The 51,825-nt window shown below is 61.9% G+C and carries 71 protein-coding genes and 1 pseudogene (2 of these 72 cut by a window edge); 21 read left to right on the top strand and 51 right to left on the bottom strand.

Annotation, left to right across the window (positions count from 1 at the left end; all coding sequences use genetic code 11):
- Both trpD and NA619_RS05695 read right to left on the bottom strand, forming a co-directional pair.
- Positions 1-513, bottom strand: partial view of an anthranilate phosphoribosyltransferase gene (gene trpD / locus NA619_RS05700; RefSeq protein WP_255960809.1) — the beginning only. Its footprint begins 534 nt before the window's first position; the window shows 513 of its 1,047 coding nt (coding positions 1-513); its start codon is at positions 511-513; its stop codon lies beyond the left edge, outside the window.
- A complete protein-coding gene (locus tag NA619_RS05695) occupies positions 513-1,106 on the bottom strand; it encodes an aminodeoxychorismate/anthranilate synthase component II (RefSeq protein WP_255960808.1) in 594 nt (197 codons plus the stop codon). The genes trpD and NA619_RS05695 overlap by 1 nt, the downstream gene beginning before the upstream one ends.
- 344 nt (positions 1,107-1,450) lie before the next feature.
- Between NA619_RS05695 and NA619_RS05690 the strand changes: the two genes are divergently transcribed.
- Entirely contained in the window at positions 1,451-2,152 is a 702-nt protein-coding gene (locus NA619_RS05690; RefSeq protein ID WP_255960807.1) for an SOS response-associated peptidase family protein, read from the top strand.
- 2 nt (positions 2,153-2,154) lie between these two features.
- The gene (locus NA619_RS05685) at positions 2,155-2,454 is read left to right on the top strand and encodes a hypothetical protein (protein WP_255960806.1); all 300 of its coding nucleotides are present in this window, start codon (positions 2,155-2,157) and stop codon (positions 2,452-2,454) included.
- Between the two features lie 20 nt (positions 2,455-2,474).
- Here NA619_RS05685 and NA619_RS05680 read toward each other — a convergent pair whose 3' ends face one another.
- From NA619_RS05680 to NA619_RS05540, 30 genes are all read right to left on the bottom strand, one after another.
- Entirely contained in the window at positions 2,475-3,038 is a 564-nt protein-coding gene (locus NA619_RS05680) for a lysis system i-spanin subunit Rz (RefSeq protein ID WP_255960805.1), read from the bottom strand.
- Positions 3,035-3,586 (bottom strand): glycoside hydrolase family 19 protein, encoded by a 552-nt coding sequence (locus NA619_RS05675; protein ID WP_255960804.1) that lies wholly within the window; start codon positions 3,584-3,586, stop codon positions 3,035-3,037. Before NA619_RS05675 ends, NA619_RS05680 begins: the two co-directional genes overlap by 4 nt.
- 63 nt (positions 3,587-3,649) lie before the next feature.
- Entirely contained in the window at positions 3,650-4,666 is a 1,017-nt protein-coding gene (locus NA619_RS05670) for a hypothetical protein (RefSeq protein WP_255960803.1), read from the bottom strand.
- Positions 4,663-8,262, bottom strand: coding sequence for a host specificity protein J (locus NA619_RS05665; RefSeq protein WP_255960802.1), 3,600 nt, complete (start codon positions 8,260-8,262; stop codon positions 4,663-4,665). Before NA619_RS05665 ends, NA619_RS05670 begins: the two co-directional genes overlap by 4 nt.
- A gap of 66 nt (positions 8,263-8,328) precedes the next feature.
- A complete protein-coding gene (locus tag NA619_RS05660; RefSeq protein WP_255960801.1) occupies positions 8,329-8,895 on the bottom strand; it encodes a tail assembly protein in 567 nt (188 codons plus the stop codon).
- Positions 8,892-9,602, bottom strand: coding sequence for a C40 family peptidase (locus NA619_RS05655; RefSeq protein ID WP_255960800.1), 711 nt, complete (start codon positions 9,600-9,602; stop codon positions 8,892-8,894). Before NA619_RS05655 ends, NA619_RS05660 begins: the two co-directional genes overlap by 4 nt.
- Position 9,603: 1 nt before the next feature.
- Positions 9,604-10,353 (bottom strand): phage minor tail protein L, encoded by a 750-nt coding sequence (locus NA619_RS05650; protein ID WP_255960798.1) that lies wholly within the window; start codon positions 10,351-10,353, stop codon positions 9,604-9,606.
- A gap of 3 nt (positions 10,354-10,356) precedes the next feature.
- Positions 10,357-10,728: a hypothetical protein gene (locus tag NA619_RS05645; protein ID WP_255960796.1), complete on the bottom strand. Its 372-nt coding sequence runs from the start codon at positions 10,726-10,728 to the stop codon at positions 10,357-10,359.
- Positions 10,721-11,053: a DUF4376 domain-containing protein gene (locus NA619_RS05640; protein ID WP_255960794.1), complete on the bottom strand. Its 333-nt coding sequence runs from the start codon at positions 11,051-11,053 to the stop codon at positions 10,721-10,723. The genes NA619_RS05645 and NA619_RS05640 overlap by 8 nt, the downstream gene beginning before the upstream one ends.
- Complete coding sequence (locus NA619_RS05635; RefSeq protein ID WP_255960792.1) at positions 11,050-11,406, bottom strand: hypothetical protein; 357 nt, start codon at positions 11,404-11,406, stop codon at positions 11,050-11,052. Before NA619_RS05635 ends, NA619_RS05640 begins: the two co-directional genes overlap by 4 nt.
- 8 nt (positions 11,407-11,414) lie before the next feature.
- Complete coding sequence (locus tag NA619_RS05630) at positions 11,415-12,230, bottom strand: pyocin knob domain-containing protein (RefSeq protein ID WP_255960790.1); 816 nt, start codon at positions 12,228-12,230, stop codon at positions 11,415-11,417.
- Between the two features lie 9 nt (positions 12,231-12,239).
- Positions 12,240-12,575 (bottom strand): phage tail protein, encoded by a 336-nt coding sequence (locus NA619_RS05625; RefSeq protein WP_255960788.1) that lies wholly within the window; start codon positions 12,573-12,575, stop codon positions 12,240-12,242.
- A 2-nt stretch (positions 12,576-12,577) separates the two neighbouring features.
- Complete coding sequence (locus tag NA619_RS05620) at positions 12,578-15,826, bottom strand: tape measure protein (protein WP_255960786.1); 3,249 nt, start codon at positions 15,824-15,826, stop codon at positions 12,578-12,580.
- A 57-nt stretch (positions 15,827-15,883) separates the two neighbouring features.
- Positions 15,884-16,306: a J517_1871 family lipoprotein gene (locus tag NA619_RS05615; protein WP_255960784.1), complete on the bottom strand. Its 423-nt coding sequence runs from the start codon at positions 16,304-16,306 to the stop codon at positions 15,884-15,886.
- A 24-nt stretch (positions 16,307-16,330) separates the two neighbouring features.
- On the bottom strand, positions 16,331-16,600 hold the full coding sequence (locus tag NA619_RS05610; RefSeq protein WP_255960782.1) for a phage tail assembly protein T: 270 nt from the start codon (positions 16,598-16,600) through the stop codon (positions 16,331-16,333).
- A gap of 74 nt (positions 16,601-16,674) precedes the next feature.
- Complete coding sequence (locus NA619_RS05605; protein ID WP_255960780.1) at positions 16,675-17,133, bottom strand: phage tail assembly chaperone; 459 nt, start codon at positions 17,131-17,133, stop codon at positions 16,675-16,677.
- Positions 17,133-17,594 carry a phage tail tube protein gene (locus NA619_RS05600; protein ID WP_255960779.1) on the bottom strand — a complete coding sequence of 154 codons (462 nt, stop codon included), beginning with the start codon at positions 17,592-17,594 and terminating at the stop codon, positions 17,133-17,135. Before NA619_RS05600 ends, NA619_RS05605 begins: the two co-directional genes overlap by 1 nt.
- Before the next feature lie 5 nt (positions 17,595-17,599).
- The gene (gene gp17 / locus NA619_RS05595; protein WP_255960778.1) at positions 17,600-17,953 is read right to left on the bottom strand and encodes a tail completion protein gp17; all 354 of its coding nucleotides are present in this window, start codon (positions 17,951-17,953) and stop codon (positions 17,600-17,602) included.
- A gap of 8 nt (positions 17,954-17,961) precedes the next feature.
- A complete protein-coding gene (locus tag NA619_RS05590) occupies positions 17,962-18,378 on the bottom strand; it encodes an HK97-gp10 family putative phage morphogenesis protein (RefSeq protein WP_255960777.1) in 417 nt (138 codons plus the stop codon).
- Positions 18,378-18,695 carry a phage head closure protein gene (locus NA619_RS25195; RefSeq protein ID WP_423836800.1) on the bottom strand — a complete coding sequence of 106 codons (318 nt, stop codon included), beginning with the start codon at positions 18,693-18,695 and terminating at the stop codon, positions 18,378-18,380. The genes NA619_RS05590 and NA619_RS25195 overlap by 1 nt, the downstream gene beginning before the upstream one ends.
- 1 nt (position 18,696) lies before the next feature.
- Positions 18,697-19,248: a hypothetical protein gene (locus NA619_RS05585; RefSeq protein WP_255960776.1), complete on the bottom strand. Its 552-nt coding sequence runs from the start codon at positions 19,246-19,248 to the stop codon at positions 18,697-18,699.
- Positions 19,249-19,251: 3 nt separating this feature from the next.
- Positions 19,252-19,509: a hypothetical protein gene (locus tag NA619_RS05580; RefSeq protein WP_255960775.1), complete on the bottom strand. Its 258-nt coding sequence runs from the start codon at positions 19,507-19,509 to the stop codon at positions 19,252-19,254.
- Positions 19,510-19,562: 53 nt separating this feature from the next.
- Positions 19,563-20,879, bottom strand: coding sequence for a phage major capsid protein (locus tag NA619_RS05575; RefSeq protein ID WP_255960774.1), 1,317 nt, complete (start codon positions 20,877-20,879; stop codon positions 19,563-19,565).
- Between the two features lie 66 nt (positions 20,880-20,945).
- Entirely contained in the window at positions 20,946-21,893 is a 948-nt protein-coding gene (locus NA619_RS05570; protein WP_255960773.1) for a S49 family peptidase, read from the bottom strand.
- Complete coding sequence (locus tag NA619_RS05565; RefSeq protein WP_255960769.1) at positions 21,890-23,164, bottom strand: phage portal protein; 1,275 nt, start codon at positions 23,162-23,164, stop codon at positions 21,890-21,892. The genes NA619_RS05570 and NA619_RS05565 overlap by 4 nt, the downstream gene beginning before the upstream one ends.
- A gap of 1 nt (position 23,165) precedes the next feature.
- Positions 23,166-23,339 (bottom strand): hypothetical protein, encoded by a 174-nt coding sequence (locus tag NA619_RS05560; protein WP_255960767.1) that lies wholly within the window; start codon positions 23,337-23,339, stop codon positions 23,166-23,168.
- Positions 23,336-25,159: a terminase large subunit gene (locus NA619_RS05555; RefSeq protein ID WP_255960765.1), complete on the bottom strand. Its 1,824-nt coding sequence runs from the start codon at positions 25,157-25,159 to the stop codon at positions 23,336-23,338. Before NA619_RS05555 ends, NA619_RS05560 begins: the two co-directional genes overlap by 4 nt.
- Positions 25,122-25,646 carry a phage terminase small subunit P27 family gene (locus tag NA619_RS05550; RefSeq protein ID WP_255960763.1) on the bottom strand — a complete coding sequence of 175 codons (525 nt, stop codon included), beginning with the start codon at positions 25,644-25,646 and terminating at the stop codon, positions 25,122-25,124. Before NA619_RS05550 ends, NA619_RS05555 begins: the two co-directional genes overlap by 38 nt.
- 117 nt (positions 25,647-25,763) lie before the next feature.
- Positions 25,764-26,141, bottom strand: coding sequence for an HNH endonuclease signature motif containing protein (locus NA619_RS05545; protein WP_255960761.1), 378 nt, complete (start codon positions 26,139-26,141; stop codon positions 25,764-25,766).
- Positions 26,122-26,511, bottom strand: a complete 390-nt coding sequence (locus NA619_RS05540; RefSeq protein ID WP_336605445.1) for a phage holin family protein — start codon at positions 26,509-26,511, stop codon at positions 26,122-26,124. Before NA619_RS05540 ends, NA619_RS05545 begins: the two co-directional genes overlap by 20 nt.
- Before the next feature lie 19 nt (positions 26,512-26,530).
- On the opposite strand from NA619_RS05540, the gene NA619_RS05535 reads away from it, so the two are divergent.
- Positions 26,531-26,890: a hypothetical protein gene (locus NA619_RS05535; protein ID WP_255960759.1), complete on the top strand. Its 360-nt coding sequence runs from the start codon at positions 26,531-26,533 to the stop codon at positions 26,888-26,890.
- A 241-nt stretch (positions 26,891-27,131) separates the two neighbouring features.
- Here NA619_RS05535 and NA619_RS05530 read toward each other — a convergent pair whose 3' ends face one another.
- The 8 genes and pseudogenes from NA619_RS05530 to NA619_RS05495 form a co-directional block, all read right to left on the bottom strand.
- A complete protein-coding gene (locus NA619_RS05530; protein WP_255960757.1) occupies positions 27,132-27,620 on the bottom strand; it encodes a hypothetical protein in 489 nt (162 codons plus the stop codon).
- Complete coding sequence (locus tag NA619_RS05525) at positions 27,613-27,954, bottom strand: hypothetical protein (protein WP_255960755.1); 342 nt, start codon at positions 27,952-27,954, stop codon at positions 27,613-27,615. The genes NA619_RS05530 and NA619_RS05525 overlap by 8 nt, the downstream gene beginning before the upstream one ends.
- Positions 27,951-29,513 (bottom strand): annotated as a pseudogene (locus tag NA619_RS05520) (primase-helicase family protein); the annotation flags it as partial. The gene NA619_RS05525 and the pseudogene NA619_RS05520, both read right to left, overlap by 4 nt.
- Positions 29,514-29,611: 98 nt before the next feature.
- Positions 29,612-30,649 (bottom strand): PriCT-2 domain-containing protein, encoded by a 1,038-nt coding sequence (locus tag NA619_RS05515; RefSeq protein ID WP_255960753.1) that lies wholly within the window; start codon positions 30,647-30,649, stop codon positions 29,612-29,614.
- Positions 30,642-30,791, bottom strand: a complete 150-nt coding sequence (locus NA619_RS05510; protein ID WP_255960751.1) for a hypothetical protein — start codon at positions 30,789-30,791, stop codon at positions 30,642-30,644. Before NA619_RS05510 ends, NA619_RS05515 begins: the two co-directional genes overlap by 8 nt.
- Positions 30,784-31,005 carry a TraR/DksA C4-type zinc finger protein gene (locus NA619_RS05505; RefSeq protein WP_255960748.1) on the bottom strand — a complete coding sequence of 74 codons (222 nt, stop codon included), beginning with the start codon at positions 31,003-31,005 and terminating at the stop codon, positions 30,784-30,786. Before NA619_RS05505 ends, NA619_RS05510 begins: the two co-directional genes overlap by 8 nt.
- Positions 30,998-31,537 carry a phage regulatory CII family protein gene (locus tag NA619_RS05500; protein WP_255960747.1) on the bottom strand — a complete coding sequence of 180 codons (540 nt, stop codon included), beginning with the start codon at positions 31,535-31,537 and terminating at the stop codon, positions 30,998-31,000. The genes NA619_RS05505 and NA619_RS05500 overlap by 8 nt, the downstream gene beginning before the upstream one ends.
- 289 nt (positions 31,538-31,826) lie before the next feature.
- On the bottom strand, positions 31,827-32,168 hold the full coding sequence (locus NA619_RS05495; protein WP_255960746.1) for a hypothetical protein: 342 nt from the start codon (positions 32,166-32,168) through the stop codon (positions 31,827-31,829).
- A 42-nt stretch (positions 32,169-32,210) separates the two neighbouring features.
- On the opposite strand from NA619_RS05495, the gene NA619_RS05490 reads away from it, so the two are divergent.
- From NA619_RS05490 to NA619_RS05430, 14 genes are all read left to right on the top strand, one after another.
- The gene (locus NA619_RS05490; RefSeq protein ID WP_336605444.1) at positions 32,211-32,945 is read left to right on the top strand and encodes an XRE family transcriptional regulator; all 735 of its coding nucleotides are present in this window, start codon (positions 32,211-32,213) and stop codon (positions 32,943-32,945) included.
- A 27-nt stretch (positions 32,946-32,972) separates the two neighbouring features.
- Complete coding sequence (locus NA619_RS05485) at positions 32,973-33,179, top strand: carbon storage regulator (protein ID WP_255960744.1); 207 nt, start codon at positions 32,973-32,975, stop codon at positions 33,177-33,179.
- Between the two features lie 226 nt (positions 33,180-33,405).
- The gene (locus NA619_RS05480; protein ID WP_255960743.1) at positions 33,406-33,729 is read left to right on the top strand and encodes a hypothetical protein; all 324 of its coding nucleotides are present in this window, start codon (positions 33,406-33,408) and stop codon (positions 33,727-33,729) included.
- A 9-nt stretch (positions 33,730-33,738) separates the two neighbouring features.
- Positions 33,739-33,975 carry a type II toxin-antitoxin system HicA family toxin gene (locus tag NA619_RS25190; RefSeq protein WP_423836799.1) on the top strand — a complete coding sequence of 79 codons (237 nt, stop codon included), beginning with the start codon at positions 33,739-33,741 and terminating at the stop codon, positions 33,973-33,975.
- A gap of 261 nt (positions 33,976-34,236) precedes the next feature.
- Positions 34,237-34,497: a DUF1654 domain-containing protein gene (locus NA619_RS05475; RefSeq protein WP_255960742.1), complete on the top strand. Its 261-nt coding sequence runs from the start codon at positions 34,237-34,239 to the stop codon at positions 34,495-34,497.
- 107 nt (positions 34,498-34,604) lie between these two features.
- On the top strand, positions 34,605-34,802 hold the full coding sequence (locus NA619_RS05470; protein WP_255960741.1) for a hypothetical protein: 198 nt from the start codon (positions 34,605-34,607) through the stop codon (positions 34,800-34,802).
- Complete coding sequence (locus tag NA619_RS05465) at positions 34,799-35,704, top strand: DUF3310 domain-containing protein (RefSeq protein WP_255960740.1); 906 nt, start codon at positions 34,799-34,801, stop codon at positions 35,702-35,704. The genes NA619_RS05470 and NA619_RS05465 overlap by 4 nt, the downstream gene beginning before the upstream one ends.
- A 9-nt stretch (positions 35,705-35,713) precedes the next feature.
- Positions 35,714-35,989, top strand: a complete 276-nt coding sequence (locus tag NA619_RS05460) for a phage antirepressor KilAC domain-containing protein (RefSeq protein WP_255960738.1) — start codon at positions 35,714-35,716, stop codon at positions 35,987-35,989.
- On the top strand, positions 35,986-36,351 hold the full coding sequence (locus tag NA619_RS05455; protein WP_255960736.1) for a hypothetical protein: 366 nt from the start codon (positions 35,986-35,988) through the stop codon (positions 36,349-36,351). The genes NA619_RS05460 and NA619_RS05455 overlap by 4 nt, the downstream gene beginning before the upstream one ends.
- Positions 36,348-36,626, top strand: a complete 279-nt coding sequence (locus tag NA619_RS05450) for a pyocin activator PrtN family protein (protein WP_255960734.1) — start codon at positions 36,348-36,350, stop codon at positions 36,624-36,626. Before NA619_RS05455 ends, NA619_RS05450 begins: the two co-directional genes overlap by 4 nt.
- A 21-nt stretch (positions 36,627-36,647) precedes the next feature.
- On the top strand, positions 36,648-36,995 hold the full coding sequence (locus NA619_RS05445) for a hypothetical protein (protein ID WP_255960732.1): 348 nt from the start codon (positions 36,648-36,650) through the stop codon (positions 36,993-36,995).
- A gap of 41 nt (positions 36,996-37,036) precedes the next feature.
- Positions 37,037-37,873, top strand: coding sequence for a DUF2303 family protein (locus NA619_RS05440; protein ID WP_255960730.1), 837 nt, complete (start codon positions 37,037-37,039; stop codon positions 37,871-37,873).
- 75 nt (positions 37,874-37,948) lie between these two features.
- Positions 37,949-38,461: a hypothetical protein gene (locus NA619_RS05435; RefSeq protein WP_255960728.1), complete on the top strand. Its 513-nt coding sequence runs from the start codon at positions 37,949-37,951 to the stop codon at positions 38,459-38,461.
- Positions 38,458-39,057: a phosphohydrolase gene (locus tag NA619_RS05430; RefSeq protein WP_255960726.1), complete on the top strand. Its 600-nt coding sequence runs from the start codon at positions 38,458-38,460 to the stop codon at positions 39,055-39,057. The genes NA619_RS05435 and NA619_RS05430 overlap by 4 nt, the downstream gene beginning before the upstream one ends.
- Before the next feature lie 20 nt (positions 39,058-39,077).
- Here the strand turns inward: NA619_RS05430 and NA619_RS05425 are convergent, their stop codons facing one another.
- On the bottom strand, positions 39,078-39,626 hold the full coding sequence (locus NA619_RS05425; RefSeq protein ID WP_255960724.1) for a hypothetical protein: 549 nt from the start codon (positions 39,624-39,626) through the stop codon (positions 39,078-39,080).
- 146 nt (positions 39,627-39,772) lie between these two features.
- Between NA619_RS05425 and NA619_RS05420 the strand changes: the two genes are divergently transcribed.
- Positions 39,773-40,066 carry a hypothetical protein gene (locus NA619_RS05420; RefSeq protein ID WP_255960722.1) on the top strand — a complete coding sequence of 98 codons (294 nt, stop codon included), beginning with the start codon at positions 39,773-39,775 and terminating at the stop codon, positions 40,064-40,066.
- Complete coding sequence (locus NA619_RS05415) at positions 40,063-40,263, top strand: helix-turn-helix transcriptional regulator (RefSeq protein ID WP_101153412.1); 201 nt, start codon at positions 40,063-40,065, stop codon at positions 40,261-40,263. Before NA619_RS05420 ends, NA619_RS05415 begins: the two co-directional genes overlap by 4 nt.
- A gap of 17 nt (positions 40,264-40,280) precedes the next feature.
- Here NA619_RS05415 and NA619_RS05410 read toward each other — a convergent pair whose 3' ends face one another.
- From NA619_RS05410 to gabT, 7 genes are all read right to left on the bottom strand, one after another.
- A complete protein-coding gene (locus NA619_RS05410; RefSeq protein ID WP_255960719.1) occupies positions 40,281-40,784 on the bottom strand; it encodes a type II toxin-antitoxin system death-on-curing family toxin in 504 nt (167 codons plus the stop codon).
- Between the two features lie 4 nt (positions 40,785-40,788).
- Entirely contained in the window at positions 40,789-40,959 is a 171-nt protein-coding gene (locus NA619_RS05405) for a hypothetical protein (RefSeq protein ID WP_255960717.1), read from the bottom strand.
- Positions 40,960-41,345: 386 nt separating this feature from the next.
- On the bottom strand, positions 41,346-42,521 hold the full coding sequence (locus tag NA619_RS05400) for a tyrosine-type recombinase/integrase (RefSeq protein ID WP_255960715.1): 1,176 nt from the start codon (positions 42,519-42,521) through the stop codon (positions 41,346-41,348).
- 188 nt (positions 42,522-42,709) lie between these two features.
- Entirely contained in the window at positions 42,710-44,194 is a 1,485-nt protein-coding gene (trpE, locus tag NA619_RS05395) for an anthranilate synthase component I (RefSeq protein ID WP_255960713.1), read from the bottom strand.
- Between the two features lie 181 nt (positions 44,195-44,375).
- Positions 44,376-45,077 (bottom strand): phosphoglycolate phosphatase, encoded by a 702-nt coding sequence (locus NA619_RS05390; protein ID WP_255960711.1) that lies wholly within the window; start codon positions 45,075-45,077, stop codon positions 44,376-44,378.
- Positions 45,074-45,748, bottom strand: a complete 675-nt coding sequence (rpe, locus tag NA619_RS05385) for a ribulose-phosphate 3-epimerase (protein ID WP_255960709.1) — start codon at positions 45,746-45,748, stop codon at positions 45,074-45,076. The genes NA619_RS05390 and rpe overlap by 4 nt, the downstream gene beginning before the upstream one ends.
- Before the next feature lie 102 nt (positions 45,749-45,850).
- Positions 45,851-47,131: a 4-aminobutyrate--2-oxoglutarate transaminase gene (gene gabT / locus NA619_RS05380; RefSeq protein WP_255960707.1), complete on the bottom strand. Its 1,281-nt coding sequence runs from the start codon at positions 47,129-47,131 to the stop codon at positions 45,851-45,853.
- Positions 47,132-47,541: 410 nt separating this feature from the next.
- On the opposite strand from gabT, the gene NA619_RS05375 reads away from it, so the two are divergent.
- Positions 47,542-48,582 (top strand): alpha/beta hydrolase family protein, encoded by a 1,041-nt coding sequence (locus tag NA619_RS05375; protein WP_255960705.1) that lies wholly within the window; start codon positions 47,542-47,544, stop codon positions 48,580-48,582.
- A gap of 31 nt (positions 48,583-48,613) precedes the next feature.
- On the opposite strand, the gene NA619_RS05370 is transcribed toward NA619_RS05375, so the two are convergent.
- Genes NA619_RS05370 through NA619_RS05360 form a run of 3 tightly spaced genes read right to left on the bottom strand, consistent with a single transcriptional unit; the run spans position 48,614 to position 51,069 of the window.
- Positions 48,614-49,384 carry a TerB family tellurite resistance protein gene (locus NA619_RS05370; protein WP_255960703.1) on the bottom strand — a complete coding sequence of 257 codons (771 nt, stop codon included), beginning with the start codon at positions 49,382-49,384 and terminating at the stop codon, positions 48,614-48,616.
- Positions 49,385-50,050, bottom strand: coding sequence for an N-acetylmuramate alpha-1-phosphate uridylyltransferase MurU (gene murU, locus NA619_RS05365; RefSeq protein WP_255960701.1), 666 nt, complete (start codon positions 50,048-50,050; stop codon positions 49,385-49,387).
- Entirely contained in the window at positions 50,047-51,069 is a 1,023-nt protein-coding gene (locus NA619_RS05360) for an aminoglycoside phosphotransferase family protein (RefSeq protein ID WP_255960698.1), read from the bottom strand. Before NA619_RS05360 ends, murU begins: the two co-directional genes overlap by 4 nt.
- A gap of 131 nt (positions 51,070-51,200) precedes the next feature.
- Here NA619_RS05360 and NA619_RS05355 point away from each other — a divergent pair, with 131 nt between their 5' ends.
- Positions 51,201-51,825: the 5' portion of an LPS-assembly protein LptD gene (locus NA619_RS05355; RefSeq protein WP_255960697.1), read on the top strand. Its footprint extends 2,129 nt past the window's final position; only the first 625 of its 2,754 coding nucleotides appear in the window; it begins with the start codon at positions 51,201-51,203; its stop codon lies off the right edge, out of view.

Below are 51,825 nucleotides of genomic sequence, written 5' to 3'. Positions count from 1 at the left end.
CCCCAACTCTCGTCGCGGGCCAGCGGCAAATTTCATTGCGCCGTGATGCGCGGGCGCAAACATGAAGCCGACGCCGACTGCATCGACGCTACGTGCGACCTGCTCAGGGGTGAGATCAAGGTAAACGCCCGCAGCCTCAAGCAGATCAGCACTACCGCTCTTGCCCGATACGGCGCGATTGCCATGCTTGGCGACCTTGCCGCCCGCGGCAGCGACCACGAAGGCCGCAGCAGTCGACACGTTGAAAATGTTCATCCCATCGCCACCAGTGCCACACGTGTCCACCAGGCGATGGGTATCGAAGTGCACAGGTGCCGCAAGCTCGCGCATGACCTGCACAGCACCGACGATTTCATCGATTGTTTCGCTCTTCATGCGCATGCCCATAAGGAATGCGCCAATCTGGGCATCGGTGCATTGACCGGTCATGATCTGGCGCATGACCGCCTTCATTTCGTCGGTGCTCAGATCCAGCTGACCAACGACGCGATTGAGGGCTTCCTTGATATCCATCAGCGCACGCCTCCGGTCTGCTTCAAAAAGTTGGCGAACAGTTCGTGGCCCTGCTCGGTCATGATCGATTCGGGGTGAAACTGGACACCCTCAACGTTCAGCGTCTTATGCCGCAGCCCCATGATCTCATCGACACTGCCGTCGTCCTTGCGCGTCCACGCCGTAATCTCCAGGCAGTCAGGTAGCGTTTCGCGCTTGACCACCAGGGAGTGGTAACGGGTGACGGTCAGGGGATTGTTCAATCCGGCAAAAACACCCGCGTTCTCATGTAGAACCGGGCTGGTCTTGCCGTGCATCACCTGCCGGGCACGCACCACATCACCGCCAAAAGCCTGGCCGATGCTCTGGTGGCCAAGGCAGACCCCAAGAATCGGCAGTTTGCCAGCGAAGTGACGGATCAGTTCCAGTGATACGCCCGCCTCGTTCGGCGTGCAGGGACCGGGCGAAACGACGATGCGTTCGGGGTTCAGCGCTTCGATTTCCGCCACGCTCAGCTCATCGTTGCGCACCACTTTGACATCCGCGCCCAGTTCGCCGAGGTACTGCACCACGTTGTAGGTAAAGGAATCGTAGTTATCGAGCATCAGCAACATATTCACACCAACCTATTGATATACAAAGACTTCTCTGCAATCGCCTGTTCCTGATACCCGCTTAAGTACCCGCTATTTTTGTAGCTGGGCTTAGCGTCAAAGCAATGCAGTCTTCGGAGCAATGAGTCACGCACGCCATCGCCAACGGGCATGCCCTTTAATCACTCGCATTAGGAGGGAGTCGCTGAACTTCACTGGATATCTCGTTAACGGACCTGCGTAGAGGGTACTCAGGCTGATCGGTACATTATCACTATACCGTTCACGCCCAAAGCCTCACCAGAAACGAACGACTGCTCGGTTTGAATTTCTCAGTTGGCAGGACACCTCGGCGAGAAAACCTAATGTGCGGAAGAATCACGCAGTACCGGTACCCAGTCGAATATATGGAAGCGCTGGGGCAGATGACTATCGGCGGGCTGAGCCCTGAACCACTCGGGCGCTACAACGTGCCGCCACAATCCCGGGTCCAGCTGCTGCATCAGGACGACGACGGGCTGCGCATGGAGCCGGTCAAGTGGGGATACGCCCCGTTCTGGGCGCAGGGGAAAAGGCCGCCGGCGATCAACGCCAGGGTAGAGACTGCAGCCACCTCGAAGTTCTTCCGCGACGTTTGGAAGAGCGGCCGTGCGATCGTGCCGGCTGATGGCTGGTATGAATGGAAGAAGGACGAGGCCAATCCGAAGATCAAGCAGCCCTACCTGATCAAGCTGAAGACGGACGAGCCCTGCTTCTTCGCAGCGATCGGCCAGTTCCAGCGCGGCGGTATGGCTGAGCCACGCGACGGTGACGGGTTCGTAATCATCACGGCGAGCAGCGGTGCCGGAATGCTGGACATTCACGACCGGCGTCCGCTTGTGCTATCCCCTGACTGCGCCGCGCATTGGCTGGACCCCGAGCTTGATCCGAACGAGGCTGAAGATATCGCGATCGAGCATGGCCTGGCGGTCGATGAGTTCGACTGGTATCCCGTTCCAGCAGCAGTCGGCAATGTGCGGAACGAAGGGGCTCGCCTCATTGAGCGGATCAGCGACCCGGTGCTGTAGCCATGTATTTCAACGTCAGGCGCAGGCGAGTACTTGGCAAGTCGATAGATAACCGTGAGCTGAGCCGAGTGCAGCCCATCTACGGTGACGTACGAATCGTGCATCAAAACCCGCCAGAGCTCGGCAGGCCGTCACAGGTTGCCAACCTTGTCTTTGATAATCCGCTCGAGAGCAGCGTCATTCCGCCGTTGATGGATGTCAGCCTGTACAGCATGGCCACGAACGGATTCACGCTGAGCGGCATCGAGATCGTGGACGGTGTTGCCTATGCCCAGTCTTGGCTCTGCCAGTCGGTGAACTGATCTTTTGGATCTGATCGAAATCAATTCCTTTTACCGCACCCTGGCGCGTCAGGCTTGATTAGGCAGACATAGCCCTGCAAGTAGGCGATCTTAGCCTGATCAGCCTTCATTCCACCTCGGATATCCCAAACAGCTGATCCAGCTGCTGGACTGAGTTCGACGCTGGTTGCATCGCCCACGCTGCCGGCGACGGTGGCGGCGGACACTGTGGCGTCGTTACGGGCAACGACGACTTCGATGCGCAGCCGCTTGCGCTCATCATCAGCAGCACCATACAGCCGGCGCAAGCGTTCGTTTTCGTCTTTAGCATGAGTCAGATCCTCGGTGGAATTGTTGTCAAGATCGGTCAGCCGCGCCTCAAGGGCTAGCCGGTCTGCCTGTTGTTGAAGGATTACGGCCGCGTGTGTTTCAGCGGTCACCCTTAGCTGGGTTTGGTGTTCCGCATGCAGCGTGGCCATCTGCTCACCCATCCGCCAACTCTGCACGAGCGCACCGCCTGCTGCGGCCGCACCCAGCCCGACAAGAACGGCGACTATGGCAAGCACGAGCCGATACTGCGGCGGGATCAGATCGGCGAGGTTCATACGATTACCTCGCGCGCTCTAGCCCACAGCTCTCGTCGATCGGCCAGGCCGTTGGTCCCACCGTTGATGGTTCGGGTGATACCCACGAAGTCGAGCGCATCGGCTTTGACGTTGAGGCCTTTGACGAACCAGAACCAGCCGGCCGACTCTGCCGCCCAGTGTGGTTGCTCCAACAGCTCGGGCTCATTGATCAGGCGGTCATCGCCGAACAGGCCAACGCTGCACTTGAGGTAGTTGAAGCGGCCAGTTATCTGAATCAGCCCACGTCCGCGGTACCGCTGCCCATCTCCGTCTGCCTCCGGTGTGTTGCCGAGGCGCAACGCCAATGGTCCCGTGTCGTACTTCGTCAGGTAGGCATCGCTTCCTAGCTCTCTTACATAACGCAACTGCCCCGACTCATGACCGATCTGCGCCAGAAATGCAGCCATGCGCTTGGGCGTGTTGATTTGCCAGCGATGGCACATCGCGTTGATAGCGGAAACAAAAACGCCCGCGTTTCGGCGGACGTTAGGCATCACATGCAGCAGCTGCTGCTCTGTTATCTGCATCGTCTTTTCTCCAGATAAAAAAAACCCGCAATAAGCGGGCAGACAGGTTTCTTAACTAGGCGATCAGGCAATGAACAGCCGCGCGAATACAGCCGGAATGTTGCCCTTGTCCATAAACACCGTGCCGCCAGGGCCTTGCTGGTAAATCTCGGCGTACTGGCCGGCATAGTTAAGGCTGATGGCAGTAGGCGAAGCGGTTGCCGATGTGGCCGACAAGGCCGGCAGCGTGAAGGGGTTAATCATTACGTATTCGTCCTCGCGCACCATGTAGGGCGAACGCCAGTAGTAGTGCCCAGCCAGGGCGCCGGCTACCGCGCCGGAATAAGTCCAGCCCTGCACCACGCTGGTGACCACCGCCGGCGCGGCGCCAGAGTCATACGTGACCTTTGCGGCGCCATCGGACAGCCGCAGCCCATAGGTGGCGCTTGGCGTAGGCGCGAACACCGCCGCGAACCATTTGCCACTGGGCAAGAAGCCCACGTTTCGGGTGGTGATCTGAAAGCCCGTCCAGTTGCCCGAGCTGCCTAGAATCAACACCTGCCCGTACAGCTCCGTCGCGGTGGTGGTCGATGGCCGGATAAACACGCACGGGGGCTCGGCGGTGGTGATCGCAGCCGGAAAACCAACCGTCACCGTGTATGAGGCGCCCTGATAACTGCCGCTGCACAGCACCGACAGCCGCGGCGCCTCGGTGTCAATCTGCACATAGTTTGCATCGTTGGTCGCCCGAAAGCCGTAGGAGCCAGAAGGGCCGGGCGCCCCGGCCGCCGGGCGAAACTTGAACACCAGAACGCGCGCGGTGTTGGTGGTGGTGTTGGCGCCAGGGCTGGCTGGGTGATACCGCGTCAGCTGCACGTTGTTGGCTTGCACCACGATATGCGGCATGAAGCTGTTATCTTTCGTGCCGCTCAGCGGTAGCACCACAGCGCAATGATTGCTCGCGTCGCCCGTTATCGGGATATTCAGCACGGCGGTGGCTGCAAAGTTCACATAGACGTTAGCCACGATCTGATAGGTAAACGTCGACGTATCCAGCTGCAGCCGTCCTTGGCCGTCCCATGTTCTAAAGCCGCCGATCATGCTGTTAGGTCTCCTGCCTGCACGCGCAACACGTTGTTGCCGTCCCAAAACTTCAACGCCCGGTGCGTCATCTGCATGCGCCCCTGGCCCGGCACGCTGCCGTTGATTTCGAAGGTGCCGGCCTTGTCCAGCCGCCAGCCCTGCGAACCGGCCACGTAGTCGGTCGACTGCAGTGCGGTGGCAATCTGGGCCATTCCGATGGTGCCTTCGCCGATCACCGCCGAGTTGATGAACACCTGCCCGCCCTGAATCACGAACGGCGTGGTGATCTGCCCATTTGCCACGTTGATGACAGCAAAGCGGTCAGCCTGAAACAGCACCTGGCTCTGCATGCCTTCCGGGGTGTTCTCGATGCCGATGCCCATGCCGGCGGCGTAATACTGCCCGCCACTGGTCACGCCCAACTTCACCGAATACATGGCCTGCAGCTTGCCATCGAGCCCCGCCACTACTTCGCTGGTTTGCTCGACCGTGGCGCGCAGGTCTTCGCCCAGCTCTGCGACGACGGTATCGACTCGCTTTGCCAGGGCGCTGACTGCATCGGCGCGGGCCGTCTGCTCGGAACGAATCAATGCAGTGTTGTCGCCCACCTGGGCGGTCACCGTGTCGATGCGCCGACCGAGGGCCATATCCTCACTGGCACGGGCGGATTGCTCCGACCACACCCCGGCCATCACCGTGGTGCTGCCGGCGTTCCAGCTGGTATCACCCGCCAGGGGCGGGTTGACCTGGGCAAACACGCCGTCGAGCCGTTCGGACTGGGCTTGCAAGCCCTGTTCGGTCTGCTCGATGGCGGTGGTGTTCTGCGATACCTGCCCGGCCAGGGCGTTGGCTTGCTGCACAACCTGGCCAATGTCGAGCCAATAAGCGGCGTTCGGCGGTGGGGTTTCGACTGGCACGGCCTGGGTGGCCTGATACAAGCGCTGACCCTGGCGCACCGTCTCGCCGCTGGCGTAGGCCTTCGTCGACACATAGGCCAGCACGTCGACCACGCTTTGCAGGCGCTCGTTAACCGAGCCGGGGCCAGTGCCGTCGATCAGGTCTAACCGGTCCTTTATGTGCTGCCCCAGTTCGGTGTCGCCTATCTGCCCGGCGACGGCTTCCAGAATCGGCGTGGCGTCACTGCTCGACTGCCCCATCACCCAGTCCGACCACGGCCCCACGTTGCCGGTGCGATCCACCAGGCGCGCGCGGAAATGGAAGGTCACGCCCGCCTTTAGGCCCAGCATGGTGTGGCCGTTGGCCGGGTAGGCGTAATCACCCAGGTGCATGGCCCCCTCTACCGCGGGGCTGGTGTTGTATTGGATTTCGGTTCGCTGGGTATCGGCCGCGCCTTCGGGCGGAAAGCCCCAGGCCAGGCCAATGCCGAACAGCAACGGCGTGGCCGTCAGGAAGGCCACCGCAGGCGGTGCGCCTTCCTTGCCGTTGAGTTGGGTTTCCTGGCTGTACGCCGGCAGCGAAGCCACGTCCATCGGGTTGATGGCCCGCACCCGTACCAGATAGCGCCCGGCATAGATGCCCGGCACCTCGAAGCCCTGAGCCGAACCACGCGGAACAGCAAGCCACTGGCCGTCATCCTTGCGCCATTCGGCTTCATAGGCGACCGCGCCGGGCGCAGCGTCCCAGCCGGCGCGCAGGGTGGTGACTGCAAGGCCCTGCACCACGCGGGTGGTGCTGGTCACGGTGACGTTTGCCGGGGCCACCTGCACGCCTGCAGGGCGCACGGAAATCGGGCGATCCTCCAGCCGCGCGCCGGTGTCGATGGCGGCATACTTCGCCGGGTCGTGCTGCACTGCGCTGATTTCGAACTGCCCAGGCTCAGGGCGGCCCACGCGCAATACGCGGTATTGCTGAAACGTCAGGTCGGCGGCGTCCAGCGTCCACGCCGATTGCGCGCGCGGCACCTGGCTATAAGCCGTCGTGACGGTCACGACGCGGGCCGCGACGCTTTCCACGGTGCGGCCCTCGGCGGTGCCGTTGGGCAGGTTCAACACCAGACGGTCACCGGGGTTGACCAGGGCGTCACGGTCGAGAGTGATCTGCCGCCCTGCCACGGCGCTGATGCGACCGCCCAGGACGCGCCCTGCCAACAGCTCGTCGGCCACCGCAATGATGCGGCCAGGCAGCGGGATAATCCCGTCCAGCCCCACGCGGAAGTTAACCGATCGGTCGGCCTTGTTCGTCAGTAGCAGCCACTGCCCGCGGCGGTTCGCCTCGCTGCGGCGGGTGCAGCCGATGGCCGACACTTCCACCTGATTGACGCCGTAGCGGCGCACCAGGGCGTTATTGGCCACCGGCTCAACGTCGCTTTGATAGCCGTTTTCGGGGTCGTCAAAGCTGACCAGCGCCATGCTGTGCCGGGCTTTCTGTGACCCGCCGGTGTAGCTGAATTTGCCGTCGACGACGTTCGCGCGGGTGAACTGGTAGTCGACGTCGCGCGGCATGTCGGCCATGGCGACCATCTGCGAATTGGCCCAATAGCCCATGCCGCGAAAGATCGCCGCCAGGTCGCGCAGCACGACCCAGGCGTCAGCCTTCTTTTGAAAATAGACGTTGCAGGTAAAGCGCGGCTCGGTGCCGCCCTTGCCGTCAGGAACAAGCTGGTCGCAATACTGCGCGATGCGGTACAGCTCCCACTTGTCAACCTGGGCGGCGTTTAGGCGGCGGCCCAGGCCGAAGCGCGGCCCCAGCAGAATGTCGTACCAGACCCAGGCGGGGTTATCGGTCCAGGCCCATTTAAACGTGCCGTCCCAGATTCCCGAATAGCTGCGGGTCGAGGGTTCATAGTTGGACGGCACGCGCACGATACGCCCGCGCGTCTCGACCGCCACTTGGGGGATGCCGGAAAACTGCGAGGCATCGAACTGCACGAACAGCAGCGCCGTGTTGGGGTAACGCAGCTTTGCGTCGATGACCTCGGTGATGGCCTCGACGCGCATGGTGTCGGCAATGGCCGGGTTGTTCTGGTTGGCCGTCAAGCGACGCACGCGCAGCTGCCAGCCGGTGGCGCTGGTGGGTAGGTCGATGCGGTGGGTGCGCTCGTACTTGCTTGTTACCTTGTCGTTCAGCGTGTAGGTGGCCACCTCGACATAGCTGCCGCCATCGGTGGCCAGGTCGATGGCGTAGTCGATGCGATAGCCCACCACGTCGCCATTGCTTTGCTGCTGCTGCAGCATGGGCCATGACACGCGAACCCGTACCGCCGACAGCTGCGAATTGCTGATCGCTCGCACCAGGGGCGCACCGCTGCGCAGCTCGACACCCAGGGCGGTTTCGTTCTCGACCGCGGGCAGCCCAGCGATATGCTCCTGATGCGGCGTGCCGGGGCGAAACTCCCATTTGACGCCCGGAAAGTTCTCGGTCCCGTCAGCCGCCAGCAGCGGGGTGCCGTCGAGATAGATATTCCGGCCATCAAGCTGGCCATTAGCATCGGCGGCAAACTCGCCTTCGCCCAGGGCCAGCAGCACCTTGGCATATGCGGTCGAACGCACGCTGTCGGGCGCGATCACCGGGCTGCGCGGGGTCTTCTCGCCACCCTTGCGGCCGGCAATGCGGCGCACTTGGCCGGTGGTGTTATCAAGCACGGCTGCGGTCATTGCTGCGTTTCCTTCGGGCATAAAAAAGCCCGGCACTTGGCCGGGCTCAGGGTGGGTAGGTCGGGGTTAAAGCTGGTCTTCGGCGTAGATGCCGCCGGAAATGATGGCGCCGCCGATGCGGCGTTTGCCGTACAGCACGCCCACGGGGTTGCCCATGGCGGTGGTATTGACCGGGCCGCCAAAGGCATAGCTAGGGGCGTTGGCGGGGTCTTCGCGGCCGCTTAGGCCCTTGGCCTGGGGCGCGAGCATCTGCGCCACACCGCCGGCCACCATGCCGGCACCCATAGCCACCAGCCAGGGTTGGCCGAAGTAGGCACCCACCACCACCAGCACCGCGCCAAGGATGGTTTGAAAGACGCCGCCCTTCTTGCTGCCGATCACCACCGGTGCGATGCGGATATCTGCCGCGCCACCGGCCAGGCGCAGTTCGTCTTCGCCCACGTTGCGGCGGCCTTGAAATACCGCATAGGTCAAGCCGCGCTGCTTGCTGGTGGCCAGGTACTGTTCCAGGCCCGGCAGTTGCGAACACAGCGCGCGGATGGCTTCGGCCGGGCTGCTCACTGCCAGCCGGAACACCCGGCCAAAGCGTGCGCCCAGGACGCCGTAGAGGCGCACGGTTCGAACCTGATTCATGCCGCCCCCTTGTAGCGAACCACCAGCATGGTGCGGTCCAGCCAATAGCCGCCATAAGCGACCGGCGTGCTTAGCTGCCCGTAAAGGTGGTGCAGCAGCTGCCCGTCGCCGAGGTAGATGCCGCCGTGGTTGGTCTTCTCGGCGCGCACCTGCATCAGCACCACGTCGCCGCGCTGCAGCGGGCCGGTGGCCGGCTCGAACCCTGCGTCGCGAAACAGCTGCAGATAGAGGTCTTCGCCCTTCGCCCACCATTCATCCGCGCGCGGGTAGTCGGGCAGGGTCACGCCATATTCGAGCTGATAGAAGCCGCGAATCAGGCCGTAACAGTCAAAGTCAGTGCCATGCACGAAGGGTCGGCCGATCAGTGGCGGCACGCCCTCGGCGGGCAAAATGGTGTTCAGGTCGCCTTCCGGCCAGCTGAGAATGTGCCAAGGCACGTCGCCGGCATTGCACAGCGCTACGTCGGCGGCACTGGCGCGGCTGGTGGCGTCGGGGTGTGAATGCACCACGCCAATGACTGCGCCCAAGTCCTCGGCCGCGGCGTAGTCCTCGGGGGCCAGCTCGAAGCGATCCTGCCCATCGGTGGCCAGGTTACGGCATGGCACGTACTGATGGCGGCGCCCGGCCTTGACCACCAGGCCGCAGCACTCGCGCGGGTACTCGGCGGCCGCATGTTTGCGCACCGCATCCAGAATGTGTTTTCGCATGTTATCGCCTCAACAGGGCCGCGCCGGGGAACCCGCCGTGGGATAGCGGGTTGTTTGCGCCGAAGCGCAATTTGCAGTCGCTCAGCAGGCCGCCGCAGCGGTCTTTGGCGGGGTCGTCGGTGGGGTTGCCGTCCAGATCAGCCACCGCCGGGCCGGTGTAGCCGCAGTCGGCGCCGCGGTACTCGTTGCACATGGCCCAGTTGCACAGGCCGTGAATCTGCCGGGCGGGGATCTGCTGCCCCTCAACGTCCGCGGGGGAGCTGAGAGAGAACTGCACGATTTCGCCGTTCTCGCCGGTCTTCTGGTCGATGTACCAGGTTTCGACTTTTTCCTGCGTCGGGTCGGCGGTGGGGTTGCCGGCCTCGAAGTTCGCCGCATCCAGGTAGTGGGCAAAGGTGGTGCGAATGATTACCTTCGCCTGCGCCAGGTCATCGAGCACCATGCAAAGCGCGGTGATTGAGCCGTCAAGGTTGCCGACGCTCAGCGTGGGGCTGGGGGCGGTGCCCTCGCCGTTAACTTCCAGCCCTTCGACCCCGACCGGCCAGGCGCTGTATTTCACGCCCTGCCACCAGATCGGCTTGGCTTCCAGCTCGGTGCCGGCATCAAGCGCGGCCTGTATCTCGGCCGGGGTGTGCGCAACGTTGTGGCCGTGAAAACAGAGCACGTCACCGCCGAACGCTGTGCAATCGACCTCGAATAGCCGCACCTCGCTGCCTGGCTCCAACAGCTGCACGTCGGCGTTAATGCTCATTTGTCACTCTCCAGAAACAGGAAGTCCAAAAACAACAAACCCCGCACGGGGCGGGGTTTCGGGGGGTGGCGGTGTTCGTGGCGGCGACGGTGAATGCTCGCGGGCCAGCTCGCCCAGGTAAGCCAGCTGGCAATGCCGCAGCTCGCCCAGGCGGTCACGCCAGAACAGCCGATTAATCAGCCGCTCAGCGAGCCGCCAACGGCGCTTGGCAGGGATGCGCAGCTGTGCGCTGCGGTAGGCACGGCTCGACAGCGTTTCGTCGACGTACCCCCACAGCAGCGCGTTGGCCAGCTGGTCCAGGGCGATCAGCAACGACAGCCAGTAGGGCCGGCGGCCGTGGCGCGCTTGGTAGGCCTCGGCGTCCAGCTTATTCATGGTCGGCCACCCACAAACGGGCCTGTTCGGCGCCGGCGAGTTTCAAGGCTTCGCCCAACTCGGCGGCCGTGACGGCCACCGGCGTATTGTCGGCCAGCACCCAGGTGACAGTCTCGCCCTCGCCCGCTTCCTGCAGGCCGAGAATGGCGCGGGCCATACGGCCCTGACTGGCTTCGTCACCGTCGAACTCGCGGCCGCTGGTGGTGGTCACCTTGATGCGCTCCACCGCCGCGGCGCGCTTGCCCTTCCAACTTTCGCGGGCAGCGACGGCGGCCTGCTGGGCTTTGTGCTCGGCGGTGATTACTTGGCTAAAGTCGATTTTCATGCGGGCAGTTCCTCGACGGCTTCGGGTTCCAGTTCCGGCATAGGCTCGGGTTCCGGCTCAGGATCGAACGGCAGCGGGATCGGGCCATCTTGCGTGACCGTCACGGGCTCAGGGAACGCCACGGCGCGAGATGGGCTAGGGCCATGCGGCAGGCGCAAGGTCAAGTGCAGCTCGCCATTGATGCGCGAGACGGGGCCGGTGATCCAGTCGGATGCGATGGCCTCGGTGGGCAGCGTGGCGCCTTCGGGCAGTTGGGAGAAATCGAACGCCTCGCCGTCGAGGGTCAGGACGTCGCCGGCCAGGGAGGCCACCACTGTGGTATCCATGCGGAGGGGTGAATAATTGATTTTCATGCGGCGTCCTATAGGAACCAGCGGCCCTTAGCGAAAAGGCTTACCCGGCGCTCTGCGGCGGGTTGCGCGGCAATAGCTGTAAAGCAAAAATTGCAGGAAAACAGGCTGGGAACCACTACATCAACCGAAAAAGCTGTTACCGAATCGCAATTGGCTATTGCGGAGGGCGGCGCCGCGAAAGCTGCGGGATAGCTCCATATTTGAGAAGCCGCACGAAACCCCCCAAAATGGGCGCCGTTAATGGGCAGGTCGGGCAAAATCATAGAGCCCCAGCATTCCAGCGTGCCGTCCGCATATTTAGTGTATTCACCGTTGGCATTTTTGCCGCGCTCGATGATCGCGCCAGTAGGCACGCCACCGGATTGGGAGACTGTGCCGAGGATGTTGCCGGTGCTGAAAGCCTCGACCCAAGCCCCCCAAATACCATTGAGGCTTGCGCGGTAAAACGTTCTGGCCCCTACCACCCAATAGAATGCTTGTACGCTATCGGTGGTGTTGTACCGCAAGACCTTTACCACACCATCCGTCATGCCCGGCGGCTTCGTGCCTGTGTGGCTCCCTACCACCCGATATTCACCCGAAGCTATGTCGGTAGCGTTTAAATTGCCCCCTGGCAGCAGAACGTTATTGCTGGAGCCAAGCCCAAACGCCCCCGCCGCCATCAGCGCCCCGGCAGTGGTATCGGTTGCGGAGGTCTGCGCCAACTTGCTGGCCGCATGCGTGGGGTCGCTGAAATTCTTATTGATCTTATCGAACGCCGTGCGCGCGGCATCCCCACCGGCGCCGCCAGGGGCCACGCCTAGGTTGATTGTTTGCAGTGCCATGGTTTACCTCTAAGGGTGAAAGGCTTGCTCGAAGGTGACAGCCAAGGTGTAAACCCGGCCAAGCCCCGTCAGGGTGAATTCGCTGCGGCGGTACAGCCCCAGCTCGCCGAGGGGCGGCGTCCAGGCGAAGGCCTTGGCCTTGCCATGGCGCCGCAGAAAGTCGCGAATCGGCAGCACGTATTCGCGCGTGCCGCTGAACGACAGCGCCCAGGACTGGGACTCGCTGTTGATGCCGTCGCCGACCATCTGCGCATACCCGTCGCCGAGCTGCGCCTTTCGGGTGCGGTCGTCAAAGGTGCCCACGCCGCCGATACGGGCCGACCATGTGAATTGTTCAATCGCCACGGTTAGCCCCTCCCTTTCATCTGCCGGTAAATCGTGCCGCCGGGCCGCAGGCTGGCCGCCTCTAGCTTCCGGTATTGGGTTTCCACGTACTGGCCCAGCTCGGCGCCGAACTGCTCAAGCCCTGGCGGGGTTTCCACCTGGGCGCCGCCGTCGCTGCTGATATGGATGCTGACCTGCACGCGCGGGCCGCTACCGCCGCCGCCATCGTTGGCCGCCGGCTGTTTGGCCAGGAACGCTTTCAAGTCGCCATTAGTGCGCCGATCAACGACGCGCTCGCCCTGATCGAGCAGCCATGTGCCCTCTCGCGGGATGTTGTCAATACCGTCATGCGCGATACCGGCGATGGTGGTCGCGGCGATCATGCCGACCGAGGCATAGCCCAGGCCGCGAACAATGCCAGCCATGACACCGGTCGAATCGATAGACAGGGCCTTAGTGGCTGCCACTTCGGTGTTAACCACCGCCTGGGCGATAGCCGCCGCCTTGCTGGCTATAAACATGATTTTGTAAGCCGCTGAACCCTCGCCGGCGAGCTGCTTCATCATGTCCGCTGCCTGGCCCGTCACATCGGAAAACATGCCCAGCGTGGCCGACCGATAGGCATCGCCCAGGCTGGCCAGCTTGGTGTTGTTTTCCTCGGTGATTTCCGCAACGCGCGCGGCGTGCTGTTCCTCGTTGATCAGTTTTTCATCGAGAAAGGCGCGCTGCCGCTCCAATTCATCGCTGCGCCACTTCTCCAGTTCCTTGCCGGCCTCGGCGACCTTGATCAACTCACCAGCCGCACCGCCAACGCTCGCATCGATCCCGCCAAAGCTCGGCGCCTTGGTAACGCTCGCCTTGCTGAATTTGTCCGTTGCGGCGCGGTACTGCTCGGGCGTTACGCCGCCAGCGGCGCGGGCTTCGTTGAGCAACCGCACCCGTTCGCGCATCTGCGAAACGAGCCGTTCCTCTGCCGTCTGCGCGCCGTCCATCAGCGCTTTGTAAGCCTGCTGCGCATCGAGCGCATCTTTAGCCGCAGCCGCGCGCTCAAGCTCCGTTTTCTGCGCCGCGGACAGGCCTTTAAGCTCGCCCATGGTGGTGTCATAGCGAACCTTGGCCAGCTCGGTGGTTTTGCCATACATGGCCACCTGCTGCTGCAGCGTCGACAGCGTGCGCGTGTGCGCGTCCTGCAGCTGCTGGGCGTTTCGCTTGGCTTCCTCGGTGCGCTGCTTGGCGATCCGCGCCGCTTCCTCGGCGGCCTTGTTGGCCTTGTCCTGGGCGTCCGCTGCTGCAGCTGCAGCGCGGGCGCGGTCGGCCAGGGCTTTGCCTTCCGGCGTGGCTTCCAGGCCGTCAGTGGTAATGCCGCGATTCACTTCGCCCAGGGCGGTGGCGTCTTTGAGCTTCGCGGCGCGCTCGGCCAGCGCGTCGATTTTCTTTTCCCAGGCGCCGGCCATGTCGGGCGAAAGGCTTTGTATGCCGCTCAAGCCAGCAGCCAGGGTGCCAGCTGCTGCCGCGCCCTGATTCATTACGTCGGTTAGCGTGCCCAGCTGCTCGCCAGAGGCGTGGCCATTGCGCACGGCCTCGGCATAGGCGGCGGCCCATTCCTCGATCTTTTGCCGCAGGGCTTCGGTCGGCTGGACCGCTGCAATCAGCTGCTGCGTGGCTTGGTCAATGTCCATGCCGCCACGCACGCGGGTGCCGAATTGCTGCGTGGCAGCGACGCGGGTGTTTCGGCCCGCGCCGTAGTTCTGGCCCCACTTGTCGGGCGCCGACGACAGCCGCCCGATTTCAGCCAATGCACTGGTGGCCGCTTTCTTCGCCTCGGCCTGTTGCATCACCAGGGCGTTCAGTACCGGGCGACGCTGTACGGCGTCGAGCTTTTCCCATTCCTCGCGCAGCTCGGTGATGGGCCGTTTCAGGTCGACCGCCGCGGTGCTGGCTTTCTCGCTGTTATCCGCAAACAGCAGGAAGCTGGCAGCGGTTCCAGCAGCCAGCAAGGCAAGCCCGGCCGGGCCGCTCAGTACGCCGGCAATGCCAGCAGCAGCACGGGCGCCCAATGACGCGGCACGGGTCTGCGCGGCCTGCGCGGCTGCCTGGGCCAGGCTCGCTTCTTTGTCGGCCAACTTGGCCAGACGGAGACGGCTTAGCGCGGCAGTGTGTGCGTCGGTGTGGCGCGCCGCCTGGGCGTGCGCCTGAGCACTGGCGAGTTCGGCCTGCGTCAGGCGCACCGCCGCGGCCGCAACGTCGGCCTGAGCCTTGGCGCGGCCAATGTTGGCGGCAATGGATGCCCGCACAGCCATGATTTCAGCCAGCACGGCTTTAGCGCTTTCGGCGGCGTACTTAGTCAAGCCACCGGCGGCGACGCCCACCACGGCGACCGCCATGGCGTCGAGGTTGTCAGTCAGCAGGTTGATCAGGTCGGCGAGATTCTGCGTCACGCCGGCCGCTTCGTTCTGCTCGCCTAGCCAGCGGGCGTAATGGTTGCCCATGCGTTGGAAGGCATCACCCACGGTGGTGGGCATTGACTCGGTTTTGTCGGCGAGTTCCTGCTGCTTGCTGATCAGAGCCGGCAGCCATTTGCTGGTCACCAGCTCGCCGCTGCGGGCCATCTTCTCAAGCTGGGCTTGAGTGACGCCCAGGGCGCTGGCCATGGCCTCGATCACGGCCGGGGCCTTGGTCAGGGTGGCTTGCCACTGATCGCCCTGCAGCTTGCCGATTCCGATGGCCTCGGACATAGATTTGATGACGCTGGCGGTGTCTTCGGCGTTCGCCGCGCTGACGGTCAAGCCAGAGGCCAGCACGTCGACGAATGCGGTGGTGACCTCGGTCGAGTAACCCAGGTCTTTCATGCGTTTAGCCGAGGTAATGAACAGCTCGGCTTGGTCGCTGTAACGCTTATAGGTCCGGTCGCTGATTTCCATCAGCTTTTCGGATACGGCCCGGTATTCCTCTTGCGAGCTGGTGGCCATCTTCAACCGCGAGGCCACTTGCCCCCAGTTGTCAGCCTCGGCCACGGCATTGCCTACGGCCAGGGCGCCCAGCATGGCGCGGGCGTAATTGCCAGCACCTGCAGTCAGCTGCGACAGTGCGCCGTTCTGCGCCTGAATCGCAGCCTGTTGCGCTCGCCAGCCACTGGCGGCCTGGCGGTTGCCGTCGCCAATGGTGCGCATGTAGTTCGCGCCCATGCGGCTGGCCCGTGCCATTTCCCGCTGATACGCACTGGTTTCAGCGGATACGCTGACCACCAGCGAACGCAGGGTTTGTCCAGCCATCAAGCGTTCTCCGGGCGAAAAAAAGCCCGCTCAAAGCGGGCATTAGTAAAAAGATAATTATTTAAGCTGTTGCGCGCAGTAGATGGCTGCTTCCCCGAGCGCGTCATCTCGACGAAGCATGTAATCCGCGCCTCCGTAGTACGGAGCACTCACCTCCATTGCATCCGAGTCAATGCGAACCACATCTAGCCGGCTACCATCCTGAGCACGGATTTGCTGGCCGTCGTATTTGGCTCTGGCAACCGTATCGCGCCCGTTCCAGCTACTACATAGCAAGCCGGAGCCAGACGGCTCCAGCCGAAGCGTTGCCAGGTACGGCCCCATGCTGCCGGTCCACGTCCCGACCATCGCCGCAGGCGGCGCTACGGCTCGAATATTTGGAAAGTCGTTGTGCCGCATATCGCTGTACATGTCGTGCGAGCCACACGCCGTTAAACTTCCCGCCAACAATACGGCGGAGAAACCATTCAATGCACGCATAGATACCTCCAAAAAGGTGGCACTCTAACATTGCTCGGTTTCGCCGGAGGCCGCCTTTCCACGTAGGAACGCAAAGAAGGTTTCTGCCGGGTCGGCGTCGTCTTCCTCGACTTGCTCGGGGTCGCTGGCCTTGAGGCGCGACCAGGGCGGCAGCATGTCCAAAGCGGTGACCTTGGCGCCTGCAGCCTGCAGAGGTGCCGCGGCGATGATGGACGCCAGCACGTCGTGGCGCATGTCGCTGATGGGCGATATGCGGTCATACGCGCGCCAAAGCATGAATTCTTCGGCGGGCATGTCGTCCAGCTCGCCCAGGGTCTTGCCCAGGCGAAGGCACAGGGCCAGCTGAAAGGCTAACCCTGGCTCCGCCTCTAGGCGTTTCCCGCTTCGGCTACCGGATCAGCGTCCTTTGCGGCAGTCATGCCGCTAAGCTCGAACACGCGCCCCGCGAGGCCGTCATGCACGCCGGTGTAACTGGCCGCGACTTCCGCCACGTCGTTGCGGATCTGCGCCGGGTCAACGCCGAAAATGCGCTGGCGGTTTTCGTCGTGCAGGGCGCACACCAGCAGGAAGGCAAACAACGCGCGGTCACCGTGCGCTTCCCACGGGGCAGGCTCGCGGGGCTCCGCTTCGTCGGCGGGGGTTTCGGCAGCAGTGGCCAGCGTCACGGCCATGCGGTTGTACTCGCGCCATTCGGCGATAGTCAGGCCGCGCAGCACCACTTTGGCGCCCCACTCGGGCACGTCGATGATTTCATGTCGCAGGTTGCGCCACGGGTCAATGATGGCGGCGCGCAGGCCGCCATCTACTGGCTTTTTACGGGCGGCCATTATGGCGCCACCGGTGCGTCAGCCCAGGCCACCTTCCCGCTAACGCGAACCATGAAGGTCGCAGCGAGCACGCCGCCGGCCGAGGCCTTGTAGGTGTACTGCTTGACGAATCCCAGGAACTTGCCAGTTGAGCCGTCCTTATGCTTGATCTGGAAGGCGCGCAACGCGGCGTCGTCCTTGGCTTTCATCACGGCTTTATGCGCTGGGTCTGTCTGCGCCCAGTTGCCGGCCAGGGTGACGTTGGCGCTGTCAGACAGGCCGCCTTCGTATTCCTTGGCATCACTGGCAAAGGTGGTGGTTTCGTGCTCGTCGGTCTGCCCGTCCTGCAGGTCGATGTCTTTAATAATTACGTTCAGCTCGATATAGGAAAGATCGGGCGTGGCCGGGTCGGTCTGCGCGGTGTCGGTCATGCCCAGGTTGAGGCCAAGGGCGGATTGGCTTTTCGATTTCTTTGCGGTCATGGCGCTTACTCTTGGGGGTGAAGGGTGAATTCGCGGCGGATGCCATAAACGCCGCCTTCGCGGTCATCTGGCAGGCGCTGGACGCCGGAACAGCCAAAGCCCGGCGCGGGCTCTCGGGTCAGCTCGTCAGCGGTGTCTTTGGCCAGCTGCAGGCTTTGCAGGTGATCGGCGGCCCATACATCGACTTGCACCTGGGCCTTCTCGGAACCATCCGGCCCGCCGAAGGTGAAACCCTCGGAGCCGCTAACAATGGTGTACGTGATATATGGGCGCGCGGTGCCTTCAGGGGCGACGCCAGGAAACACCCGCCCAGCCGCGAGCGGCCCAAGGCGGGCATACAGCGATTCTTCGAGAAACATGGAACGCCTCAGAGGCCGGTGATGGCCTTGTCGATGCCTTCGGCCAAGCGGTTGATAACAGCGCCCTCGATCTTCTGCAGGGCGCCATCCCAAGAGGGACGGATGAACGGAGCGGGTGGCATATGCCGGGTACCCAACTCGATGAACTTCCAGTAGAACGCCGCTTGGCTGTCGCCACGGGGCGCGCTGATCCTCACGCCGGCCACTACCTCGCCGGGGGTGTCCGAGCGGCGGGCCACCGTGGCCACCGCGCTGCGCTTGAGCTTGCCGGTTCGCACCGGTGCCGCCTCGCGCAATGCGTCACGCCCGATCCGCGCACCCGCTAGCACGGCCGGGCGAGCAATCTTGCGCTGCATGGCGTCGCCCAGCTGCAGGAAGTCTGCGCCCAGGGCTTCGAGGCCGATGATGTCTAGCGATATGTCCATCAGACTTTCACCGTTTTGCACATGAGCAAAAGCGTTGTCCGTCTGGTGTCAGGCAAAGGCGCTACCACCTCATATTCCTGGCCTTTCGATCGGACACGCATGCGCGCGTGAACATCGGATCGAAACCGCACGCGAATCTCGGTAGTGACTTCTGATTGCTCGCCACTTGCGGCAACAAACGTACGACCCGATATGCCTTTTACGTCGGCCCAAACTGTGCACACGACGCCCCACTCTTCTACTGTCGCGCCCGTGCTGCTGCGGCGCGGCCCGAGCTGGAGAATCTGCACCCGGTTCCGCAATGATCCAGCTCGCATATTAGAACCTCGGCGGCACAGTGATTTCCGCTAGCAGTGAATCCATGAATGAGGACGGCAATTCATTGAGAATCGTCCCGCTTAGCAGCGTCTCCCGGAACTCAAACGCGGTCGCTGCATGCATCAGCATCCAGCTTTTAAGGCCTGGGTATGCCGTCAGATCGGCGCCCGCGGTGTAGCTAATCACCAGCCGCCCGGAAGGACGACCAGTAGGAAAGATGAGGAAGCTTTCGCGGCAACTGTGCTGAAGCATGCGTGGCACCTGCAGGAGAGTCAGCGAGCCATCCGCTTCGCGGCGGCTGACCGACTGCACTTCCTTGACCTGCCCTACGTCCAGGGCATGACCGGAGCCGTAGGCCTCGGGCCAGTCCTCTTCATAGGTAGCTTCGCGAATCGCCGCGCCGGTCCGGGCCTCACACTGGGCCGTTATGCCGGGAATGATGATCTGCTCGATGAGTTCCGGCTGCAGGTCTTCGACCTCGACCCGACACTGCCGCGCGACCTCCTGGAGCGTCAGAACCGGCTGCCCGGTGTAGGCGATTCGCTTGGCCATAGGTTAGGGCTTCTTGTCTTCGTCGACGGCTTCGTCGTCGGCGGGGGTCTGGCTGGTGGACGCGGCAGTGTTTTCCGTAGTCGCAGCTCCGGTTTTGGCACCTGAACTCGGCGGGGTTGTTGTGGCTTTGCCCTTGGTAAACGATTCGGCCACTCCGCCTTCAATCAATTTATCGGCCTTTTCCTTGGGGAACCCGGCAACTTCGTTCGGGCCGTAGCCCTGCCAGGACTTCTTGAACTTGATGATGCTCGGTTTGCTCATGATGGGGTCTCGCTGGATTCAAGGGACGCCCCGCCTGATGACGGGGCAGTCAGTTACATACCGGCACCCCAAGTGAGGCCGGTACCGATGGCGATCGACTCGACATGGCGCGGGCCGAAGTCGTGCTTGCTGATCACGCGGATCAGCGTCTGGTCGCGCTGGAAGGCACTGACCACATTGCCCTCGCCGTCCTTGTAGGAAGCCTCAGTGCTGATCGCGATCGCGAGCTGCTCGACTTCACCGATGTAGCAGTCGGCGAAGTTAACGAAGTAGATCTCGGACTCGTTGCCGCCAGCGCCCAGGTTTGTCGGGATCTGAGTGGAGAGTGCCCACTTGTAGCCCTTGAGCAGGCCCGCATCGATCTCGGGGTATGCCTTGTTGCCGTTGCCGTCGCGCAGCGATTGCAACCAGCGGATGGTCCGGGGGTGCATCAGCCAGCCGCAAGCGGACAGGTCGACGTTGGCGACCTCCAGACGCAGCATCAGGCCGCCCAGGAACGTATCGATATCTGTCAGCGTGACCCCGGCAGGCTGCGCCACTATGTGACCGGCCGGCGCCCAGTTGCGCAGACCTTTGGGCAGCGGGTCGACGCCGGAGCCACGGATGAAGTGCAGGTCCTCGGACAGGCCCATGCTGGTGGCAAGATCGCTGCTCACCAACGAATCCACGCGAGGGTTCACGCCGGAGAAGGCCAGCAGGTCGTTGGAGATCGGAACGATGGCCGCTGCTTTCTTGGCCGACAGCTTGAGGTCGGCGAACGTCATTTCGGTCAGGGGAATATCCTGCTCCGTCCCGATGTAGCTGACCGAGGTGTTGCCGTTGATGCGCGGCAGAGTCATGTTGCCGTTGTTCAGCGGCAGGCTGACAGCACCCATGCGACGAACCACGGACTTCGGCCGCAGCGACTCGATCACGCCGGAGCTGAAGTTTTCCGGAACCAGCACGCCACCCGCGCCTGCGGAGACGGTGGACAGCGCCATGTGCACGTCAGCACCGAAGCCGTTGACCTTGGCGAGCTCTGCAGCCTGCTGCTGGTTGCCTTGGGCCTGAACAAGGAGGCGCACCATCTGCGCCATTGCCACGTCGGGCTTGGTCGGATTGTTGAACGGGCCGGAAATGCCGCCCGCCGGTGGGCTATTGATGCCCTGGGCGCTTTCGTTTACCGGTACCGCAGCGGCCGAGGCCGAGCGCTCGGCAATTTCCGCGCGGCTGAGCTTATCGGACAGGGTGTTGATCTGCGCTTCGAGCTCGCCGAACATGGCCAGCTGGTCGGCGCTGAGGCTCGTGCCGTCAGCCTCGAGTTTCGCCAACGCTTGCAGCTCGGTATTGAGCTGGGCGCGTTCGCTTCGCAGTTGAAGTACTTTGGACATCGGGTGTCTCCTGGGCATGAAAAAGCCCGCACGCGGCGGGCTCGGGTTTAGCTGCCGCGAACGCGGTCAGAATCGGGTTTGCAAGTTGGCGGCGGCTGCGCGCATACCGATACGCGAGGGGCTGCGCTGGCTGCGTGCCTGCGCTATGGCTTGGGAAATATCATCGACAGCCTGTTGCGGGCTTTGCAGTCGGTCAGCAAGCCCTGCGCTGATACCCGCCTTGCCGCGATAGAGGCCGGCCTGCGTGTCGATGACCTGCTGTACGGAAAGCCCTCGGTAGTCGGCCACCACGTTCACGAACAGTTGATAGCTTTCCTGCACCAGATCATTCAGCACCTTCAGCGACTGGTCGCTGATTGGCTCATGTGGCGTCAGGTCGTTCTTGTGCGTACCGGCATAAACGGTGGTCACCTTGATGCCGAGCTTTTCATTCATCTGGCTGCGGTCGTAGTGGCTGGCGATGACGCCGATGGACCCCACTCCGCTGGTCTGGCTGACGACAATGTCAGTACAGGCAGCAGCGATGATGTATCCGCCGCTGTAGGCACCAAAATTCACCACGCCCGTGATGGGCTTTTGCTGCGCCATCGCACGGATATCAGCAGCGAGTTCGAACGCGCCGGTGGCTGATCCGCCCGGGCTGTCGATATCCAGCACGACATGCTGGACCATCGGATCGGCCACCGCTTGGCGCAGTTGCTGGCGAAGGCCTTCGTAGCTGGTCATGGTTTCGCATGGCTGCAGGTGAGCACCGCGGCTGACCAACACGCCGTGCACGTCCACCACCTGTATCCCGGTCTGCGCGATGGCCTGACGACGATTCTCTTCGGCCAGAGCCAGGCGGTCGCTGTAGCCCTCGTCTTCCATCATGCGCGCACCGTCGACGGCGCCGATGTTGATAATGTTCAGGCTCATCGCCTGATTGGCCCAGCGCACGCCAAGCTCGAGCATGTCAGGGGTGATCAGCAGCGGCTGATTGAAGAGCAGGCTGGCCGCTCGCAGATAGGCTTTCATTGCGCCAGGATCCTCTCGATTTCAGCGTGCTGCAGCTCTAGCTGAGCGCGTACGTTGGGGTTGTTCAGGTCCGGCATGCCTTTGCCGGCATCGACCATATTCAGCGGCTGCAGGTACACATCACCACCGGCTACCGGCGGCATGTTCTCCAACCGGCGGATGTCATTGACGCTGAGCCAACCCCACTGCCGGCCAATCGCGTACGACTCGTAGCGGCTCTTCTGGTCGCCGCGCAGCAGGCCCGAAAGGTTGAATTCTATGAAGTGGTCGCGCCGATCCTTGGGAAGCAGGAAGTCGCGCATCATCGATTGCTCGTGACGCTTGACCCACGGCAGCAGCGCGAAAACCACGAACTGGATCAGCAGCTGTTCCAGCGTGTTGTAGTTCGACTTTTCCAGGTCGTTGACCATAGGCAGCGGGATCTTGTAAATCCGCGCCACGTCGGTGCCGCTGAGTTTCAGGACGTTGACGATGTCAGCGTCTACGTGGCTCATGCTGATCGGCTTGAATGTCATACCTTCTTGCAGCAGCGCGACTTTCTTAGCGTTATCGATCCCGCTGTACTTGTCGCCCCACTGCTCGGTGATGCGGTCAATGCTGGCTTGGTCCTTCAGCGCTACCGCCTCGCGCGGACGCTCGATAACACCCGATACCGCGGCGCCGTTGGCAAAGCTCTTGCCGGTGTACTGCCGCACCGCCTGCGCCAGACCTACTGCCTCGGCATGCAGCTCAATCGGCGATACGCCGGTGTAGTGGTTTAAGGTGTGCCAACGCACATGGTGAACCATGCGCATCGGTAGCCGCTCTGGATGGCTGCCGACCTGGTAACAAGGCAGCATGTCAGAGCCTTTGTAGGTCACCACCTTGCCGGTATCGAGCGGCCAGAGAGCAACAACGTTGCCATCGTCGCGACGGTCAATCAGCTGGAACCCATTGCCACGAAGGCCAGCTGATAGCTGGGTGCATTCGCGCAGCTCGTACGGCGTCTGGAAGCCGTTCGGCTGGTAGCGCAGCACGTCGTACAGCGGATGACTGATGGCTGCCTCGCGCTGGCCTTGGCCCTGCCGGCGGTACAGTTCCAGCGGCAGCTGGCCGATGGATTCAGCCAGCAGCGTGACGCAGTTCTGCAGGACAGGAATGCCCAGCGCCGATTCAGGTGTCACAACCGTGCCGCTGCTGTTTTTGCCGCGACCGATGAGGCCGCGCCACCAATCATTTGTTTCGGTAACGCTACCGCCGGTACCAGCGCCAAGAAGGCTGGAAAAAAACATGTCAGCCCCCTTTGGTTTTGAGTTGAGCGGCTGCGCGATCGGCCAGGTATGCCCAGCCGAGCAGCCCGAGTCCCGCCACGATGAAGGCTGCGGGGATATTCAGCAGAGCAACACCGGCTACCAGCAGGCCGAAGCCCATCAGCCCGGCGAGCCACGAAAGCACTACCAGTTTCATATACCTGCGCCTTCTTCGTAGATTGAGGTGCCGCTGTGCAGCGTGCCCGCACCGCTGATACCAGTTGCCATGATCGCGGCGACGATGCCGTCTATGCGGCCAATGGCCTTCTGTTTGTCTACCTTTCGGTTGCCGGCCGGGTCGGAGACGGTGATGGCGTTGCCGGCGTTCCAGGTCAAAACGGGATTGCCGTCGTGCCGGAGGGTTTCCACCTCAGCCGTCTCGGTGGATATCAGCTGGTAGTCGGCCGGGTCGAGGTCTATCACCTCCTCATCCGGAACGGTGCCCAGCAGGCGCCGCTCGAACTCGTCTACCGCCGGGCCCATGTCCTTGAAGCCTTGGCCGAACGGCGTGAGCTCAGGGAGGGTGATGCCGTGCTCGTTCATCAGCTCGCGCAAGTCCTCGATCCGCCAGCGGTCATAGGCAATTTGGTGCACCTGGAAGTAATCGCAGATGGTCTGCAACCGGCGCAGCACATGCAGCTTGCTGATGGCCTTGCCCGGGGTGGTTTCCAAATGCCCGTCCTTGATCCATACGCTGTACGGCACCTTGTCGCGCCGCTCGCGATCTTCAAGCTGATACTCAGGAATCCAGAAGTACGGCAGCAGCCGCCAGTGCGGGTCGGCCTCGGTCGGGTAGAACAGCAGCGAGAAAGCCGTGAGGTCGGTCGTACTGGAGAGGTCGAGCCCCGCCACCGCTGGGCGATCGCGCAGCAGCCGCATGGGCACGCGCTCTTCGGCAGCACTCCACACGTCCCAGCCAATCCAGGGGTTGTCTGCCTGCGTCCACTGGCAGAAGTTCAGGCGCCGCACCACCGCTTCTTTCGCCGGCAGGCCTCGTGCCTCCGCCACCTGTTCACGCAGGTATTTGCGGCCTGGGATGCCCTCTGTCTGCCGCTCCGGATCGGCCACGAAATCGAGCGAGGGGTTGACCTTCGCCCAGCAGCTCTCATCGGTAAGCGGGTCGTCACCATCATCTAATGAGCAGATGAAGGCGAACAGGCTGTCGTTGTCCTCGATGCCGGCACAGATGCGTTTGCCCAGCTCGTGGTATTGCCCGCAAACGCTGTTCTTGTCGCTCCCGCTGTTGGTGATCATCACGATCATTGCGCGCCGCCGGTTCTTGGTACCGGCGCGCATCATGTTCACTGCGGTCGCGCTCTTGTGCTCGTGCAGCTCGTCGAGCAGGCCGATGTGCGGGCGTGGCCCTGACTGGCCATCGTCCGAGCTGATCGGCCGGAAGAAGCTATTCGTGTTCGGGTAGAACAGGTTCCAGACCTTTTCGTCCCGGCCCGACTGGACCAACCGCCGCACCAGGGCCGGCGACATGTTGACCATGCTCACCGCATCGCGGAACAGGATCATCGCCTGGTCGCGTTTGGTGGCGGCGGCATAGACCTCGGCGCGCTGCTCGCCGTCGGCGACCAATCCGTAAAGCCCAATGCCTCCCACTAGAGGCGACTTGCCCGACCCCTTTCCGGTCTCGATATAGGCCATCCGAAAGCGACGGTAGCCGTCGACCGTGTACCAGCCGAACAGGCTACCGATCACGAACGCCTGCCAGGGCGCGAGCACGAAGGGCTCGCCCTCGTATTCTCCGCCGTTGAGGCAGAGCACTTCTTCGAAGAAGCCGATGGCCTTTTCCGCGGCTTCCTGATCCCACACCAGCCCGCGCAGTTCGGCGGCGTCCCGGTCGCGCAGATGGCGCTTGCAGGCGTTGCGCACATCCGGCCCGGCGACAATCTCACCGGCCAGCACCGCATGGGAGAAGGCGGTGACGCGATCAACTGAAGTACTTGGCGGCTGCGTCTCGTTGTTCATTTGGGAATAACTCACCTTGCGGGGCCGCCGCCTTCATGTTGCGGCGGGCCATCGGCGAGAAACCAAACAGAGCGCCGGCGGCGTTGGCTCGCTTCTCTGCATCGTTGGCGAGCTGCCGCCAGACGCTTATTTGCTTGGCGCCGGTAGCGAAGGTTTGAACGTCGCCACTGCAATCGGCCTTAGCGTTCTGATCCGCGATCAAGCGGCGGAAGCGCTGCCAATCGGCTACCGCTTCGCAGTAGGTGGCCAGCGCCATCATGTCCAGTTTGCTGATCCAGCCGAGGGTAAGCAGGTCTTCAACGACGCGATCCCATTCGGCTGCAGCCTCTGCACTGAGCCACTCCGGCTTCGGCGGCGCCGCGACCGGCACTGCCGGCTCCTGCACTTCCGCAAGCAACTGGCTGGTGTTCTTCTTGCTCGGGTTTCCTTGCAGCAAGTGCAGGTGCGGCGGATGGCCCGAGCGACCCGAGTTAGCATTTCCGGACATATAAAACCTCGAAGGGGTCTTTTCGGCCTATACCCCCCCTCTCCATTTTTCCCGCCGTTGCGAACGGAGATGGGGGAACGGTCTAGAAGGATGCGGGCGCGAATGTTTTCGCCCCCCCTACCCAGGGCGGTGCCAGTGGTGGCGGGGGTCCAGCGGGCGGCCGGTCGAGTCACACCCGGCGAGCCGCCCCGATTTCTCAAGGCGCTGCTTGACCGAGTCGTGACAGTGCTTGCACAGCGACTGCCAGTTGTCCCGAGACCAGAACAGCTTCCAGGCACGCGCGAGCTGCTCAGCATCACCGCTTGCCTTGGCTTCCTTCAGCCGCGGCGCGATGACGTGGTCAACGATCAGTGCCAGGACTGGCCTGGTATTAGTGCTGCACATCGAGCAGAACGGCTGCCGCCGTAAGTGATCCTCACGAGCCAGCTGCCAGCGGTATCCGTAACCGCGCGCCGTGCTGCTGCCCCGGCGCTTATCACTCTGCCCTTGGCGCATCGCTAATGCCCGCCCTGCGCTTCAGCCACTGCTCATATAGGCTGCTCGCCATGTCCGCGCCCATCGTGGCGATGACACAACCAATCGCGACGGCTGCCAGCATCGCGCTACCCATGGCGAGCAGTAGCAGAAACGTCGCCATGCCAAAGACGGCAGAAGCGCCTGCGCGCAGCACGATCCGCTTGATCAACGCCCAGCCCGACAGGCCAGCCTTGTCACCGCGCCACATCTCACCGCTGAGTGCAGCCAAGACGAATCCCAGGATTACAGCCCACAGCGGCGCATCCGCCAGCGTCTGGTGGTTATCGTTCATCAGGTGTGTTTCGCCAGTGGTGCCCGTCAGACCGAGCCGTTTAAGATGCAAGCTCAACCATGCGGAGCTCGTAGAGATGGAACTCGTTTTAAAACTGCTAGGGGCGCTTGGCGCAGTTGCGATGATCATTGACGTCGCTATGCGGCACACCAATGCAGAGCAAAGGAAGCTGCTGGTCGGCTGGGTAAAAGGTGTGGTTGGTCCAACCCTTTATGTATTGTTCACGCTCTTCGCCATCGCTGTATGTGCCATATCGATCTGGCAAATCCAAGCGTTCTACGTCAGCCCCGACCCAATCACACGCAAAGAAGTGGTGATGCTGTTCGTTTACATCATCGACGCCATTTTCTACGGCGCCATCGTTCCAGGTTTAATACTCGCGCCCTTTTCAAAGGCGAAGCCCAAGTTAGATTCCGATGGTTCTGCGGCGGCCTAAGAAAAAGACAAAGCCCCGCACGATGGCGGGGCTTTGAGGGGTGACCGGCGGGGGAACCGGCCTTTGCCTGACACAGCAAGTTAGGCTCGTTTCGGTCATCGCCTTGGCGCTGCTCTGACCTGTTATGCGCTTTGTACCCCCCAACTGCGGAGGCGTAAACAGCGATTTAACGCCGCTGCCGAATGTCGGCTTAATCCTGCCTGAATCCTAGCTCTATACCGGGCGAACACCAGACCGACATTTACGCGACGTAACGCCCACCATGCACCCGCTGCATCCGTGAACGGCGTTCCAGCTCAGCCTTCACTAGCTCGTGCAGCTTTTGCACCCGCTCGTGATAGGTCCGCTCAGAGCCGATCCGCACGCGCCGCATCTGCTGTGCAACGGTTGGGATCGGGTCCGGCAGATAGCGCACCATCGCCAGCTTCACCAGCTGCGTCTCCAGGCAGAACGGTGGGCGGGTGGTGTTGCCCGCCAGCCGCCACGCCTTCGCCAGCTTACGGTCCTGCACGATGCCCGCCTGCTTGATGCTGCCGATTGCCGCGTCCACTTCCTCAGCCGCCCGATCCTCAGCCCCAGCCAGCCCCACCGTGGAACGGCTGCCAGTAGGGATCATCCCGTACTGCATCGCCACCGCCAGCGGCGACGAACTACCCGCGCCCGGACCACCCAGGCCGCCACGGCACCGCTCAGCCCAATGCATCATCAACGCCTCCACCGCCTCAATCATGGCTCTTCTCCCCCGCCGAACCCAACCCAACACAAAAACCCCAACCCAACACAAACCCAACACAGTTAAAACCCATATAGATCAGTGCTTTCGAAGCATCTGTGTTGAGTGTGTTGGGTTTGTTGGGTTTTTCAGTCCTCGCATAGAGAATTTTTGCTTCACCGTCAGAAGGAACAAGCGAAACCGCAGCGCATGCGCGCGCGCGATGCCAAACCCAACACACCCCACACAGCACCCGCAAAGCCCCGCCGTTCATGCCGTGCGCCTGTGTTGGGTTCGCAAAACCAACCCGACACAACCCAACACAACCCAACACACGCTTGAGCGTACTCATGCTGCAGCCGCCTTCAGGTGGTCCCACCCGTCCACGTCCCAGCCCGCCTTGCGCGCCTTCCCGCGCCACTCCGCCACGTGCTGGCCAAGCGCAGCTGCGGATAGAGATGGGGGCAGGGAAGATCCCGGGTCGCTGGGGAAGAAGAACGCCCCAAAGCTTCGATTGCTGCCATTCGTCCAGGGGATCGAGCGCGTCTTCTCCACCTCGGCACTGATGAACAGGCTGAACTTCGTCTGGCTCATCGCGTGTTCCTTGTTGCGCTGGCACCACTCGAGGAACAACGCATACAGGTCCGTCGACAGGCACGCGCCCCACAGGTCCAGCCCAAGCTCACCGCTCTGCCATTGATAGAGGAAGGTCTGCCACCCTGCCCGGCTCAACGCCACCAGCCGCTGTCGCGCATCGGTGTGCGGTGGTCGCGTGCGCTGATCGAACTCGCCCAGGTCCAACGACAGCAGCCAGCCATACAGCGCTGCCACCCCGTTGCCCTTCAACTCCGCGCCGATCGCCTTCTGTCGTGCAGGCGGCAACGTCTCCTGCGGCCACACCACCAGCATGCGCCGGTCACTGTCGCTGATCGGCCACGGCAGGATCTCATTCGAGAGGAACACCGCATTCATATGGTTCGCCTCTTCCCACCCGTTGATGAACTTCGATTCCATCCGCACCGTCTTGCCGGTGATCAGATGCTTGATCTTGCCCACCTGGTTATAACGCTGGTCACGCGAGACAACCTCCTCGAACACGGCCCACAGCTTCCGGCTCTGCCACGCGTTGAACGACGACTCCAACTGCGTCTGCCCCACCGTCGCCGCATACGGCCCAAACAACTGCCCGAACGCATCGGCAAACAGCAGCGACTTGCCCGAGCCCTCAGTGATCGAATGGGCCAGCACCGCCGTATCCATCTTCGCGCCCGGGTGCTGCAGCGGGTAGGCCAACCACTTCTTCAGCCAGTTGAAGGCCTCTTCATCGTGGTTGCACAGAAACGAGATCAACCAACGCAGGTTCGCGCACGCCTCATCGTCCCGCACAGGTTCCAGCGGCAAACCTTCAAACGTATTGATGTACACGGCCGGATCCAACCGCATCGCCGGGTCGAACACGATGTGATCCACATCCACCGTCCGCCGCTCGGCTGAGTTCAGCCACAGCGCATAGGCGTCACCCAGCGCCATCTTCACCGCGCCTTCCGGAATGCGCCGCTTCTTCTCGCGGTCCCACACATCCTTGGTGCCGTCGATATACACATAGCGCTCGGTCGGCGGCATACCCAGCGCGCCGGCCTTCTTGCCCGCCATACGCCGCGCCTGCTCGATCTCGCGCACCGCATCGGCGCCGATCAGTTTCTTCGCCGTGTCATCCAGCCATGTTTTCGCCAGCGGCTTGCTCACCAGCGCCTCGAAGGCCGTCTTCTTCATCACGGTCTTCTTGTCCTGGTCCCACACCTGCGTGGTGCCTTCCACCAGAGCAAAGCGCCGCAACACCTGTTCACTGGTCAGCCCCGCCCCCTGCCCCCCGTTGTCGGAGGAGCCGCCCGGCGCCGCGGCTTCGGCCTCGGATGGGGTCCGGGAAGGCCCACCATCAGCCAGCGCAGCCGACAGCTGCTGCTGGACGGCCTCAGGCCCCCAGCTCACATGCAGATCATTCCAATCCATCAGGCAGCCTCCCCTGGCATCACCGGGAACACGGCATAGCCGCCAACCTCCGCAGCAGCGGCCTCCGCCTTTACTCGCCCGGGGTTGTTCTTCACGGTCGGGTCATCATCGCCAGCAATCACCAGATAACGATCGGGGTGAGCTGCACGGATCGCGCGAGCGACCGGTAGGAGATTCCCCGAATCAATGGCAACCGCAACGGCGCAGGACGTCGCGTGATGCACGCTCGCTGCCGTCGCATAGCCCTCAGCCACATACAAAGGCTGAGCAAACAGCGGTTCGCTGATCAGATGGAAGCAACCACCCTTGCGCCCGTACTTCGGGAAGAGCTTCGTGCCCTGCTCATTGATCGCCTGCAGGCTCCACAACTTGCCCGCCGCGTCGCGCAGCGGCACCGCAAGGGTCCCGGCCTTGAACATCATGAAGCTGATCGAATCCGGCCTCGGCTTCGGCAGGTTCTCGAAGAAGGCCTTCGTCTCACTGCCCACCCACACGTCACACCGCTGCCGCGCGTCATCGATGGCGAGCACCACCGTGTAATGAAAGAAGCCCACACCAAAAGCCCCTACCTGCTTACGCTCAAGGTAGGGGCTCGTGCCGTCGGGCTTGCAGTGCTTCGTCCAGATCTGCTCGCAGGCCTGGGCAACAGCCTCGCGCATTACGCCCAGCCGCGCTTCGTCGGCCTCAATCTCCGCCTGCCGCGTGGCGCGGCGCTGTTCAGCCTCGGCACTCAGCCTGCGCTTCTCTTCGGCCGTGATCGGCTCACGGCGGGGCGACCAGCCATTGTCCTTTGCCAGCTTGATCACCGTGCCCATGCCAGTCCCGCGCTTGCGGCACGACTTCCACACGCTCTTCGCATCCGCCGAGTTGTAACCGTCACCCGTCTGGCTCCACGCGTTCCAGATATCGAACCCGGCTTCACCGAACTCCGCCTTCACACCCATCGCCATCGCCAGCCAGGTGTCGCGGTTATCGGCATCGATAAAGGTCAGCAGTTCGGCCAGATCGAGCAGCGTAAGAGGGATTTGCTCAGCCATTGGCCGGCCCTCCCGCCTTTAGCGCCGCCAGCTCGGCCAGTGCTTGTTCAAGCTTGCGCCATGTATTGCGATGCCGCTCGCGCTGCCGGAGGACCTCCTCGCGCAAGCCCGCAATGATTCGCTCTGCATCGTTTTCAACCACGACGCACCCCCTTCGCCCGCAGGTCGATCAGGTTCTGGCACGGCACACACAACCGGCACCCCTTCACCGCCTCCTGCCGCTCCTTCGGAATGTCATCACCACACTCCTCGCACTCGGCCAGGCTTACGCCCTGGTACTGCACGCGGTTATCGATGCTGCGCTGCAACTGCTCGGCCATGGCCCGCTCGGCCATCTCGATGATGTGTTCATCCATGAGCCACCTCCTCCAACGCTTGCTCCATTGCCTGCTCCGCACCGGCGACAATGCCGATGATCTCGCCGATCATCTTGTTCGCGTGGTAACGCAGCGTTTCCACCTCGTGGTGCTCCCATACGTTGTCCGCCGCGCCCGCGTGCAGGCTGCCGACAAACTCTCCCTCGGCTTTCAGCAGCTCGCCCAGCGCCTTCAACGCATCGCGCGTCGCCGGTACCGGCCTGGGTACGAACACCACCGCACCGGCCGGGCGCACCAAAGCCGCCAGCAGGCGCGGGTCACGCGTTGCAGCAACGATTTCCTCGATCAATTCGGGATGGATGGGGCGGTTGTTCGTAGGGTTCAGGCGCTTGCTCAGCTCGTCCGGGTCAATCCCGATCGTCAGCGCAATGCAGTTCTGCCCGCCTACCGCATCGCGGGTAGCGCGGTATAGCGCCTGGCGAGTGTTCAACACCGGCCCGGCGGCCGGCAAAAGGTCTTTCCGACTCATGGTTTTAAAGCCCCGGTAACGCTGTAGCCATTCGTCGGGCATTTGCCTACTCTATGGCTACAGCAGTCGTCGCCCGTCGCAATACTTGCTGTGTCTCGTCGGGCTGACTGTTGAGGTGATCGGCTGGTAACCGCTCACCGGACCGTCGAAGCTGGGGTTTCATTGGTAAGTGGGTCCCCAGTTTTCGACCTCTATTGCACCTGCCGCCATGGCGACAGGTTGTGTCTCTGGCCTTTCTGGCCCTGCCGGTACCGGTCTGGTGGTAAGCCTCCCGGTACCGGCTCCGCCGCCCCGCTCTGCGCGGTGGTAAGTGTGCGACGGGTGTAATTGGTTAGGTACGGCGTTCGGCTTCGCGGCGCTCTGAGGCGCGGCGTTCGCCGGACCGGCGGTCGCTTGCGCGCCGCTCAGGCTGATTAGCGAAAGAGTGATCAACAGCCTCACTCGCCTTACGTGGAGCGGCTATAGCCTTCAAGCGATTGATGTCGAATGGATTGCCCTGCTCCGCTGCCGCCCGGGCCAACTGGCTGACATAGGTCGTCTCCCCGGTGTACTCGGTACGAGGCAACGCATCAGCAGCAATCCACTTGTAGACGGCCCTAACGCTCACGCCGCAAGCCTTCGCTGCCGCTTTGGCGCCGCCTACCGATTGGACTGCCTCTTTAATCGTGCTCATTACGAGCCTCCTCGGCAAAACTGTGAACCTGAAGTACATATTATGACGGAACTGAAAGTACATGCAAGGGCATGCGAAATTGAACCTATGGTTCAACATGACGATTTTCGACAGGCTTTCTCGCAACGCCTCAAAGCAGCACTAGCCGTTAAAGGCATAGACGCTTGGGGCGCAGGCGCTCGCCTGGCCAAAGTGGCAGGGGTCACACCGAGAGCCGCCAGTAAGTGGCTCAATGGCGAGGCGATCCCAGGTCCTAGCAAGATGCTTGCGATCGCTGGGGAACTTGGCGTCAGGCGCGAGTGGCTTCAGTTCGACGAAGGCGCGATGCTTTCCGAGGCCGGCCAGCGCATAACGAACGTCGAGCCGGGCCCAGACATTGCCAGCCCCTATCGCGCGGTAAAGATTGTCGGCACCGCGCAGATGGGCGCCGAAGGGTACTGGCACGCGCTGGACGACGGCGACGGCGTGGTCGATATCCCCTCTCGCGATCCAGGCGCTTACGCGCTGCGATTGAAAGGCGACTCAATGGCCCCAGCCATTCGCAGCGGCTGGATCGCAGTCTGTGAACCAAACGGCCGACTGGTACCAGGTGAGTACGTCATGATCAGGCTGCGCGACGGCGAAAGCATGCTAAAGCTGCTCGGCTACGCCAACGACGTCGAAGTCGGCGTGCTCTCGGTCAACCCGATCTACGACATGCGCACCATCGCCTTCGACGACATCGAGCAAATACACTTCGTCGGGGCCATCGTCCCGCCAAGTAAAGTCAGAATCTAACGCAACACAACGCAAGGAAGCGAAACCATGAGTTACCTCGTTCTCACCCGCCGCGAAGGTGAAAAGATCACCCTGCGCGTCCAGCCCGGCACAGAGGCTGATGATCTACTCGCTCAGCTGTTGCTGGAAGGCATCACGATCGAACTGAAAGACATTGATGGCAACCGCGCAAAGATCGCGATAGAAGCCCCGCAGGACCTGCAGATCCTTCGAGCCGAGCTGGAAGAAGCATGATAGCGGCAAGCCAAGCATGATCCGCCGCACAATCGCGTGTTTACGTCTGTCGGCTGTACAAGCGGCCAGTATTCGCATCGTTAGCAGTTGCTATACACTCTAAGTGTACAAGTCGCTATACTCGCGCGCCTTTCGAGTAGCCTGATGAACAATTCAGGAATCTCGAAGGTCACAGCATGTGAATCTCCACCGATTGCATGTCGCAACACATAAGAGGATATACGCCATGTCTAGCAACCCTTTCGTTCTGCGCTGCTATGCAGAGAAGAAGGATGGTTTGTGGATAGCCGCGTGCCCCCAGTTTACGCTGGCGGCTCAGGGAGATAGCTTTGAAGAGGCCAAGGGCAAGCTTGAGGCGCAGATAAAGTCTTACGTTGTCGAGGCGCTCACCGTTGACCGCGCACACGCAGCAGAGCTGCTTAGCCGGCAAGCGCCGCTTGCCATGCGACTGCGCTATCAAGTGCTATCGTTCGTCTGCAACCTAGCTCGCAGCAGTCGTAAACGCATTCGTTTCTTTCAGGAACCAGCACTACAGTACGTCGGCTGCTAAGGATAAAGAATGTGGTCAGGGAGGTACAAACCACTAACCTACAAGGAAGTGATAGGAGTCCTAAAAAAGCTTGGCTTCACGTTTCGTAACCAAGAGGGCAGTCACGAGCAGTGGGTGCGGGAAGGAAATCCCTTCCGAAAGGTGACTGTCGACAAGCCGAAGCAGCCTTTCTGCGGCGACCTGATCAAATACATGTGTCTCCAAGCAGGGGTCACGAAAAAGCAGTTTTACTCGAAGCTCGACTAGCCCCGCACTCAGCGGGGCTTTTCTTTTATCCCTCCCAATCGTCGTGCAGAGCTTCACAGACGCGGGGTATGTCACTCAAGCACATGCCTTGGCCAGCCAACCTCACCGCGCGGTCAATCCTGACCTCTCAGCCCCGTTTCTGCGGGGCCAGCTATCAACTTGCCCTCAAACTTTACATATCAAATTCCTCCCACTCCGTTCCGATTGAACTTTCGCTAAGCCCTTATTACTGTACGGATATCCAGCAGTAAGGAGGAAGCCATGAATCGGACTCAGGCTCAAAGCATCACCCACCAGCGCCAGGCATCCAGCTATGGCCGGCTGGTTCGCCGTATCAACCACCTCATCACCACACCCCGTGCCCAGGTCGAACGCCAGGCGAACCTCGCGCGGCATCCGGACGACCGCCCGGAAGACTGGGAGCGCCTACTGGACGAGATCCAGCAAACGGACGGCGTAGCCATGACGCACCGCGCAGACGGCACCGTGCATGTGCGCTGGCGGAGCATTGAACACAACTAGTTCAATCAGCGTGAACCTGCCGCTCCGAATTATGAACTGTAGGTACTTGACTGAAGTGAACCACTAGTACATATTTCTTCCCGTACCCACTTACCAAGGTTACGGTCATGCAGACACAGCACAGCGCCACCCGCTGCCCGGTTTACCTCCACCCGGCAGCGGCAACCAACCCCAACACCGTCGCCAGCATTCAGCGCGCCACCGGCCAATTGATCGTGCTCACCGGCGGCCGCCCGCAACTCAAGCAGCAGCCCACCCAGCCCGCCTTTGAAGACTTCGGTCCGTTCGGAGGCGACGCCGCATGAGCATCTTCACCCTCACCAAGGGCAGTTCAACCGCCCTCGGTTATCTGGCCCGCCGGGCCGGTACCGAGCAGTTGCTACTGACCCAGCCCGCACGCGAACTGCGCGCCGAGATCAACATCGAGCCGAGCGGCCTCGCCGACCGAAGCGGCGGCCAGGTCCACGCGGTGCTCTGGCTGCGCGAACAGCGCCACAGCATCACGCTGCAGCGCGACGACAGTGCCAACGCCCAGCACCTGACGGAATGGGTCGAAGCGATCGCCAACGGCACGCTGGAGACAGCCGCGGGTATTCCGCAGCGCCCAGCCCCTGCCGAGCTATCGCCCTGCTGCAAATGCGGCAGCGAGGCCATCGCCTACGACTACGCAGGCCCCGGCGACGTCTTCTTAAACGGCGTGAAATGCCGCCACGGCGATTGCCAGTCACTGGAAGGCGCTCCCACGCCCGCAATCGCGCGCGATGCCTGGAACGAGATCCAGCTTGAGCATCTGAACGAGCAACCCGCCACAGGCACCGACATGGTCAACCACCCACCGCACTACACCGGCCACCCGAGCGGCGTGGAGTGCATCGAGGTTGCCGAGCACCTGCCGTTCTGCCTGGGCAATGCCTTCAAGTACCTGTACCTCCGCAATGCGTGCGGCAGCGTGGTGGAAAACATTGAACAGGCTATCTGGCACGTCAACCGCCACAACGAGACGTATCCAGACAAGCCCGCCCTACCGGAAGAGGCACGCGAGGCGCTGGGCGAGATCGTTGTTCACGAACCGCACCCCTTCGGCGCCTGCATGCTGATCATCGCCGGTCCCGCGCAATGCGGCGCCTATGACACCTGCCTTGAAATGCTGAAGAGCGAAGCCGAGCGGCTGCGCTGGATTGCTCAGCACGACGCGGCAGCAGCCTGAGGGCCACCCATGAACAGGAACCTAGACGCTACCGCCGCCGTGCTGGGCATGGGCCCGCGCATCCTGCGCCGCCGCCTGCGTGAGCTGGGCATTCTCCAGCAGAACGGTGAACTGGCCTGTGCGCACCGCGACAAGGGTTACCTGTTCGTGGATACCCGCTCGCGCTGGAACACCAGCATCGGCGCTTACAGCCACTACCCGGTGGTGATGAGCACCGAAGCCGGCATCGCCTGGCTCGCCAAGCAGCTCGATAAAACCGTGACTCAGAAGGGAGCCGCCGCATGAAGTCCAACCCCATTACCGATGCCATCGGCGCGCTCAAACTGGTCCCGATCGTTCACTACCACCCGGACATCGTCAGCGCCGACGCCATGCTGGGCGCAGCCAGAGAGGCCGTAGAACGCCTGCAGGCTATCGACCCCGCCGCGCTTGAGCTGGCTGAGGTGTATCGGGTGGTCGCGGCAGAACTGGCCCCAGGCCAAACGCTCTACGTCACGCCGACCACCTGCACCGAGCGGCCCTATGGCGCCGTCGTTACTGACGCGGCCGGCGCGCTGATTGCTACTGCCGCCGGCAAGACCATCGACGGGCTCGCCATGCTGATCCGCATGCGCCTCCCGGCGGGGTGCGGGGAGGCAGTAGCGTGATCATCGCAACCAGCACCTACCAGCAATTGCTGCGCCGCTACGACCGGCCCTGCCTGCCGCTTGACGACGTGCGCGCCGAGTACCTGCCGCACATCAGCAGCATGGATCACCTGCTTGAAGAGATCCGCAAGGGCGCCATCCGCCTGCGCTACGTGCGCCTGCATGGCAGCCGCAAAGCCCCACCCGTGGTGTACCTGCACGACCTGGCCAAGTGGCTGGACGCGCAAGACCCGAACAACGAGCAACAACCAACCGCCGCCCACCAAGCGGCATAACGCAGCAAAGGGAGACACAGCATGAAACCCACCGACGTAAATGACTTTCTCGGCTCACTCAACGCCGGCGTATTCGCAAGCCAGGTAGGCCGCGCCTTGTCCGATGTCGCCGCTGGCGTTGTCGACCACGGCAAGCCAGGCGAAGTCACGCTGAAGTTCAAGCTCAAGCAGATCGGCCAGAGCCACCAGGTGGCGGTCAGTCACACGCTGGATTTCGTCCAGCCGACCAAGCGCGGCAAAAAGCGCGAAGACACCAGCCTCGATACGCCCATGTACGTGACTGAGAGCGGCCTCACCCTGTTCCAGACCGACCCCACGCCGCAGATGTTCAGCCGCGAGGATGCGCCCGTTAACGCGCGCGAAGTCTGACCGCAGTAGCAAAACCCACTTACCAACAAGGAAGCAACACCATGCCACTGAGCAAAGAAGCCATTCAGCACATCGAGTCCCAGGCCGTCATCGCTGCAGCTAAGCCCATCACCGTTGAAGGCGGCACCACCGTTGCCGTACTTCCCGAAAACATCCGCCTCCACACGATGGAAGTGTTCCAGCCGCTGCGCGACCGTTTCCGGGGCGCCATGGTTACCCATTCGATTGAGGACTTCGCCAAGTACGTCAAGGCGCACGAAACCGATGACGCGGCGCCAGTAGACCCGCGCGGCTTCATCGATCAGGACGCCATGCGCGCCACCATCATCTTCAACCTGGGCGCACCCGGTGCCGCTGGCCACGGCGACGACACCGCCATGCTGACGCTCAAGCCCACCGCCGCCTATGCCGCAATGCAGGCCAATGTCGGCAAGCCGCTCGCCCAGCAAGCACTGGCCGAATGGCTGGAAGACTGGCTGCCCAATCTGCAAGCCGTCGCTGGCGAATCCGATCTGCCTATGCTGCAGGCCATCAACGCCATCCGCCGCATGATCATCAAGGCCACCAGCCAGCGTGACAGCAACGTGGGCGACTTCTCCAGCAGCCGGTCGGCCATGGACGAGATCGAGGCCAGGAGTCAGGACACCCTGCCCTCCGCCTTCATTTTCACCACCGTGCCGTTCGAAGGCCTGCAGCCGGCGAACATCACCCTGCGCCTGTCGGTCATCACCGGCCGCGACGAGCCGATGCTCAAACTGCGATGGGTCGGGGAAGAGGCCCAGCGGGAAGAGTTCGCCCGGGAGTTCAAAGCCGTGCTCGAGCAGCAGGTCGGCGGCTTCGTACCGCTCACCATCGGCACCTTCGCGCTTGGCAAGTAACTAGAAACATCACCAGCACCTGCCCGTCGCAGCCACTTACCACGGCTCTGCGGCGGGCATCAGGGGAGACACAGCATGAACTTCACCACTTACCAGATCATTGCGTTTATCGGCAGCATGGCCGGGATGGTCATCGTCTTCGGCCTTGGCTTCGTCGAGGGTCGCCGCAGCCGCCGCGAACAGTTTGACCGCATCCGCACCGAGCACCTTGAGGAGCTCGCCACGATCCGCCACCAGCTCGACCGTGCCAAGCACGAACACACCCTCAGCCGCCTCAACGCCGCTCAGGCGATTGAAAACATGACAACCGAATCAGACCAGCGCATTGACGAACTGGTCCGGCTGCGTGAGCAGACCGCGAACGCCCTGGCCGCTGTGCGCATCTATTCAGCCGTCGCGCTCACCGAAGACGACGCCGCGAATATGACGGCCATCGCCGCCAAGCTCAGCCTTGCCGCGCAAACCTTCAGCAACCTCAACGCCCGAGACCAGGCGGAAAGCTGCCGCAAGCTTTCCAGCTTCGCCACCGCCCTGTTCGAACGCTACTGGAGCGCTCAGCCACGCCTGACACAGGAGCAAGTGGCATGAGCTGGATACTCACCTATACCGGCCAACGCTTCGACCTGCTCGCACCGCGCGCGGAGCTGATCACCACCATCGACATCGCCCATGCCTTGGCACACGTCTGCCGCTTTGGTGGTCACACCCGCCATCATTACTCGGTAGCGCAGCACAGCCTGGTGGTCGCTAGCATCGTCCCGCCCGGCCTACAGCTGGTTGCACTGCTGCACGACGCCACTGAAGCCTATGTGGGTGATCTGGTGCGACCGCTCAAGGCACTGCTACCCGACTACAGCGAGATCGAGCACGGCATCTGGCTCGCCATCTGCGACCGCTTCAACCTTGATCCTGTCCTGCCTGCCAGCATTCACGAAGCCGACATGATCGCCCTCGCCACCGAGCGCCGCGACCTCATGCCCGAACACGGTGAAAAATGGCCCTGCCTTTCAGGCGTCACCCCGCTACCGGCCACCCTGCCCCGATGGACCAGCGACCACGCGTCCATTCAGTACCACAGCAAGCTGCTCGAGCTCATGCAAACCCACCACCGCGCTCGCGCACTCGGCACCTGGGAACGGATCGACGAAGCACACGCCGGCGCAGCTGCGCCGCAGTGCATGTGAGCAAAATGCAAACAATAAAGCTACGAAGCGGCTGCAGCCTGTACAGCACTAACCCGCGCCCTGATATCCCTGAGCTTGGCTGGAGAAAATGTTCCGAGCGCGTATGGATCATCGAGAACATCGAATATAGCCATGACCTCCATCCGCAAGGTTTGCAGGTGGCCAAGACGCCCGGTATGCAAGTCATTGAGATGGGCATCACCAATGCGGCGCAGAAACTCATCAAGCATAAAGCGGTATCTATCCTGCTTTTTAGCTTGAACAGGCGCCGGCTCCTTGGTCAGCCTGTCAATCAAATGAATCAGCTCAGTGCAGGAAAAGACGAAGCGCGTTCGATAAACCGAATCTGCCAAAAGTCTTTCCGTCTCCTGAGCAGCAACCTGCGCCTCATGCTGGGATCTCGCAATATCTGCTGCGAACAAAACCGCCATAATCGTACCAATCGCCTGCACCCAGCTCGACAGAGCGGCATTCCAAGAGAACGGCAATACGATCAGAAGCAGGACCACAGCCCCCATCCAGAGCACACCGATTGCAATCCTTCGCGATACCAGTTCTCTATAAATCATCCTTGCCTCTCCACTCTGAATATCTACTTTGACTTCGAAGCGTATTCGCTCTCGCCGACAAACGATGTGATCGCCCTCCGTTGTGAAACGACGCCAGACCTATTTGGGACCGAGGTTACTCGGCGGTGGCTAGAGAGGGTATCTGTATGACCTGCACCATCTTCTACACCACCGAAATGCCAAACGAGCAGGCTAAGGTCAGCGGCACCCCGCCGCGTAAGCCAATGCGCTGGGCTGTTGAGTACTTGGTGAAAACACCGGACGGCCGCACCTTGGTCGAGAATACCAAAACCATACAGCGCGCCACCTTCGAAGAGCTGCGCGAAGTCATGGACCACACCATCGGCGCGATCGGGGACGAGGCCGGCAACATCGCCAGCTTCGTCAGCTGGCGAGCCACCGCCCGAGGCGGCAGCAGTAAGCGGAGAGCCCGGCGATGAACCAGCCAGCAATCGACATTCTGATAAAGCTGCCAGAAGTGTGCCGCCAAGTGGGGCTGGGTAAGTCAGCGATCTACGAAATGATTGCCGCCGAGGCATTCCCGGCGCCGATCAAGCTGGGCCGGTACTCACGCTGGTCGCAGTCGGAGATTCAGGGATGGGTAGAAATGCAAAAGGCCGCCAGAAAGGCGGCCTGATTCGTCACACGTCGGTATCAGCTGTCCGACGCTGCAACCAGATTGACGTCGCCAAAGAGGCTAACCCAGGCGTTGCGCTCATTGAGAAGCGCAGTGTCGAAGTCCCGACTCCACATTGCAAGCCAGCTCTCAAGCTCCTCAACGGTGTATTCATGACGCGCTACGCCAACCATGATCTCTACAAGCTCATGCTCGGGAGCAGTTAACTCGTAACCATTGATCAGCAAAAAAATAGCACCTGCCATCGCGGCGGTGCGCTTATTTGCATTTTCAAATGGGTGATTTTGGATCAGGCTTTCGATCAGCACGGCAGCAAGAACAAACATATCGTCTTCTTGCGCATAGTAGCGATGCTGCGCGGGCCGCTGCTGAGAAGAGGACAGTTCTCCCCTTTTCAGCACCCCAATTCGCTCATCCGGCGTCTGCTGGAGGATCAGCTGTTCGTTGATGTGAATGAGCGCGTCAACGTTTAGGTAACGGATACCTTCGAAGACCTCGATGTGTGCTCCGCTACCTTTCATTCACTCAAACCTTGGATAGGTCATCCATTGCTTTCTCATAACGATGGAAAGCAACGCAAAAAGCCTTGTTTAGCTGGACGTCGTAATAGCCTTCCGCCGGACGCGCCTTTGCTACACGAGACTTGTCGCGCGGCGGTATATAAACACGGTCAGCTTTCGGTAATGCATTGCCCATGACTCTCTCCTTTCCGGCACAGCCGGTTTGCTCATGATCCAGCACCGCTGGATCCCAGCCCTAAATTCACTATAGCCCTTTGATCAGGGCGCAAAAAACCACGACGATGCGTGGTTGGTGAGAAAAAAGGCCAGTTTTCAACGTTTGTAGCTCTGAGAAGACCCTTCTCACACAAGCTAGAACTCGTTGTACGTTGCGTATTTAACAATACGCGTGACAGTCACGCTAGCTATTTATGCGTCTCTGAACGTGTCGTCAGACGTTCGGCACACATATCGTAGACTGGCTCACAGCTCTGTAGTTTCGTAGACTTTACGACACCAAACGCTACAACCAATCCATAGCAGACGCTATCGCCTTGATAAATTGCAATCAATTGCAATCCCTTAAGCGGCAGCGAAAGATGCCAGGTAGTCTGCCCAAAGCTGCATCAATGCACCTCGCTCCTCCAAGTACTGCGCATGGTTATACGCCGCACGGGCGCTGCTCCGTTCCACATGCGCAAGCTGCAGCTCGATCACCTCGCCTCGCCAGCGGCCCGACTCGTAAAGATGCGTCGAGGCCGTAGCGCGGAAGTCATGACAATGCCAGCCCTCCATGCCGAGGTACTCCAGCGCCCTATTCAGGGTTGTCGCACTGATCGGTTTGTCTGGATGACGCAGCCCAGGAAATAACAGCTCACCCGCTGTAATTCGCCGAAGCTCCCGCAACAGATCCACCGCCTGGCGCGGCAAAGGCACTAGGTGCTTGCGCCGCATCTTCATCCGCTCCGCTGGTATCTCCCAAACCGCGCCGTCCAAATCGAACTCTGACCACCTGGCGCAACGCAGCTCCACCGTGCGAGTAAACAGCATTGGTAGCAAGTACAGAGCGATCACTGTGACTCGATGCCCTTTATAGTCGGCCAACGCGCGATAAAACTTAGCGAGATCAGCCTCAGCCATCGGCTTTGAGTGATTTACCGGCTTCCGCTGAATCGCACCTTTCAGCGCCGCGGCTGGGTCAGCATCAGCGCGCAGCGTCGCGACACCGAACCGGAACACGGCGGAGATCCATTGCCGCACAAGCAATGCGTACGCAGTGGCACCGCGCTTGCTCATCCGAGTCAGGATGTCCAACACATGCGCTGCCGTAATCTCCCGCATCGGCAAACGCCCAATGCGCGGGTACACCTCCGCTTCGAATACCCGCCGCGCCTGGCGCCTATAGGCCTCTGTCCGAGCTGCCAGCCGCTCATCGATCCACTCTTCAGCCACCGCCTTAAACGTGTTGCGGTTCGAGGCCAGCTGCTGCGCTTTCTCCGTCTGGCGTACATGCGAAGGGTGCCGTCCGGCTTTCACGTGCTCACGAGCAACGTCGCGCTCCGTACGCGCGTCAGCCAAGGTGACTTGCGGGTACGCACCTAGCGCAAAGACGTTTTCCTTTCCGGCAATACGATAGCGGTACCGCCACAGCTTCGAACCGTTCGGGCGAACCTCGAGATAGAGCCCGCCGCTGTCGGTGAGCTTGAGCGCAGCAGCACCTGGCTTGGCCTGCCTGATCTTTACGTCGGTTAGGGGCATGGTGCGGGTATGCGGGTATCATTCGGTTGATACCCGCAACGATACCCGCTTTTTACAAGGATGTCCCCGGAGGACGGCGGACGCCGATGGCTGCTCAGACGAGAAAAACCGGGGTGATCACTTAAGAAACCGGACAGACGCGGACAAGTGCGGAAGCCAATGATGATTATCGAGCATCAGCAACATGATCAGTTCTCCTGCTGGTCGCATTCGGCCAGGGCCACCGCGCGGAACATGGCGCGGCGTTTATTGAGCGTTTCTTCCCATTCCAGTGCTGGCTGCGAATCAGCAACGATGCCGGCGCCGGCTTGAACGTGAAGCTCGCCATCCTTGATTACCGCGGTACGTATCGCGATCGCCGTGTCCATGTTGCCGTTCCAGGCCAGATAGCCAACTGCGCCGCCGTATACGCCGCGCTTTACAGGTTCCAGCTCGTCGATGATTTCCATCGCGCGGATCTTCGGCGCACCGGACAAGGTGCCGGCTGGAAGAATCGCGCGCAGCGCATCCATGGCCGTCAGCGGCGCTTTGAGCTGACCGGTGACGTTGGAGACGATGTGCATGACGTTGGAATAGCGCTCGATGATCATCTTTTCAGTCAGCCGCACGGAACCATGCTCAGCCACGCGCCCGACGTCGTTGCGCCCCAGATCGATCAGCATCAGGTGTTCGGCCAGCTCCTTGGCGTCGCTGAGCAGATCCTGCTCCAGCGCCAGGTCGGCTTCCTCGTTGGCGCCCCGCGGGCGGGTGCCGGCGATGGGGCGAACCGTGACCAGGCCCTCCTCAACTCGCACCAGTACTTCCGGCGACGATCCCACCACGTGGAAATCGCCGAAGTTGAAAAAGTACATATAGGGCGTCGGATTGAAGCAGCGCAGCGCACGGTACAAGTCGATCGGCGCCGCCTTGAACGGGATCGACATGCGCTGGGAGATCACTACCTGCATGCAATCGCCGGCGAGGATGTAGTCCTTGATACGGTGGACTGCCTGCTCATAGTCGTCACGACTGAAGCTGGAGCGGAACGTCGGCTCGACGCCAGCGCCTGCCTCGAAATCAAGGCCGAGGCGCGGCGTGATCGGCTGACGCAGCTTTTCCCGCAGCGCTTGCAGCTTCGCCTGCCCCGCCTCGTAGGCGTCAGGCTGCGACGGATCGACCAGCACGATGCAGTGCAGCTTGCCGGCAAGATTGTCGAACACCACCACCGCATCGGACACCATCAGCAGGATATCGGGCGTGCCCAGCGGGTCGGGGTTGGGACAGGTCGCCAGCTTGCGTTCGACGTAACGCACGCTGTCATAACCGAAATAGCCCACCAGGCCACCGTTGAAGCGCGGCAGGCCGTCGACCGGCGCTACGCGATAACGCTGCTGAAAGGCCTCGACAAAAGCCAGCGGGTCTTCGACCTGGCAGCGTTCGATCTCGACACCGTCGGTGGTGACGCTGATGTCATGATCCTGCACCCTCAGCACGGTGCGGCATGGCAGGCCGATGATCGAATAGCGGCCCCACTTTTCCCCGCCCTGTACCGACTCGAGCAAGTAGGAATTGGGTGCGTCGGCGAGTTTGAGATAGAGCGTTAACGGTGTATCGAAGTCGGCGAGGGTCTCGAACGACAGGGGGATGCGGTTGTGGCCTTCAGCGGCCAAACGCAAGAATTCTTCGCGGGTCATGTCAGCCTCGTGGTCGGAGGGAATAGCTGGGTCGAATCGTGCAAACGTACCGGACTTGCCGGCAGGAAATGTCAGGCGCGCCAGCGCCAACGGGCAAGGGCCTTGATGACATTCATCCATTGTTTGCGGGTGACCACCACGATCTGATCTCGTTTTGGGGCGTTACGGGACAGAGGCCACACTAGCGCAGCCCCGAAACCGAAGCAACCAGCTCGCGCAGGTCGTCGACGACCAACGCCGGCTGCTCATCCGCGATGGACTCGCCGTGGTTATAGCCGTAGGTCAGGGCAACGCAAGGCACTGCCGCCGCCTTGGCAGCCCGCACGTCATTGCGCGAGTCACCCACGAACAGCGACTCTTCTGGCACAACGTCCGCCTTGTCCATTACATATAACAGTGCCGCCGGGTCAGGCTTCTGCTGCGGCAAGGTATCGCCGCCGACCAGCCACTGGAAATACCCGGTAAGGCCCTTCTCTTCCAGCAGCGGCTCGATGAACTGCGCCGGTTTGTTGGTGATGATCGCCAGCTTCACCTCGCGCTCGCGCAGCCAGTCCAGACACTCGCGAACACCCGGGTAGACCGTTGTCAGTTCGTGGCCGCCAGCATAGGCCTGCATGAACAGCGCCAGGGCCTCGTCGGCCAGCTCGTACGCTACACCTTCATGTTCAAGCCCGCCGGCCAATGCGCGACGTACCAGGACGCGCGATCCGTTTCCGACCCAGTCGCGTACCTGGGCAATGCCGGCCGGCTCACGGCCGAGCAGCATCAGCATCTTGTCTACTGCTGCGGCCAGGTCTGGCACCGAATCCATCAGGGTGCCGTCCAGGTCGAACATCGCCAGCCGCGGGAGCTTGCCGTCGAATAGCTGCTCCAGAAGGGTCATGGGCGCGCCAGCGCAAGTTCGGCGCGCATCTGGTCGATCACGGCCTTGTAGTCCGACTGGTTGAAGATCGCCGAACCGGCGACGAAGGTATCGGCGCCCGCCGCAGCGATTTCGCGGATGTTCTTAGGGTTCACGCCACCATCGATCTCCAGGCGAATCTCGCGGCCACTGGCATCTATCAGAGCACGCGCTTCGCGCAGCTTGTCGAGGGTATTGGGAATGAACTTCTGTCCGCCGAACCCGGGGTTGACGCTCATCAGCAAGATCATGTCGACCTTGTCCATGACGTACTTGAGCACGTCCAGCGGAGTGGCCGGGTTGAACACGAGACCGGCCTTGGCGCCGCCGTCCTTGATCAGCTGCAGCGAGCGGTCGATGTGCTCAGAGGCTTCGGGGTGGAAAGTGATGTAGCTGGCGCCGGCTTCAAGGAAATCGCCAATCATGCGGTCCACTGGTTTGACCATCAGATGCACGTCGATGGGCGCGGTGACGCCATGCTTGCGCAGCGCGGAGCAGACCATGGGACCGATAGTCAGGTTGGGTACGTAGTGGTTGTCCATCACATCGAAATGGACGATGTCGGCGCCGGCGGCCAGCACATTGTCCACTTCCTCACCCAGACGGGCGAAATTGGCGGAAAGAATCGAAGGGGCGATGGCGAACGGCTGCATGACGACCTCGGGTAGCACGGCGGAATGCCGCGCATTGTACCCGAGGGGTCAGGGTTGCGGCGCGCCTGACATCCGCCACGAATGCCGGCGCGCCAGGTCGGATCAGGTCAGTTCGTCGAAGCACTCGCCGATGATGGCCAGTCCGCGCTCGAGCAACTCGTCCTCGACGGTCAGCGGCACCAGCACCCGCAGCACGTTGTAGTAGGTGCCGCAGGACAGCAGGATCAGCCCCTTATCCCGCGCCCGGGCGACGATCTGCGACGTCAGCGCCGCGGCCGGTCGCGCATGATCGCCGTCCTCGAACAACTCGATGGCGATCATCGCGCCGAGGCCTCGCACCTCGCCAATCTCCTTGTGCCGTACCTGGATGGCCTTGAGCCCGGCGGTGAGTTTCTCGGCTACCACCTTGCAGCGGTCAAGCAGCTTCTCTTCCTCGAAGATCTCCATCACCGCCAGCGCAGCTGCACAGGACAGCGGATTGCCGGCATAGGTGCCGCCAAGCCCGCCCGGGGCGATGGCATCCATAATCTCGGCCTTGCCGCACACGCCGGCAATCGGGAAGCCGCCGCCAACGGATTTGGCAAAGGTAGTGAGGTCAGCAACCACGCCCATCTGCTCCATGGCGAAGAAGGTGCCGGTGCGCCCGGCGCCGGTCTGGACTTCATCGGCGATCAGCAGGATGCCGTGCTCGTCGCACAGCGCACGCAGGCGAGCCATGAAATCCTTCGGCGCGACGTTGAAGCCGCCCTCGCCCTGCACCGGCTCGATAATGATCGCAGCAATGTCGCGCGGCTCGGCGTCGTTCTTGAAGATGCGCTCGATGCTGGCAATCGACTCATCGACGCTGACGCCGTGAATGGAACAGGGGTACTGCGCACGGAATATGCCGCCGGGCATCAGGCCCATGCCCGCCGAGTACGGCGCGACCTTACCGGTCAAACCGAGGGTCATCATGGTGCGGCCGTGATAGGCGCCGGTGAAGGCGATCACCCCGGCGCGGCCGGTAGCGGCGCGGGCGATCTTTACTGCATTTTCCACCGCCTCGGAGCCGGTGGTGACCAGCAACGTCTTCTTGGCGAAATCGCCCGGCACCCGCGCGTTGATCTTCTCGCACAGCTCGACGTAAGGCTCGTAGGCCAGCACCTGGAAGCAGGTGTGGGTCAGCTTGTGCAGCTGGTCCTCGACCGCCTTAATGATTTTCGGGTGCAGGTGACCGGTATTCAGCACGGCGATGCCACCGGCGAAATCGATGAACTCGCGGCCTTCGACGTCAACCACGCTGCTGTTCTTCGCGTGATCGGCAAATATCTGATGGATCTGGCCGACGCCACGGGGGACGGCGGCGACACGGCGTTGCATAAGGGATTCGTTGGTCTTGCTCATAGGCTCCTCGGTAGCCGCTCATCGTCGGCACGGGTCGGAAAGAACGCCATGAAGCGGGTGCGGCAGCATACGATGATCGACTGCCACACCATCCGGGGCGTTCGGATTACAGTAAAACTCCGTGCATTATTTTGCACGTCTGATTTGGGGCCGTCTGGTCAGATACCGCCCCGGCACAGATATTTGATTTCCACGTGCTTATGTAGACCGTACTTCGCGCCTTGCACCGCCTGGATAGTCGCTTGCAGCCAGCGGCTGCCGCTGTCCTTTCGGGCAAGCGCGGGCAACAACGCACAAATGCCACCATGACCCTCACGAGATCGGCAGTTGAGCCGAAACGCTGTTGTAGTGCATCTGTAATGCGTGTGCCAGCATCGATACAACCGAGCAGTTGCATATCAGGAACTTCAATGCATCGACTTCGCGTTTCATTTTGTTTGGCGGCCAGTTTGGTCGTGAGTGTGGTGCCGTGGGCCAGCGGGGCGAACGAGCCCGCCGCCGCGGAGTCGTCAGCACCCGTCCCGGTCGCGGTCGAGCGCCCGCCTACGCCGTCTCGTGGCGATGCTATGGCCGCAGACCTGGTGCGCCAGCTGTCCGCCAGCGAATTCGTCAGCCTCAAGGAGGGCGATGCTGATTTCGTTGCGCTCTGGCGTCCGGCCAATGTTGGCGCGCCCAAAGGAATCATCATTCTGCTGCCGGGGGAAGGTGAGAGTGCTGACTGGCCGAGCGGCATTGGCCCGCTGCGTCGCGGCCTACCAGATCACGGCTGGCACACGTTGAGCCTGAGCCTTCCGGACTCGCCTGCCTTGATCCTGCCGCCCACCGCGGCAGCGGTGGAGCAAGCGCCCGAAGCGCCGGGCGCTGAGCCCGACATCGAGGCCGAGCCCGCTGAACCTGCCGAAGCACCCAATGAGGCGGGCTATCTGCCGGAAGAAACTGCTGCGCCGCCTGCTGAGCTTCCCTTGGAATCGGATGATTCGGAGGCAGCGCGTGATGTCACCACCCCCGAAGATGAGGAGCGCCCTCAGCCAGACCAACCCGAGCGAATTGCTGAACGCATCGAGGCAGCACTGGCCTTCGCGCGCAGCAAGCAGCCAAAGGTCATCGTGTTTCTCGGCCAGCGAACCGGTGGCTACTGGGCGGCGCGATTTGTTCAGCAACAAGGGCCGGCGGATGTCAGGCAGCTTGTCCTGGTAAGACCACAGCAGCCTGATGGCCAGGAGGAGCCGCTTGCACAGCTGGTCCCCACGCTCAAGCTGGCAATCGGTGACTTCTACTATAAGGATGGAGTCGGCAGTCAGTCTGCGGCGCGAGAGCGATTGAATGCGAGCCGGCGCCTCGATCATCCGGCCTACCGTCAAGTCGGGTTGCCTCCGCATACCGGAGACCGAAAGGTAGACCAGGAACAACTACTGCGTCGGGTTCGCGGCTGGCTGGACAAGGAAACTTGATGGAATCTTGAATCGCAGCATGGCCGGCGCGTTAGCGAAACCCTCGCCGCTCACGTATCAAGGTGTAGGCGCTGTGCAGTTCACGCGTTCGTTCGGTCGCGTCACGCACCTGAGCAACCGTTGCGCCAGCTCCGGCCTGCTTGTCAGGATGGTGTTTGCTGAGCAAGCGTCGATAGGCCCGCTTGATGGCCTGCGGCTCGCTGTCGGGGCGCACATCTAAAAGCCGCAGAGCCTGCTCATAAGCACCTCCCAGGTTGCTCGGAGCGCCCTGCCGACGGCTGCTGTGCTGGTCCAGTGCAGCGATCGCAACCGAGTCCCAGCCCATCCATTTGCCCCAGAGCATGATCAGTTCATGCTCCCGTGCATCGATGTGGCCCTGCGCTCTCGCCATTCGCCAGCACGCCTGAAGCACCGCCTTCGCCTCGTTATCGCGCCCACGCAAGCGCTGCAGTGGTTCGCGCAAGCCATCGCCAGTGGACTTCCCTCGGTAGAACGCGTCGATAGCAGCTCGCTGCTGGTCAGGGGTGAGACGCAGGCGCTGCATTTCGCTCCGAGCGGCCTGAATGTGTGACTCACTGATTCGACCGCTGCTTTTGGCCAATCGCCCCAGCAAAAAAAAGAGCAGGTCATTGCCCTGCATCACAGGTTTGGCTCGGGCTAGCCGCTGGCGCAATTTCGCCCATGAGTCGATGCCAAGGCGGCGATCCAGCACCTGACCGATCAAACCGCCAAGCAGTGCGCCCGGAATACTTGCCAGCAGCCAGCCCGCCAGGGCACCGAGTAACGTGATCGGCCAGAACATCTAGATCCGCGCCTCCAGCGCTCGCTCGACTTCAGCGAGGCGCTCGTGGGTGCCGACATCAATCCAGCAGCCATCGAAGCGCTCACCGCTGACTTGTTCAGCCTCCATGGCCTTTCGCAGCAAAGGCGCCAGCTTGAATGCGCCGGTCGTGCAGCCGTCGAACAGATGCGGACTCAATACAGCGATCCCACTGTAGGTCAGCGCCCCACTCAGGTCATCACGGACCACTCCGTCAATCAGCGAGAAATCACCGCCAGGATGGTGTGCCGGATTGTTCACGAGCACCAGATGGGCCAGCCCCTTGAGGGGGCGCCGCAGACCTTCAAAGCTGTAATCGGTCCAGATGTCACCATTGACCACGACGAAGGGTTCATCCCCAAGCAACGGCAGCGCACGATAGATCCCGCCGCCAGTTTCCAGCGGCTCGCCCTCAGGCGAGTAGCGAATCTGGACGCCCAGCGCACTGCCATCGCCAAGACAGACTTCGATCTGCTCGCCAAGCCAGGCGTGATTGATCACCAGTTCGCTGAAGCCTGCCTCGGCCAGTGCGCGAATGTGATACTCGATAAGCGGCACGCCTCCGGCTCGCACCAGTGGTTTCGGCGTGTGCAGCGTCAGAGGACGCAGGCGCTCGCCTTTCCCGGCCGCCAGGATCATGGCCTTCATGACGCGGCCTTTTCTGTGGGTAGACGCTGCAGGAGCTGTTTCAGGTCGGCCAGTTCAGGTCGGCGCGCCAAAACGGTATCGAGATAGGCGAAGAACCGCGGCACGTCAGCCAGGTAGCGCGGCTTGCCATCACGATGACAGATACGCGCGAAGATGCCGATGACCTTGAGATGGCGCTGCAATCCCATCAGATCACTGGCGCGATGGAACTCGGCGAAGTCATCCTGCACCGGTATGCCTCGGGCACGAGCGGTATCCCAGTAGCTTTGCAGCCAGCCAAGCACGCGATCTTCCGGCCAGCTGAGAAAGGCATCCTTGAACAGGGAGGTGATGTCGTAGGTGACTGGTCCGATCACTGCGTCCTGGAAATCAAGCACGCCGGGGTTGGGCTGGCTGAGCATCAGGTTGCGTGGCATGTAGTCGCGGTGCACCAGCACGGTTGGCTGCGCCAGCGCCGAGTCGATCAGCACACGACAGGTTCGATCCCACAATTGTTGCTCATCAGCCGTGAAACTGTGGCCCAGATGCTGCTGCACGTACCACTCGGGGAACAGCTGTAGCTCGCGGCGCAGCAAGGCCTCGTCATAAGCCGGCAGTCCGGCCGTCTTGGCGTTGGCCTGGAACGTCAGCAGCGCCTCCATGGCGTCAGCGAAGAGATCATCGGCATTGCCGCCGTCAATCACATCCAGATAAGTCTTGCGCCCAAGATCACTGAGTAGCAGATACCCCTGCTCGAGGTCGGCGGCGAGGACTTCAGGGACATGCACACCCGCCTCAGCGAGCAGCGAGGCAATCTCCACGAAGGGTCGGCAGTTCTCCTGAGGCGGAGGCGCGTCCATCAGAACGAAACTCAGCTGAGCCGATTCCCAACGGAAATACCGGCGGAAGCTGGCATCACTGCTGGCTGCAACCAGGGTCACCTCGGGCACTTCGCCCCAGCCACGGCGGGTGAAAAGACCTTGTAGATGGGGCTGCAGCCAGGCGTTGAGGTCCAGCAGACGTTGATCATGTTGCGGCATTTCAGGGGCTCTCCACGGCGCTAGCCGATAGGCGGGTCATGCTTTATTATCCAGCATCTTTTTCAGCCCATCGAGAGGCGTGCGGCCTAGCCCGGCCGATGGCTCGCCGTAAGCACGGACCAAAAAACAAGATGGCAGTCAAATATCCCGCTTTTCGTAAAAAATTCCCTCTCCTGGTTACCGGCAGTTTGCTCGCACTGCAACCCGTAGCGATGCCTTTAGTGTTTGCAGCCGAACAATTCGCCTGCCAACCAGGCGCCGGAGGCGGCTGGGACTGCGCCTCGGACACCGCCAGCCCTGCGATACCGCCTCGGCCGATCCATGCCGGCAGCGCAGTAAGCGAGACCGGCGATACAGCGCCGCGTCCCGACAAGGCCGAGCGCAAAGTGGCCACGACGAAACTGGTCACAGAGACCAGAGGCCGCGCGCTGGCTTCTCGTAGCGCTGACTACAGCCACCTTGACTGGGTTCCGCGTGACCAGCTGACCAATGCGCAGCTGGCCGAGACAGGTCCATATTGCGCCGGTACCTATGTTGAACCGAACCGACCAGGTCAGTTCGACAATACGCCGATGAGCGAGTCGCCAACCTACGTATCGGCGAAAGCCACGCGCTATGAGCAGCAACAAGAAGTTGCGACCCTGGCTGGTGACGTTGTGCTACGCCAAGGCAGTATTCAGGCCGAAGCTGACGAGGCCAGCCTCTATCAGCTTGAGAATCGCGGTGAATTAAAGGGCAATGTCCGCCTGCGCAATC

Origin of the sequence: Stutzerimonas stutzeri, assembly GCF_024448895.1 — a bacterium.
In the GTDB taxonomy this organism is placed as follows: Bacteria; Pseudomonadota; Gammaproteobacteria; order Pseudomonadales; family Pseudomonadaceae; genus Stutzerimonas; species Stutzerimonas stutzeri_Q.
Note: the sequence above shows the minus strand (reverse complement) of the source record. Positions and strands in the feature narration are given on the sequence as shown.

Excerpts from the sequence above, each read along its gene's own strand:
- NA619_RS05675 (WP_255960804.1), bottom strand. The coding sequence starts at position 3,586 with ATGCAGATAACAGAGCAGCAGCTGCTGCATGTGATGCCTAACGTCCGC.
- NA619_RS05495 (WP_255960746.1), bottom strand. The coding sequence starts at position 32,168 with ATGAGCACGATTAAAGAGGCAGTCCAATCGGTAGGCGGCGCCAAAGCG.
- NA619_RS05685 (WP_255960806.1), top strand. The coding sequence starts at position 2,155 with ATGTATTTCAACGTCAGGCGCAGGCGAGTACTTGGCAAGTCGATAGAT.
- NA619_RS05410 (WP_255960719.1), bottom strand. The coding sequence starts at position 40,784 with ATGAAAGGTAGCGGAGCACACATCGAGGTCTTCGAAGGTATCCGTTAC.
- NA619_RS05585 (WP_255960776.1), bottom strand. The coding sequence starts at position 19,248 with ATGGCCAAGCGAATCGCCTACACCGGGCAGCCGGTTCTGACGCTCCAG.
- NA619_RS05490 (WP_336605444.1), top strand. The coding sequence starts at position 32,211 with ATGACGGAACTGAAAGTACATGCAAGGGCATGCGAAATTGAACCTATG.
- NA619_RS05415 (WP_101153412.1), top strand. The coding sequence starts at position 40,063 with ATGAACCAGCCAGCAATCGACATTCTGATAAAGCTGCCAGAAGTGTGC.
- NA619_RS05515 (WP_255960753.1), bottom strand. The coding sequence starts at position 30,649 with ATGGCTGAGCAAATCCCTCTTACGCTGCTCGATCTGGCCGAACTGCTG.
- NA619_RS05485 (WP_255960744.1), top strand. The coding sequence starts at position 32,973 with ATGAGTTACCTCGTTCTCACCCGCCGCGAAGGTGAAAAGATCACCCTG.
- NA619_RS05525 (WP_255960755.1), bottom strand. The coding sequence starts at position 27,954 with ATGAGTACGCTCAAGCGTGTGTTGGGTTGTGTTGGGTTGTGTCGGGTT.
- NA619_RS05575 (WP_255960774.1), bottom strand. The coding sequence starts at position 20,879 with ATGTCCAAAGTACTTCAACTGCGAAGCGAACGCGCCCAGCTCAATACC.
- NA619_RS05630 (WP_255960790.1), bottom strand. The coding sequence starts at position 12,230 with ATGGCACTGCAAACAATCAACCTAGGCGTGGCCCCTGGCGGCGCCGGT.
- NA619_RS05430 (WP_255960726.1), top strand. The coding sequence starts at position 38,458 with ATGAGCTGGATACTCACCTATACCGGCCAACGCTTCGACCTGCTCGCA.
- NA619_RS05545 (WP_255960761.1), bottom strand. The coding sequence starts at position 26,141 with ATGCGCCAAGGGCAGAGTGATAAGCGCCGGGGCAGCAGCACGGCGCGC.
- NA619_RS05560 (WP_255960767.1), bottom strand. The coding sequence starts at position 23,339 with ATGAAACTGGTAGTGCTTTCGTGGCTCGCCGGGCTGATGGGCTTCGGC.
- NA619_RS05635 (WP_255960792.1), bottom strand. The coding sequence starts at position 11,406 with ATGAAAATCAATTATTCACCCCTCCGCATGGATACCACAGTGGTGGCC.
- NA619_RS05640 (WP_255960794.1), bottom strand. The coding sequence starts at position 11,053 with ATGAAAATCGACTTTAGCCAAGTAATCACCGCCGAGCACAAAGCCCAG.
- NA619_RS05530 (WP_255960757.1), bottom strand. The coding sequence starts at position 27,620 with ATGATTGAGGCGGTGGAGGCGTTGATGATGCATTGGGCTGAGCGGTGC.
- NA619_RS05600 (WP_255960779.1), bottom strand. The coding sequence starts at position 17,594 with ATGACCGCAAAGAAATCGAAAAGCCAATCCGCCCTTGGCCTCAACCTG.
- NA619_RS05475 (WP_255960742.1), top strand. The coding sequence starts at position 34,237 with ATGAATCGGACTCAGGCTCAAAGCATCACCCACCAGCGCCAGGCATCC.
- NA619_RS05370 (WP_255960703.1), bottom strand. The coding sequence starts at position 49,384 with ATGTTCTGGCCGATCACGTTACTCGGTGCCCTGGCGGGCTGGCTGCTG.
- gp17 (WP_255960778.1), bottom strand. The coding sequence starts at position 17,953 with ATGTTTCTCGAAGAATCGCTGTATGCCCGCCTTGGGCCGCTCGCGGCT.
- NA619_RS05390 (WP_255960711.1), bottom strand. The coding sequence starts at position 45,077 with ATGACCCTTCTGGAGCAGCTATTCGACGGCAAGCTCCCGCGGCTGGCG.
- NA619_RS05670 (WP_255960803.1), bottom strand. The coding sequence starts at position 4,666 with ATGATCGGCGGCTTTAGAACATGGGACGGCCAAGGACGGCTGCAGCTG.
- NA619_RS05620 (WP_255960786.1), bottom strand. The coding sequence starts at position 15,826 with ATGGCTGGACAAACCCTGCGTTCGCTGGTGGTCAGCGTATCCGCTGAA.
- NA619_RS05470 (WP_255960741.1), top strand. The coding sequence starts at position 34,605 with ATGCAGACACAGCACAGCGCCACCCGCTGCCCGGTTTACCTCCACCCG.
- gabT (WP_255960707.1), bottom strand. The coding sequence starts at position 47,131 with ATGAGCAAGACCAACGAATCCCTTATGCAACGCCGTGTCGCCGCCGTC.
- NA619_RS05375 (WP_255960705.1), top strand. The coding sequence starts at position 47,542 with ATGCATCGACTTCGCGTTTCATTTTGTTTGGCGGCCAGTTTGGTCGTG.
- NA619_RS25195 (WP_423836800.1), bottom strand. The coding sequence starts at position 18,695 with ATGCGAGCTGGATCATTGCGGAACCGGGTGCAGATTCTCCAGCTCGGG.
- NA619_RS05680 (WP_255960805.1), bottom strand. The coding sequence starts at position 3,038 with ATGAACCTCGCCGATCTGATCCCGCCGCAGTATCGGCTCGTGCTTGCC.
- NA619_RS05465 (WP_255960740.1), top strand. The coding sequence starts at position 34,799 with ATGAGCATCTTCACCCTCACCAAGGGCAGTTCAACCGCCCTCGGTTAT.
- NA619_RS05565 (WP_255960769.1), bottom strand. The coding sequence starts at position 23,164 with ATGTTTTTTTCCAGCCTTCTTGGCGCTGGTACCGGCGGTAGCGTTACC.
- NA619_RS05460 (WP_255960738.1), top strand. The coding sequence starts at position 35,714 with ATGAACAGGAACCTAGACGCTACCGCCGCCGTGCTGGGCATGGGCCCG.
- NA619_RS05550 (WP_255960763.1), bottom strand. The coding sequence starts at position 25,646 with ATGTCCGGAAATGCTAACTCGGGTCGCTCGGGCCATCCGCCGCACCTG.
- NA619_RS05650 (WP_255960798.1), bottom strand. The coding sequence starts at position 10,353 with ATGAGCATTAACGCCGACGTGCAGCTGTTGGAGCCAGGCAGCGAGGTG.
- NA619_RS05480 (WP_255960743.1), top strand. The coding sequence starts at position 33,406 with ATGTCTAGCAACCCTTTCGTTCTGCGCTGCTATGCAGAGAAGAAGGAT.
- NA619_RS05615 (WP_255960784.1), bottom strand. The coding sequence starts at position 16,306 with ATGCGTGCATTGAATGGTTTCTCCGCCGTATTGTTGGCGGGAAGTTTA.
- NA619_RS05695 (WP_255960808.1), bottom strand. The coding sequence starts at position 1,106 with ATGTTGCTGATGCTCGATAACTACGATTCCTTTACCTACAACGTGGTG.
- NA619_RS05660 (WP_255960801.1), bottom strand. The coding sequence starts at position 8,895 with ATGAATCAGGTTCGAACCGTGCGCCTCTACGGCGTCCTGGGCGCACGC.
- NA619_RS05500 (WP_255960747.1), bottom strand. The coding sequence starts at position 31,537 with ATGCCCGACGAATGGCTACAGCGTTACCGGGGCTTTAAAACCATGAGT.
- NA619_RS05420 (WP_255960722.1), top strand. The coding sequence starts at position 39,773 with ATGACCTGCACCATCTTCTACACCACCGAAATGCCAAACGAGCAGGCT.
- murU (WP_255960701.1), bottom strand. The coding sequence starts at position 50,050 with ATGAAGGCCATGATCCTGGCGGCCGGGAAAGGCGAGCGCCTGCGTCCT.
- NA619_RS05580 (WP_255960775.1), bottom strand. The coding sequence starts at position 19,509 with ATGAGCAAACCGAGCATCATCAAGTTCAAGAAGTCCTGGCAGGGCTAC.
- NA619_RS05405 (WP_255960717.1), bottom strand. The coding sequence starts at position 40,959 with ATGGGCAATGCATTACCGAAAGCTGACCGTGTTTATATACCGCCGCGC.
- rpe (WP_255960709.1), bottom strand. The coding sequence starts at position 45,748 with ATGCAGCCGTTCGCCATCGCCCCTTCGATTCTTTCCGCCAATTTCGCC.
- NA619_RS05665 (WP_255960802.1), bottom strand. The coding sequence starts at position 8,262 with ATGACCGCAGCCGTGCTTGATAACACCACCGGCCAAGTGCGCCGCATT.
- NA619_RS05435 (WP_255960728.1), top strand. The coding sequence starts at position 37,949 with ATGAACTTCACCACTTACCAGATCATTGCGTTTATCGGCAGCATGGCC.
- NA619_RS05645 (WP_255960796.1), bottom strand. The coding sequence starts at position 10,728 with ATGAATAAGCTGGACGCCGAGGCCTACCAAGCGCGCCACGGCCGCCGG.
- trpE (WP_255960713.1), bottom strand. The coding sequence starts at position 44,194 with ATGACCCGCGAAGAATTCTTGCGTTTGGCCGCTGAAGGCCACAACCGC.
- NA619_RS05445 (WP_255960732.1), top strand. The coding sequence starts at position 36,648 with ATGAAACCCACCGACGTAAATGACTTTCTCGGCTCACTCAACGCCGGC.
- NA619_RS05690 (WP_255960807.1), top strand. The coding sequence starts at position 1,451 with ATGTGCGGAAGAATCACGCAGTACCGGTACCCAGTCGAATATATGGAA.
- NA619_RS05570 (WP_255960773.1), bottom strand. The coding sequence starts at position 21,893 with ATGAAAGCCTATCTGCGAGCGGCCAGCCTGCTCTTCAATCAGCCGCTG.
- NA619_RS25190 (WP_423836799.1), top strand. The coding sequence starts at position 33,739 with ATGTGGTCAGGGAGGTACAAACCACTAACCTACAAGGAAGTGATAGGA.
- NA619_RS05440 (WP_255960730.1), top strand. The coding sequence starts at position 37,037 with ATGCCACTGAGCAAAGAAGCCATTCAGCACATCGAGTCCCAGGCCGTC.
- NA619_RS05360 (WP_255960698.1), bottom strand. The coding sequence starts at position 51,069 with ATGCCGCAACATGATCAACGTCTGCTGGACCTCAACGCCTGGCTGCAG.
- NA619_RS05655 (WP_255960800.1), bottom strand. The coding sequence starts at position 9,602 with ATGCGAAAACACATTCTGGATGCGGTGCGCAAACATGCGGCCGCCGAG.
- NA619_RS05610 (WP_255960782.1), bottom strand. The coding sequence starts at position 16,600 with ATGCCCGCCGAAGAATTCATGCTTTGGCGCGCGTATGACCGCATATCG.
- NA619_RS05425 (WP_255960724.1), bottom strand. The coding sequence starts at position 39,626 with ATGATTTATAGAGAACTGGTATCGCGAAGGATTGCAATCGGTGTGCTC.
- NA619_RS05590 (WP_255960777.1), bottom strand. The coding sequence starts at position 18,378 with ATGGACATATCGCTAGACATCATCGGCCTCGAAGCCCTGGGCGCAGAC.
- NA619_RS05455 (WP_255960736.1), top strand. The coding sequence starts at position 35,986 with ATGAAGTCCAACCCCATTACCGATGCCATCGGCGCGCTCAAACTGGTC.
- NA619_RS05535 (WP_255960759.1), top strand. The coding sequence starts at position 26,531 with ATGGAACTCGTTTTAAAACTGCTAGGGGCGCTTGGCGCAGTTGCGATG.
- NA619_RS05605 (WP_255960780.1), bottom strand. The coding sequence starts at position 17,133 with ATGGCCGCCCGTAAAAAGCCAGTAGATGGCGGCCTGCGCGCCGCCATC.
- NA619_RS05505 (WP_255960748.1), bottom strand. The coding sequence starts at position 31,005 with ATGGATGAACACATCATCGAGATGGCCGAGCGGGCCATGGCCGAGCAG.
- NA619_RS05555 (WP_255960765.1), bottom strand. The coding sequence starts at position 25,159 with ATGAACAACGAGACGCAGCCGCCAAGTACTTCAGTTGATCGCGTCACC.
- NA619_RS05400 (WP_255960715.1), bottom strand. The coding sequence starts at position 42,521 with ATGCCCCTAACCGACGTAAAGATCAGGCAGGCCAAGCCAGGTGCTGCT.